The 53458-nt window shown below is 73.0% G+C and carries 45 protein-coding genes (1 of these 45 running past the window's edge); 19 read left to right on the forward strand and 26 right to left on the reverse strand.

Annotated features, from left to right (window positions below):
• The 5 genes from AB0H75_RS42680 to AB0H75_RS42700 all read right to left on the reverse strand — a co-directional run.
• A protein-coding gene (locus AB0H75_RS42680; protein ID WP_367806301.1) for an AAA family ATPase crosses the window boundary here: on the reverse strand, positions 1–165 show its beginning. It extends 816 nt beyond the left edge of the window; 165 of the gene's 981 nt are visible here — the first part of the coding sequence; it begins with the start codon at positions 163–165; its stop codon lies beyond the left edge, outside the window.
• A 14-nt stretch (positions 166–179) separates the two neighbouring features.
• Positions 180–1664, reverse strand: a complete 1485-nt coding sequence (locus AB0H75_RS42685; protein ID WP_367806303.1) for a serine/threonine-protein kinase — start codon at positions 1662–1664, stop codon at positions 180–182.
• A 74-nt stretch (positions 1665–1738) separates the two neighbouring features.
• On the reverse strand, positions 1739–6046 hold the full coding sequence (locus tag AB0H75_RS42690) for an FtsK/SpoIIIE domain-containing protein (RefSeq protein ID WP_367806305.1): 4308 nt from the start codon (positions 6044–6046) through the stop codon (positions 1739–1741).
• A 25-nt stretch (positions 6047–6071) separates the two neighbouring features.
• Complete coding sequence (locus AB0H75_RS42695) at positions 6072–6335, reverse strand: WXG100 family type VII secretion target (RefSeq protein ID WP_367806307.1); 264 nt, start codon at positions 6333–6335, stop codon at positions 6072–6074.
• A gap of 80 nt (positions 6336–6415) precedes the next feature.
• Positions 6416–7093 (reverse strand): hypothetical protein, encoded by a 678-nt coding sequence (locus tag AB0H75_RS42700; protein WP_367806309.1) that lies wholly within the window; start codon positions 7091–7093, stop codon positions 6416–6418.
• A 117-nt stretch (positions 7094–7210) separates the two neighbouring features.
• Here AB0H75_RS42700 and AB0H75_RS42705 point away from each other — a divergent pair, with 117 nt between their 5' ends.
• Positions 7211–9700, forward strand: a complete 2490-nt coding sequence (locus tag AB0H75_RS42705) for a PASTA domain-containing protein (RefSeq protein ID WP_367806311.1) — start codon at positions 7211–7213, stop codon at positions 9698–9700.
• 129 nt (positions 9701–9829) lie between these two features.
• Here the strand turns inward: AB0H75_RS42705 and AB0H75_RS42710 are convergent, their stop codons facing one another.
• Complete coding sequence (locus tag AB0H75_RS42710; protein ID WP_367806313.1) at positions 9830–10264, reverse strand: Rrf2 family transcriptional regulator; 435 nt, start codon at positions 10262–10264, stop codon at positions 9830–9832.
• Between the two features lie 130 nt (positions 10265–10394).
• On the opposite strand from AB0H75_RS42710, the gene AB0H75_RS42715 reads away from it, so the two are divergent.
• From AB0H75_RS42715 to AB0H75_RS42725, 3 genes are all read left to right on the forward strand, one after another.
• Positions 10395–11144, forward strand: a complete 750-nt coding sequence (locus AB0H75_RS42715) for an SDR family NAD(P)-dependent oxidoreductase (protein WP_367806315.1) — start codon at positions 10395–10397, stop codon at positions 11142–11144.
• Between the two features lie 57 nt (positions 11145–11201).
• A complete protein-coding gene (locus AB0H75_RS42720; protein WP_367806317.1) occupies positions 11202–11723 on the forward strand; it encodes an NUDIX hydrolase in 522 nt (173 codons plus the stop codon).
• A 73-nt stretch (positions 11724–11796) separates the two neighbouring features.
• Positions 11797–12768, forward strand: coding sequence for a fructosamine kinase family protein (locus AB0H75_RS42725; RefSeq protein ID WP_367806319.1), 972 nt, complete (start codon positions 11797–11799; stop codon positions 12766–12768).
• Between the two features lie 630 nt (positions 12769–13398).
• Here AB0H75_RS42725 and AB0H75_RS42730 read toward each other — a convergent pair.
• The 4 genes from AB0H75_RS42730 to AB0H75_RS42745 form a co-directional block, all read right to left on the reverse strand.
• Complete coding sequence (locus tag AB0H75_RS42730; RefSeq protein WP_367806321.1) at positions 13399–13551, reverse strand: hypothetical protein; 153 nt, start codon at positions 13549–13551, stop codon at positions 13399–13401.
• A 153-nt stretch (positions 13552–13704) separates the two neighbouring features.
• The gene (locus AB0H75_RS42735) at positions 13705–14685 is read right to left on the reverse strand and encodes an NADPH:quinone reductase (RefSeq protein ID WP_367806323.1); all 981 of its coding nucleotides are present in this window, start codon (positions 14683–14685) and stop codon (positions 13705–13707) included.
• On the reverse strand, positions 14682–15842 hold the full coding sequence (locus AB0H75_RS42740; RefSeq protein WP_367806325.1) for an alpha/beta fold hydrolase: 1161 nt from the start codon (positions 15840–15842) through the stop codon (positions 14682–14684). The genes AB0H75_RS42735 and AB0H75_RS42740 overlap by 4 nt, the downstream gene beginning before the upstream one ends.
• 75 nt (positions 15843–15917) lie before the next feature.
• Positions 15918–16811 carry a LysR family transcriptional regulator gene (locus AB0H75_RS42745; RefSeq protein WP_367806327.1) on the reverse strand — a complete coding sequence of 298 codons (894 nt, stop codon included), beginning with the start codon at positions 16809–16811 and terminating at the stop codon, positions 15918–15920.
• Positions 16812–16909: 98 nt separating this feature from the next.
• Between AB0H75_RS42745 and AB0H75_RS42750 the strand changes: the two genes are divergently transcribed.
• Entirely contained in the window at positions 16910–17374 is a 465-nt protein-coding gene (locus AB0H75_RS42750; protein ID WP_367806329.1) for a S26 family signal peptidase, read from the forward strand.
• Here AB0H75_RS42750 and AB0H75_RS42755 read toward each other — a convergent pair.
• From AB0H75_RS42755 to AB0H75_RS42770, 4 genes are read right to left on the reverse strand one after another with little or no spacing between them, the layout of a single operon-like run.
• Entirely contained in the window at positions 17293–19149 is a 1857-nt protein-coding gene (locus AB0H75_RS42755; protein ID WP_367806331.1) for an ABC transporter ATP-binding protein, read from the reverse strand. The genes AB0H75_RS42750 and AB0H75_RS42755 overlap by 82 nt on opposite strands.
• 5 nt (positions 19150–19154) lie before the next feature.
• Positions 19155–19691: a redoxin domain-containing protein gene (locus AB0H75_RS42760; RefSeq protein WP_367806333.1), complete on the reverse strand. Its 537-nt coding sequence runs from the start codon at positions 19689–19691 to the stop codon at positions 19155–19157.
• A 45-nt stretch (positions 19692–19736) separates the two neighbouring features.
• Positions 19737–20288, reverse strand: a complete 552-nt coding sequence (locus AB0H75_RS42765) for a MauE/DoxX family redox-associated membrane protein (protein WP_367806335.1) — start codon at positions 20286–20288, stop codon at positions 19737–19739.
• Positions 20289–20308: 20 nt separating this feature from the next.
• Complete coding sequence (locus AB0H75_RS42770; protein ID WP_367806337.1) at positions 20309–20449, reverse strand: hypothetical protein; 141 nt, start codon at positions 20447–20449, stop codon at positions 20309–20311.
• A gap of 217 nt (positions 20450–20666) precedes the next feature.
• On the opposite strand from AB0H75_RS42770, the gene AB0H75_RS42775 reads away from it, so the two are divergent.
• Complete coding sequence (locus AB0H75_RS42775; RefSeq protein WP_367806339.1) at positions 20667–21593, forward strand: LuxR C-terminal-related transcriptional regulator; 927 nt, start codon at positions 20667–20669, stop codon at positions 21591–21593.
• A gap of 4 nt (positions 21594–21597) precedes the next feature.
• Here AB0H75_RS42775 and AB0H75_RS42780 read toward each other — a convergent pair whose 3' ends face one another.
• Positions 21598–21780, reverse strand: coding sequence for a hypothetical protein (locus tag AB0H75_RS42780; RefSeq protein WP_367806341.1), 183 nt, complete (start codon positions 21778–21780; stop codon positions 21598–21600).
• Between the two features lie 46 nt (positions 21781–21826).
• On the reverse strand, positions 21827–23824 hold the full coding sequence (locus AB0H75_RS42785) for a hypothetical protein (protein ID WP_367806343.1): 1998 nt from the start codon (positions 23822–23824) through the stop codon (positions 21827–21829).
• Between the two features lie 275 nt (positions 23825–24099).
• On the opposite strand from AB0H75_RS42785, the gene AB0H75_RS42790 reads away from it, so the two are divergent.
• From AB0H75_RS42790 to AB0H75_RS42830, 9 genes are all read left to right on the forward strand, one after another.
• On the forward strand, positions 24100–25437 hold the full coding sequence (locus tag AB0H75_RS42790; RefSeq protein WP_367806345.1) for a YbhN family protein: 1338 nt from the start codon (positions 24100–24102) through the stop codon (positions 25435–25437).
• Positions 25434–25595, forward strand: a complete 162-nt coding sequence (locus AB0H75_RS42795) for a hypothetical protein (protein WP_367806347.1) — start codon at positions 25434–25436, stop codon at positions 25593–25595. Before AB0H75_RS42790 ends, AB0H75_RS42795 begins: the two co-directional genes overlap by 4 nt.
• A gap of 78 nt (positions 25596–25673) precedes the next feature.
• Positions 25674–26657 (forward strand): lysophospholipid acyltransferase family protein, encoded by a 984-nt coding sequence (locus AB0H75_RS42800; protein ID WP_367806349.1) that lies wholly within the window; start codon positions 25674–25676, stop codon positions 26655–26657.
• 35 nt (positions 26658–26692) lie between these two features.
• Positions 26693–28954 (forward strand): MMPL family transporter, encoded by a 2262-nt coding sequence (locus tag AB0H75_RS42805; protein ID WP_367806351.1) that lies wholly within the window; start codon positions 26693–26695, stop codon positions 28952–28954.
• 112 nt (positions 28955–29066) lie between these two features.
• Positions 29067–31289, forward strand: a complete 2223-nt coding sequence (locus AB0H75_RS42810) for a tetratricopeptide repeat protein (protein ID WP_367806353.1) — start codon at positions 29067–29069, stop codon at positions 31287–31289.
• A 37-nt stretch (positions 31290–31326) separates the two neighbouring features.
• Positions 31327–32634, forward strand: coding sequence for a hypothetical protein (locus AB0H75_RS42815; RefSeq protein ID WP_367806355.1), 1308 nt, complete (start codon positions 31327–31329; stop codon positions 32632–32634).
• A 154-nt stretch (positions 32635–32788) separates the two neighbouring features.
• Positions 32789–33631, forward strand: coding sequence for an alpha/beta fold hydrolase (locus AB0H75_RS42820; protein WP_367806357.1), 843 nt, complete (start codon positions 32789–32791; stop codon positions 33629–33631).
• 101 nt (positions 33632–33732) lie between these two features.
• Complete coding sequence (locus tag AB0H75_RS42825) at positions 33733–34230, forward strand: MarR family winged helix-turn-helix transcriptional regulator (protein ID WP_367806359.1); 498 nt, start codon at positions 33733–33735, stop codon at positions 34228–34230.
• A 188-nt stretch (positions 34231–34418) separates the two neighbouring features.
• A complete protein-coding gene (locus AB0H75_RS42830) occupies positions 34419–34976 on the forward strand; it encodes a dihydrofolate reductase family protein (protein WP_367806361.1) in 558 nt (185 codons plus the stop codon).
• Between the two features lie 708 nt (positions 34977–35684).
• On the opposite strand, the gene AB0H75_RS42835 is transcribed toward AB0H75_RS42830, so the two are convergent.
• The 3 genes from AB0H75_RS42835 to AB0H75_RS42845 form a co-directional block, all read right to left on the reverse strand.
• The gene (locus tag AB0H75_RS42835) at positions 35685–36236 is read right to left on the reverse strand and encodes a flavin reductase family protein (protein ID WP_367806363.1); all 552 of its coding nucleotides are present in this window, start codon (positions 36234–36236) and stop codon (positions 35685–35687) included.
• A 72-nt stretch (positions 36237–36308) separates the two neighbouring features.
• Entirely contained in the window at positions 36309–36566 is a 258-nt protein-coding gene (locus tag AB0H75_RS42840; RefSeq protein WP_367806365.1) for a phosphopantetheine-binding protein, read from the reverse strand.
• Between the two features lie 15 nt (positions 36567–36581).
• Positions 36582–36800 carry an MbtH family protein gene (locus AB0H75_RS42845; RefSeq protein WP_367806367.1) on the reverse strand — a complete coding sequence of 73 codons (219 nt, stop codon included), beginning with the start codon at positions 36798–36800 and terminating at the stop codon, positions 36582–36584.
• Between the two features lie 307 nt (positions 36801–37107).
• On the opposite strand from AB0H75_RS42845, the gene AB0H75_RS42850 reads away from it, so the two are divergent.
• Positions 37108–38166, forward strand: a complete 1059-nt coding sequence (locus AB0H75_RS42850) for a MupA/Atu3671 family FMN-dependent luciferase-like monooxygenase (protein ID WP_367806369.1) — start codon at positions 37108–37110, stop codon at positions 38164–38166.
• 96 nt (positions 38167–38262) lie between these two features.
• On the opposite strand, the gene AB0H75_RS42855 is transcribed toward AB0H75_RS42850, so the two are convergent.
• Positions 38263–38499, reverse strand: a complete 237-nt coding sequence (locus AB0H75_RS42855; RefSeq protein WP_367806371.1) for an acyl carrier protein — start codon at positions 38497–38499, stop codon at positions 38263–38265.
• 261 nt (positions 38500–38760) lie between these two features.
• Between AB0H75_RS42855 and AB0H75_RS42860 the strand changes: the two genes are divergently transcribed.
• Genes AB0H75_RS42860 through AB0H75_RS42870 form a run of 3 tightly spaced genes read left to right on the forward strand, consistent with a single transcriptional unit; the run spans position 38761 to position 41599 of the window.
• The gene (locus AB0H75_RS42860; protein WP_367806373.1) at positions 38761–39588 is read left to right on the forward strand and encodes a hypothetical protein; all 828 of its coding nucleotides are present in this window, start codon (positions 38761–38763) and stop codon (positions 39586–39588) included.
• Positions 39585–40775 carry a beta-ketoacyl synthase N-terminal-like domain-containing protein gene (locus tag AB0H75_RS42865; protein WP_367806375.1) on the forward strand — a complete coding sequence of 397 codons (1191 nt, stop codon included), beginning with the start codon at positions 39585–39587 and terminating at the stop codon, positions 40773–40775. Before AB0H75_RS42860 ends, AB0H75_RS42865 begins: the two co-directional genes overlap by 4 nt.
• Complete coding sequence (locus tag AB0H75_RS42870; protein WP_367806377.1) at positions 40772–41599, forward strand: enoyl-CoA hydratase/isomerase family protein; 828 nt, start codon at positions 40772–40774, stop codon at positions 41597–41599. Before AB0H75_RS42865 ends, AB0H75_RS42870 begins: the two co-directional genes overlap by 4 nt.
• A gap of 56 nt (positions 41600–41655) precedes the next feature.
• On the opposite strand, the gene AB0H75_RS42875 is transcribed toward AB0H75_RS42870, so the two are convergent.
• The 6 genes from AB0H75_RS42875 to AB0H75_RS42900 form a co-directional block, all read right to left on the reverse strand.
• Positions 41656–43203 (reverse strand): SDR family oxidoreductase, encoded by a 1548-nt coding sequence (locus AB0H75_RS42875; protein ID WP_367806379.1) that lies wholly within the window; start codon positions 43201–43203, stop codon positions 41656–41658.
• A 35-nt stretch (positions 43204–43238) separates the two neighbouring features.
• Complete coding sequence (locus tag AB0H75_RS42880; protein WP_367806381.1) at positions 43239–45029, reverse strand: flavin-containing monooxygenase; 1791 nt, start codon at positions 45027–45029, stop codon at positions 43239–43241.
• Between the two features lie 49 nt (positions 45030–45078).
• Positions 45079–46128 carry a TauD/TfdA family dioxygenase gene (locus AB0H75_RS42885; RefSeq protein ID WP_367806383.1) on the reverse strand — a complete coding sequence of 350 codons (1050 nt, stop codon included), beginning with the start codon at positions 46126–46128 and terminating at the stop codon, positions 45079–45081.
• A gap of 47 nt (positions 46129–46175) precedes the next feature.
• Positions 46176–50060: an amino acid adenylation domain-containing protein gene (locus AB0H75_RS42890; protein ID WP_367806385.1), complete on the reverse strand. Its 3885-nt coding sequence runs from the start codon at positions 50058–50060 to the stop codon at positions 46176–46178.
• A gap of 25 nt (positions 50061–50085) precedes the next feature.
• The gene (locus tag AB0H75_RS42895) at positions 50086–51414 is read right to left on the reverse strand and encodes an MFS transporter (protein ID WP_367806389.1); all 1329 of its coding nucleotides are present in this window, start codon (positions 51412–51414) and stop codon (positions 50086–50088) included.
• Positions 51415–51436: 22 nt separating this feature from the next.
• Positions 51437–53458 (reverse strand): condensation domain-containing protein (locus AB0H75_RS42900; protein WP_367806391.1); only part of this gene is annotated, 2022 nt, incomplete at its 5' end.

The following is a 53458-nucleotide window of genomic DNA, read 5'->3' on the forward strand; positions in this document are numbered from 1 at the left end:
CGGCACGTCTTCCACGAGGAGGTGCCCGCCGGCGAACAGGCACGTCAAGGCCATCCGTACGGCGTGCGGCTTGCCGGACAGAGCGCGTTCGACGTTGGAACGGAGCGCGGCGTACGCCGCGGCGAAGTATGCCCCGGGATCGGCGTCGGTACTGGCGGACAACATTCTTCCTCTCCGTCTTACGGCTTCGTCGAGTCGCGGCCGTCGGCCATCCGGCAGACCGGCTTGGCCGGAGGCGGCACAGGCTTGTCGTTGAGTACGAGCACCTCGACCGTGTAGCAGTGCCACGTGCCCGGATCGAGGTCGCGTTCCACGTACGGCGGCGCCTGGCCCGCCCGCAGCCAGACGCTCCTGCGCGTGCTGGTGAGGCGATAGCCCTGGAAGCCGGGCACCGACGAGACGTCGTCGAACATGATCCGGATCCGCCCCCGTGCCGGGCTCTTGACGGTCACCGGGATCGAGTACAGGCGGGACGTGGGCGTGGGCCTGGGGGTGGCCGTGGTGGCGATCGGCTCGGAGGGGGGCAGGCCGTACCAGAGCCCCGCGGCCGTGGACGCCAGCATCACCGCGGCGAGGCCCGCGACGACGGGCCACCGCCTGCGGCGGCGCGGGGGCGGCGCGGCGGGTGCCTCGGGGAGGACGGTCGTGGGGCCGCTGGTGGTGAGCGTCCCGGAAGCCCCGGCGGGTGACGACGCGCCCGCGGGTGGCGCCGGTGGAACGGCCTGAGGCGCGGCGGGCGAGGAGGGTGAGGCAGGTGGAGGGGGCAGCGGGGGTGGTGCGCCCGGTGGCAGGCCGCCGGTCCCGCCGAGCAGAAGGACCAGGTCACTCGCGGAAGGCCGCCGGGCGGGCTCCTTGTCCAGGCAGGCCGCCACGACGCGCCAGAGGTCGCCGCCGATCTCGGCGGGCTGAGCGGGAGGGTCGTTGATGTGCGCCTGTAACAGCGCCCCCGACGCCTCCTGCGTGAACGGCCGCCGGCCGGCGAGTAATTCGTAGGCCATCACGCCGAGCGCGTACACGTCCACGGCGGAGGTCGGCGGACGGCCCAGCGCGACCTCGGGCGCGAGGTAGGCGTGCGTGCCGACGAAGGTCGCGTGCGCGGTGATGTGCTGCCCGTCGGCGACGTGGGCGACGCCGAAGTCGGTCAGCCGCCCCCAGGGGGCGCCGTCGCGCCAGGTGACCAGCACGTTCTCGGGTTTGACGTCGCGGTGCACCACGCCTGCCGCGTGGATGGCCGCCAGCGCCTGGGCCACGTGGCCGAGCAGGGTGACGGACCTGTCGCGGTCGAGGACACCGCGGGCGAGGGCGTCGCGCAGGTTCTCGCCGGACACCAGCTCCATGACGATGGCCAGCATGCCGCCACCGGCGACGATGTCGTGGACGGGAACGACGTGCGCGTGGTCGATCGACGTCAGCACCATGCCCTCGCGGACGAACCGGGCGACGGCGGCGCGGTCGGAGGCGTACTCCTGCCTGAGCACCTTGATGGCGACGAGACTTCCGTCGGAGCCGCGGCGGCCCTGCCACACCTGGCCCATGGCGCCCTGGCCGATGAGCCTCTCCTTGACGTAGTCGCTGCGCAGCGGCACCGGCTCGGGCAGCGGGGAGCCCGACGGAGGCATGGTGGGCAGCTTGGCCGGATCTTTGTCCGCCGGATCTTTGTCCAAGGTGGTCGTGTCCTCAAACGGAGCCGAGACGTGCCCCCTGGAGGGCACAGCGGTCGTACTATAACCGGCCGCGCTCATCGGGCAGTCGCCAATTCATCCAGGGGAACGTGAATGGGTATACGTCTCCCGGGCACCACCAGAATCCCCCGTCCTGGGGGCCACACGCCGCGCCGCGCCGGCAGCTTCACGTCGAACAGCTCGCCGTCCACCGGCGAGGACGGGGCGAGCAGCAGCCCGGTACGCGCCCGCCGCATCGTGGCGAGCCAGCCGCGGTAGCGCTGGAGCTGCAGGTCGTCGGTGGTGCCCGCGGCGACGAGCACGTTCCCGGTGTCCCGCGCGGTCCTGGCCAGGTCCTCCAGCGCCGTGGCGGCGCGGCCGTCGCCGATCAGCTCCGCGTCGTCCACGAGCACCGAGCACGGTCCCGGCACCGTGGCCAGCACCTCGTCCAGCCGGTCGGCGCCGGCCGCGCCGGACAACACGGCGGCCACGCCGGGCAGCCCGGCCGGCTCGGACAGCGGCGAGGTACGCGGACACACCAGCACGAGCGGGCGCAGGGCGATGGACCGGGCCACGGCCAGCAGCGCGCCGCTGCGCCCGGTCCGCGGCGGCCCCGCCACCAGGAAGAGGTTGCCGTGGTCGGCCAGATCCACGTCCACGGGGGCGAGCCGGTCGCCACCGGCCCCGAGCGTGCACACGGCGGGCCCGGACGGGCGGGCGGTGACGCGCAGCCGTTCCAGCTCGGCTGACCCGATGGACTCGGGCAGCGGATCGACGGTACGCGGCAGCGCCTCGGCGGGGACGCCGCCGGCGCCCATGACGGGTCCGTGGCCGGGCAGCGCGAGCTGCGTCTCGACCATGCCCGGCACCACGATCGCCCGTCCTTCCCCCATCGAGGCGGGCAGGTCACGAGGGTTCACGCCGTACACGGCGGTGTCCTCGGGGTCGGCGTGGCGCAGCACCAGGCGGGTCGCGATGGCGCCGGACAACCGGTGCGTGAACCCGGAGCGGTCGCTGGCGATCACCACGCCGACGCCGACGGACGGCCCGTGCCGCAGCAACCCGTCGAACAGGTCCACCAGCCGCCCCGCGTCGGTGTCGGCGTGCCGGGCGAGGAAGCCCTCGTACCGGTCCACGACGAGCAGCAGGTACGGCGCCGTGCCCGCGCCCCCTTCGGCGAGCGAGCGCTGGCGCCGCCCGACCTCGGCGGTGAGCAGGGCGAGCACCCGCTCGGTCCGGTCGGTGTCCTCGCCGTCCACGTACGCGCCGCAGTGCGGCAGCCCGCCCAGCTCGGCCAGCGCCCTGTTGCCCTGGTCGAGGACGTACAGGTGCAGGTCGGCCGGGCTGTTGCGGCGCGCCAGGCCGAGCGCCAGGGTGAGCAGCGCGGTGGACCGGCCGCTCCTGGCCATGCCCGCGACCAGAACGGTCCCGGCGGCCCGCAGGTCCAGGACGTACGGCACCTGAGCCTGGCGCTCCGGATGGTCGGCCAGCCCGATCGGCACGGCCAGGGGCCCGCCAGCGGACGCCGGCCGCAGGTCGTCGGCGCTGACCCGGCCGGGCAGCGGAGGCAGCCAGGGAGCGGCGGGAATCGTGGCGCCGGAGCGCCGGGCGGCCTCCTTGACGGCGGCGACGAGCACCTTGAGATCGGTCACCTCCCCGTGCCCGTCGTCGTTCCCGCCGCGATCGGCGGGCGGGCATCCCAGGGTGGCGACGTCCCGGATGCTGATGATCACCTCCCGATCGGCGGACCCCGCTCGCGGGCCACCCACGCGGGCGGTCTGGAACAGCGCCAGGTCGCAGTGACCCGCCCGCAGGTACGCCCGGCCCGGGTGGTGGCGGGAGAGCTTGGCCGCGTCGGGCACGTCGATCACGTCGCCGCTGTCGGCCGCGCTGGTGACGCGCAGGCAGATCCGCAGGTTGAGGTTCGCCCGCAGGTCCGCGCTCACCGCTCCGGCGGGCCGCTGGGTGGCGAGCACGACGTGCACGCCGAGGCTGCGCCCGCGCATCCCGATGCCGGCGACGCCGGTCACGAACTCGGGCACCTCCTCCACCAGCGACGCGAACTCGTCGATGACGATCACCAGCCGGGGCAGCGGCCGGTCGCTGACCGCCCAGTAGTCCTCGATGTCCTTGGCGCCGGCCGCGGCCAGCAGCTCCTCCCTGCGGCGCAGCTCGGCGCCGAGCGAGTCCAGGGCCCGGGTGACCAGGTGCCCGTCCAGATCCGTGATCATGCCGGCGCAGTGCGGCAGGTCCCGGCACTCGGCGAAGGCGCTGCCGCCCTTGTAGTCGACGAGCACCAGGGACAACCATTCGGGCGAGTTCGCCACCGCCAGGCCCGCGATCAGGGTTTGCAGCAGCTCGGACTTGCCCGCGCCGCTGGTGCCCGCGATCAGCGCGTGCGGGCCGTCCCGCTTGAGATCGATGGTCACCGTGCCCTCGGCGTCCTGGCCGAGCGTCACCTCGCTGCCGCGGCCCGCCGCCCAGCCGCGCTCGATCGACCCGGCGGAGGGGTCGGCGCCGAGCCCGAGCAGGTCGAGCAGGCGTACGGAGTCGGGCAGGTCGCCCTGGGCTCCCCAGCGCGCGCCGAGCACGCGGATCGGCGCGAGGGCGTGGCCCAGCCGGGTGGCGTCGCCGGCGGCGAGGCGGTCGAGCAGGACGGAGTCCGCCTCCAGGTCCCGCCCGCGTACCCGGGCGCGGGTACCGGAGTGGCCGGTGACGACGACCGTCGTGCGGCACTCGTCCGGGAGGTGGTTCTCCTCGGTGTCCAGGCAGATGGCGTACACGCCTGACTCGGGGCCGTCCACGAGCAGTTCGGCCAGCCCCGGCACCGAGCGCAGGCGGCGGGCTCCGTCGGCCAGTACGACGAGCCGGCGTCCCGCGGGCGTACTCGCGCGCAGGGTGGCACGCTGCTCCTCCTGCCTGCCCGCGACGATGCGGCGCAGCTCGGCCACGCGGGCGGCGGCCTGGTCGGCGCCGACGGCGATCAGGCGGCGGCAGGCGAGCTCCGGCGTGTGCGGCAACGTGTGCGGCAGCCAGGTGGCCCACTCCCACTCGGCGGCCTCCTCGCTGCCGGTGATGATCACCAGGCCGACGTCGTGAGGGGCGTGCAGCGCGGCCAGCTGGGCGAGCGCCGCTCTGGCCAGGGGCAACAGCTCGTCCCGTGGGCCGGCGAGGCCCAGCACGCCCGCTTCCGCCAGGGAGACGGCGACGGGCGCGTGCTCGATCACCGGGACGTCCGGCTCCTGCTCGCCATGCGTACCGGTGAACGTGACCTCCACCGGTCGCGGCGCCAGGCCGACCCGCAGCCGGAGGAAGTCGGGATCGGCCGGGCGGCGTTCGTAGAGCCTGCTGGTGGGCGCGGCGGCGATCCTGAGGACGCGGCCGGGGTCGGGGAACGCCTCACGTGCGGTCCGTCCCTGTTCCGCGGCGGCCGTGGAGAGGGCGTCGCCTAGCTCGGCGAGCAGGCGGTCGTGCTCGGCGGTGGCCTCGCGATGGTCGCGGCGGCCACCGCGCCTGTCCGAGATCAGGTTCGCCACCATCAGGACCGGTGAGAGGGCGGCGAACGCCAGGAAATACGCGGCGCCGGGGAAGACGAGGTAGGCGGCGCCCGCCAGCACCAGCGGGAGCACGATCGCGATCAGGGGGAAACGCACGGCGCGAGGAGCCTCGGGACGGCGCGGCACGGTGAGCCGGAGCGGCGCGTTCCTGACCGGGAGCCGGGGCGGACGGTTGAACAGGATCCAGCCGTCCTCCCGCACCGGTTGCAGCGGGGCGTCCGCGGAGTCGGCGGCCCTGATGGTGAGGACCGTCTCGCCCATGCCGAACAGCTCGCCGGGTTCGACCCGTACGGGCGCGTCGAGCCGGAAGCCCCGCCAGGCGACGCCGTTGCGCGAGCCCGCGTCGGCCAGCTCCGCCGAGGCGTCGTCTCCCGCGGTCACGGTCGCGTGGTGGCGGCTGACCTCGGGGTCCTCCAGCACCAGCCCGTTGTCCCTGGCCCTGCCCAGCGTCGTCACCGTGCCCGGGCGCAACCGGGCTCTGGCCGCTCCACCGGCGCCACCGACGACTGCCACCTCCAGGCCGCCGGCGGGTTCGCTCGCTTCCGTCTCCCCGGCCGCGGTGAGGGCCGCGCCGACGGGGAGGGGGGCGCGCGCGAGCGTGACCGCGGCGTCCGTCGCCGGCTGGAGGATGCCGGGCGTCAGCCCCAGGGCGCAGGGCGTCAGCTCCGGGGTGCCGGGCGTCAGCTCCGGGGTGCCGCTCGCCCGCTCCAGGGTGCCGCTCGCCCGCTCCAGGGCGGCGGTGAGATCGCCGACCGTGGCCTGTGACGCCGCGTGCAGGACGACCGGGATCTCGCGCCCGCCCGCCCTGACGCGGATCTCCCTTTCCATCGCGCTCGGGTCCTCGTCCGGTCGTTCAGCTACCGGCCTGCTCCAGCGCGTCCGCCCGGCGCCGGATCTCGGTGGCCGCCTCCTGAAGGGCCGCCGACAACCTCCTGAGCGTCGGCTCGTACTCACCGCTCCACGAGGTGCGGAACCTGTCGGCCGCGCCACCGCGCCAGTACGTGCCGGCCAGCTCGTTGCTCAGCTCGCGCAGGAGGGTGTCGACGGTGCCCGCCTGCCGATGGAAGCTGGAGTTGAGCGCGTGGAGCTGGGGAATCTCGCCACCGATGACGGTCATGGCCTCTCCTCGGTCGGTTCTTGGGGTGTGGGCACCGAGGCTAGAAGCGCCGCCCTGGACGACGGAATGGGAAGGGGTCCCTAACGGCGCAGCAGCCGGAGGTCGTCACGGGTGATCAAGCGGCGGTTGATCGCGTACTCGGCCAGGTTGACCAGCGCGTTGTGCCCCATCAGGTTCGGCACGCCGGCCGAGGTCAGGCGGGTGCGCAGGTACTCGATCCGCTTGACCAGCGTCGTACGCGGCCAGCCGAGCCGGGCGGCGGCCGAGGCGTAGTCCTTGGGGTACGGGTCGTACCGTGGCGGCTCCTCCAGATAGCCGCGGAAGAGCGCCACCATCGCCAGCCGGTCCTGGTCGTTCACCGTGACCTCGTCGCCGATCGCGGTCGGCAGGGTGTCACGCGGCGCGGGCAGGGATCCGAGGGCTTCGACCGGCGCCGGCGGCGGGGTCAGCAGCAGATCGTACGGCCGCTTGGTCCCGTCCACCAGGATCTTCGTCGGCTCCTCGATCGCCCGCCGCTTCTGTGGCGCGAGCACACTGCGCAGGCCCAGCTCGTCCACGAGGGTCAGTTTGCACGCGCTCGACCGGTTCGTCAGCCACCAGGTGTCGTTGTCGCGGCCGATGCTGCCCGCGATCCGCGAGATGCCCAGGTCCTCGGGGTCGAGGCAGATCGTGCATTCGCGGTCGCGGCCGAAAGTGAGCTGGCCGCCCTCGGCGAGCTCGACGACGTGACCACCGCTCTCGACTCGCATCGTGGCCATACCGCTCCTCCTCATAGTGGTGGGATTGGGAAGCCTTTCCCATGCCGATTTCCCCCGGCAATGCGGCGAATGGCCCTATTCTCGAACCTCCCCCAGCTCCCCCGCAGGAGGATGTTCATGTCCGGCTCCCCCCAGCCGCCCTCGCCGGTCCGGCGCATCTCAGCGGAGCGGCTGCGCCGGTTCTCCACCGGCACCGCGCTCAACCGCGCCCTGCTCGGCGTCGTCGTCGTGGCGCTGATCGTGGGGGTGGGCTTCGGCACCGGCTACACGACGTCCAAGGCCGCCTTCGGCAGCGGCACCACCTTCCTGGCCAAGGGCGACATCGCGGCGCGGCTGAACGCCGTGAGCAACCAGGTGGACGCCCGCAGCGCCGAGAAACTGGCGAAGGGCGATGAGAAGCTGGAGGTCGTCCAGGTACGGCCGGACTCGCTCTGGGTCATCAACCACGACACGGGGACGGTGACGCCGCTGTCCACTGACACGCTGGAGGCCGGCGACCCGATCCAGAAGGGCGCCGCCTCCAAGGGCCGGCTCAAGCTCGTGGCGGGCGGCGGGCAGACGTACCTGCTGGACTCGGGCACCGGCACGCTGGAGAAGCTGGACGGGTCAAGGGGCAGGCCGGGCCCCGTCCAGGTGCCGCCGGTGACGGACGCGGTGGCCGACTCCAACGGCACGGTCTGGGCGTACACCGCGAAGACCGACGAACTCCTGCACATCATCGACGGCGTGCTGAAAGACCGGCAGTTGGTGGGCAGCGCCGGAGCGCCCGTCACCCTCACCATGGCGTCCAACCTGCCGGTCCTCTACTCCCGCGACACCGGCAAGGCCGCCATGTACGACGCGGACGGCCTGCGCCGGACCCTGGAACTGGGCGCGGCCGACGGCCTGGTCTCCCAGCCGAGCACGACCTCCAGCGTGGTCGCCGTCGTGGTGCCGGAGAGCGGAGCGGTCGTCACCGGCGACTTCCAGAGCCGCCGGGTGACCAGCGTGAGCCTGAACGGCCGCGCCCGCGACGACTTCGACCGGCCCGTGGTCCACCAGGGCAAGGTGTACGTCCCGGACCACACCAAGCGGCACGTGGTGATCGTCGAGCCGGCCGGCGGCAAGGTCAAGGCCGAGCCCGTGCCGAAGGGGCCCGGCAGGTTCCAGATCACCACTCATGACGACCGGGTGTGGGTCAACGACCAGAGGAGCCCGATCACGCTGTCGTTCGACTCGAAGGGCAGACGTTCCGAGATCGACGCGGGCGACGCCGAGGGAGCCGAGGACAAGCCGCTGCCGACCCCGACCCCGACGCCCACCCCGACGCAGGCCGTGCCGCCGCCCGCGACCACCAGGACCGAGCGGCCGCAGGTCCCGCAGGCGAAGGTCGTCGTGCCGTCGCCGGCCCCGAAGCCGCGCAAGGTCACCGTGCCCGCGCTGACCGGCATGCAGTACGAGAAGGCGTGTGCGCTGATCGAGCCGGAGCTGCGGTGCGTCAAGCTGCCGAGGCAGGAGGGCGCGGCGGAGACGGGCGTCGTCCTGGAGAGCTCGCCCCGGGCGGGTGCCCGGGTGACGCAGGGCAGCGCGGTCAAGGTCTACTATCGCGGGCCGCTGGCCGTACCCGACGTCAAGGGCATTCCCGCCGACAAGGCGTGCGAGTCGCTCGAAGAGACCCGGCTACGGTGCGTCAGGCAGCCCTCGACCGCGCCGGCGGCGGCGAAGGACGGGGTCAACGTGGTGCAGTCGCAAAGCCCCGCCCCGGGGTCGCCCGCCGGCACCGGCGCCGAGGTGACCATCGTGTTCCCCGACAAGGTGAAGGTCGGGACGTACACCGGACTGCCGGTCGCGCAGGCCTGCGCGGCCCTGGAGCAAGCCGGGCTGGTGTGCAAGCGGCAGGAGACGGGCCCGGGCGTGCCTACCGAGGTGGTTCAGTCGCAGAATCCCGCGCCGGGGACGGGCCTAGCGCTGGGCACCGAGGTGACCGTCGCCTACCTGGGCCTGCCCGTGGTGCCGGACGTGATGAACAAGACGCCCGAGGAGGCCTGCGCCGCGATCAAGGCCGCTGCCCTGGACTGCGCGCCGAACCCCGGAGCGGCGAGCCTCGACCTCAACAAGGTGCTGGGCCAGAACCCCGCCGCCGGCGCCCGCCACCCCGCGGGCACCGCCGTGAGCATCGTGTACGCCGGCACCGCGCCGGTACCGCTCAACCGCTTCAAGGCCCCCGCCCCCAAGCGGGGCAACTACCTGTCGCCGGGCGGCGGCGGACCGGCCGGGTTCAGCCAGCAGTCCACGATCGGGAGGGTGTACCCGCCCGAGGCGGCGGGCAAGGTCGAGGGCCTCCAGGTCATCAACCGGTACCGTTGCGCGAACGCCTGCGGCGAGGAGGGCCACTACTACTTCTCGGCCAACACCTCAGGACCGCCGGGGTACGTCGCGGAGGGCCCCGCGTTCTCCTGCTTCGCGAACCCCGTACCCGGCACCGTGGTGCTGCGCGCGCTGTTCAACCCGAAGGCCGTCGCCTGGGCGTGGGCTCCCGAGGGGAGCGCCGAGTACGCCACGTTCACCGGGAGCGGTTTCGGGTCCGGCTACGACTTCCCGGTCTGTCACGTGTGGCAGCGGCCCTGAGGCGGTCACGGGGCGGCGGGCTTCCAAGGGGGGCGCGCGGTCCCGGCCCCTGCCTTCTGGTACGTCTGCCGGCCCGCCTCAAGAAGCCCCCTCGATCACTGACCCCGAAGGACTCACGGGCAGGGCCGCTCAGCGAGGTGCCGCGAGGACATCCCCGAGCACGTCCTCCAGCGTGACGCGGGCCAGCTCGCTCCGGAGGGTCTTCTCGATGCCGTCGTAGACGCGCCGCATCGCCGGCTGGATGCCGTGCCCCACCACGCATCCCGGGTCCGGGGCCGCGCGGTGCAACGCGAACAGCGGGCCGGTCTCCACCGCCTCGTACACGTCGAGCAGCGTCATCGCCTCCAGGTCGCGCGCCAGCGTCCAGCCCGCGCCCACCCCGCGCCGGGACTCCACGAGCCCCGCCCTGCGCAGGTCGCCGAGCAGCCGCCGGATCACCACGGGATTGGTGTTCACGCTGGACGCGATCTGCTCGGAGGTGGCGACCTCGTGGCCCTGGCGCTGGTAGAGGCCGATCCAGGCCAGCGCGTGGGCGGCGATGGTCAACCTGCTGTTGGCGCTCATGATGTCGTCCCTCCCGGTCGCAACTCCCGATGTTACGACATGCCGTCGTAACAGGTATGGTTGCGACAGAAGAGTCGTAACCATTAGCGTTACGACAGTCCGAGACGACCAACCAGTTGGGACGAGAACGATGAACAAGCCACTGACAGGCAAGGTCGCCCTGGTCACCGGCGGATCCCGCGGCCTGGGAGCCGCGACCGTACGGCTGCTCGCCGACCAGGGCGCCGACGTCGCCTTCACCTACGTCAGCTCCGACCAGCAGGCCCAGGCCATCGCCGACGAGGTACAGGCCAAGGGCGCCAAGGTCGCCGCGTTCAAGTCCGACCAGGCGGACACGAGCCAGGCACCGGCCCTGATCGACAACGTGATCGCCCACTTCGGCGCCCTGGACATCCTCGTCAACAACGCCGCGATCTCGGTGAGCGGCACGGTGGACGACCCGGATGCCGACACCGCCGCCCTGGACCGCATGCACGCCACCAACTACCTGGGAGTGATCGCCATCATCAGGGCCGCTTCCCAGGTGCTGCGCGAGGGCGGCCGCATCATCACCGTCAGCTCCGGGCTGGGCACCCGAGTCGGCGTCCCAGGCGTGGCCGACTACGCGGCGACCAAAGCGGGGATCGAACGGTACACCATGGGCGTCGCCCGCGACCTCGGCTCCCGAGGCATCACCGCCAACGTCGTGGAAGCCGGGCTGATGGAAGGCGGCATGGACGCACCGGACCCCGAAACCCTCAAGGCCCTGCTCAGCTCGCTGTCCCTGCAGCGCATGGGACACCCCGACGAGATCGCCGCGGCGATCGCCTTCCTGGCCGGCCCCGCCGCGTCGTACGTCACGGGCGCCAAGCTGGACGCCCACGGCGGCTACAACGCCTGACCCGCGGCCCGCCCGCTCACCCCCCGAAAAGTCAGTGGCCGGCCATAGCCTGGCGCGATGATCCGTGAGCCGTGGGAACAGCGCTCGTTGGAGGCCACCGCCTTCGATGCCGAGTACGCAATGCTGGAGTTCGATCAGGCCCGTTCCTGGCTGCGCTCGGCGCTGGACGGACCGATGGAGCCGTTGGGGGCCGAGGTCTGGGTGCTGGATCCCGCGCTGGAGCAGATCCTGCTGGTCCAGCATCCCTGGCGCGGCCTGGTGCCACCTGGCGGCAAGGTCGAACCGGGCGAGAGCCCGCGCCAGGGCGCTGCGCGAGAGCTGGCCGAGGAGAGCGGGTTACGCCCGCACCTGCTGGCACGGCCCGCCGCGGTGGCGGTGCGATCTTTCCACCCCGGCCTGCCGGTGACGCTGTCGTTGTCCTATGCCGCGATCGCCGATCCGGCCCAGCCGCTGACCCCGGAAGCCGGGCAACCGGCCCTGTGGCATCGGCTGGACGAGGATTGGGGCGGCTTCTTCCCGCAGGATCCCCACCGGGTCCGGCAGTATGTGAAGGCCTTGAGGAGCGGCGCGGCAGGCTGAGCGGGCGGCCGTTCACGAGGGCGACCGTCGGCCGGCCGCTGGTGCCACATCACAAACCAGGCAAGATGACCTCATGCCCACCGCGCGGGAGCCATCGACGTCCTTCTTGCTGGAGCGCCTGCACGCGGCCGGCCTGACCGATGTCACCGCAGTCGAGCCGGCCGCCGGAGGTCTCGCCGCGACCGCAGGCCTCGCCCGCCGCGGTGACGGCACGTCAGTGTTCGTGAAGGCGTTCGACGAGCCCCCATCGGACGACGTCTTCGCCACAGAGGCCGAAGGGCTCACCGCGCTACGCGAGGCAGGCGGCATCGCCACACCCGACGTCATCCTCGCGGACCGCGATCTGCTCGTACTGTCCATCCTGCACCCGCGCCCGGCGACCGAGGCTTTCTGGGAGCAGTTCGCTCACGCACTCGCCCACCTGCACACCACCACGCAATACCCCCGCTTCGGATGGCACCAGGACAATTGGCTAGGCCGTCGCCGGCAGACCAACACCTGGACCGACGACGGACACGAGTTCTTCGCCGAGCACCGCCTGCTGCGCTGGCTCAGCGAGCCCCGCGTCCAGGAGGCGCTCGACCCCGCGGACCGAGCAGCACTCGAACGGCTCTGCAACCGGCTGCCCGAGCTCCTGCCGGCCAGGCCCGCCTGCCTGACACACGGCGACCTGTGGGCGCAGAACGTCCTGGCCACCCCCGACGGACGCTCCGCGCTCATCGACCCGGCCGTGTCGTACACCTGGGCCGAGGTCGACCTGGCCCACCTATGGACGACAGCACCGCCACCCGAGGCCCACGCCTTCTTCGCCCTGTACGCCGAACTGACCGGCCTCGACCACGGCTGGCGCGACCGCATGCCCATCCTCCAACTACGCCAGCACCTGGCAGTCATCGCCCAATTCACCCCCGACTGGGGCGCTGCCGACACGGTCCGCGCCACACTCACCCCGTTCCGGCACCGCCCCAAAGACCAGCCGAGCAGACACCACGCCCCACCCGCCCCGAACCCAACCCCCGAAGAACCCCCGGACCCGCCCCCGTGATCAACCTTCGATCCACGAGATCCACAGCGGAGAGCCCGCCCGGCAAATGATCGTGTGCCACGACGGCAGGACGAAGAGCCCGTTGTGAATCACATCGCACCAGGTCCCCAGGGCGGTCTCAGCTCGTCGGGAACTCTGACGCTCCCGCTGCTGACCTGGGCGGCCGTGCCGGTGGCGGTCGCAGGCGCGGGGCAGGCTTCGCGGCGAGGCCGAGCCGGCTGGCCGTACCTGCCGTTCTGATGCGCGGTTGCTCGGGGCCGGGGTCGATCCGCCGCGTCCGTCAGATGACCCGGCTGCGTTTCCTGCCCACCGCGTCGGCGCCGGCCTTCGGAGTCGTCCTCGTTCCGGGCCTGCTCGCGGTGGGTTCGGCTCTCGTCGATCTCGTCCGCCTGGTCGGCGCGGCCCGGCGGCTTCTCGCGCGACCGGTCGTACGGCGATGGCACGAGCGGGTGATGAAGGGTTCACCGGCATCTGTACGGACCTCTCGCCGGGACGCTTGCAGGTGCCTGCAGCGCCTCGGCGTGACGGGCCGGCGGGGCACCGCGGTGGCCGGTGGCTCTCCCGCACCGCGAGCACGTAGCCCTCGGCCGTCGGCGGGCGGAGCGTCATGTTCCCGCCCGGCCGGCGGGTTCAGTTGGCGTGGCCGTCCACGGGGACCAGGGCGGTCGAAAGGCCCTCCCATTGGGAGAACCGGGCCGCGACCGACCGGCCTACCGGGTCCGTGGTGACACCCGCGCGCCCGTCGGGAGCGGCGAGGAGGACAGGGGCGTTCGCTTGCCGCATGGGGAATTCCTTTCTGCCGGAGAGCTGAAGCGTCCCCGGGCGAACGGGTGGAAGGCCCGCTCATCCGCGCATCGGCGCCGCCACGCTCGACGAGCACCGGCGCACTGGCGAGAACCGGCCTGGTGGTGCCGGCTCACCACACCGTCATGGCGGTCACGGGAGGAGGAGGACCTTGCCAGGGGCGTGGCCGGACTCGACGTCGCGGTGGGCGTCCGCCGCCGCGGCGAGAGGGTGGCGGGCGGCGACGGGGTGCGTGAGGACGTCGTCCTCCAGCAGGCGGGTGATGTGCTCGGTGGCCGCGCGCAGGGCCGGGGCCGGCATGACGAACACCAGCGTGGTACGGATCGTCGCGCCCTTCCGCATCAGCCGGTAGAACGGCAGCGCCGGCTCCGGCACGGCGTCGGAGGCGTACGTCGCGATGGTGCCGCCGGTGGCGATCACCCGCGAGGTGAACGGCAGGTTGGCGCCGAAGGCCACGTCCACCACCCGGTCCACGCCGCCGGGCACGAGGTCGAGGACAGCCTCGGCGGCCCCGGGCGCGCGGTTGTCGATCACGTGGCAGGCGCCGGCGTCCAGGGCCGAGGCGCGCTGCTCCGGCGTGCGGGCCGTGGCGATCACGGTGGCGCCGCCGTGCGCGGCCAACTGGACGGCGTAGTGGCCGACCGCGCCGGCGGCCCCGGTGACCAGGACCGTCCGGCCGGACACCGGCCCGTCGGCGAACAGGCAGCGGTGGGCCGTCAGGGCCGGCACGCCGAGGCAGGCCCCGGCCTCGAAGGACGTGTGCGCGGGCAGCTCGATGGCCTGGGCTGCGGGCACCACCACGTACTCGGCGGACGTGCCGTACGGGCGGCCGTGGTTGGCGGAGTGCACCCACACCCGACGCCCGATCCACGACGCGGGGACGCGGGGGCCGACGCGGTCGATGACGCCGGCGCCGTCGTCGCCCGGGATCACGCGCGGGTCGCGCATCACCCGGTCCCCCGCTCCCTGGCGCCGCTTGACGTCGGCCGGGTTGATCCCGGCGGCCCGTACGCGGACCCGCACCTCGCCGGCGGCGGGCTCGGGATCGGGCAGCTCCCCCACGGTGAGCACGTCGGCGGCGGGGCCGGTGCGGTCGTACCAGACGGCCTTCATGAGGCGTGCGGGAGGAAGGCGTCGAGGGCGGCGGCGACCAGGTCGGGACGCTCCAGCGACATCATGTGCGGGGTACCGGGCAGCTCCTGGTAGGTGGCGCCGGGGACGCGCCCGGCCAGGGCCTTCATGATCTCCGGCGTGCAGGAGGCGTCGAGCTCGCCGGCCAGCACCAGCGTGGGCGGCTCGAACGCGGCCAGCCGGCCCTGCACGTCCAGGCCCTTGAACGCCCGCCAGGCGGCGGCCCAGTCGGCCGGGTCGGCGCGCAGCACCAGCTCCCGCGCGTAGCGCACGCCGGGGCCGTTGACGGCGAGCGCGGCGGGGGTGAACCACCGGGTGAGCGACGGCACGATCTGGGCCGCCATGCCCTCCTCCTCGGCGGACCTGGCCCGGCCCTCGAACGCCTCGAAGGCGTGATCGGTGGTGCCCAGCAGGGCCAGCGAGGCGAACCGTTCCGGTCCGGCGACGGCGGCCGTCTGCGCGATGCCGCCGCCGTAGGACAGGCCGACCACGTGCGCCTGCTCCAGGCCGAGCGCGTCGAGCACGCCGAACAGGTCGGCGGCGGCGTCCTGCATGCTGAACCGGGCCGGCGCCCCGGCGGCCGAGCCGTGTCCGCGCAGGTCGTAGGCGTACACCCGCCTCGTCCCCGAGAGGCGTTCCATGACGGGCTCCCACATCTGCCGGCTCAGCCCGAGCGCGTGCAGCAGCACGACGGGCGGCCCCGACTCGCCGCGGCGGGCGACGACGGTCTCGTGGTCGGCGAGCCGTACCCGCTGGAGGGCGGCGGGTGCGGGCGTCCCGGACGCGGTCAGCACCTCGTCGATCACGCGCAGCGCGTTGAGCGCCCGCGGCATGCCGGCGTAGAGGGACACGTGCTCGGCGAGGGCGCGCAGCTCGGCGGGCGTCACGCCATTGCGCAGCGCGGCGGCGGTGTGCACGGCGAGCTGCGGCTCCGCGCCGCCGAGCGCCGCGAGCATCGTGACGGTCGCCAGCTCCCTCGCGGTACGGCTCAGCTCGGTACGGGCGATCGGGCCGCCGAAGCCTTCGAGGATGGCGTCGAACAACTCCGGCGACTGCCTGCTCAGCCCGGCCAGGGACTCCTCGGGGGCCGAGCCCATCATGGCCGTGTACTCGCGGCGGCCTCGTTCCTGGCGATCCATGTCGTGATCTCCTTCTCTTTCTGTTGAGACCACCATGCCGCCGTACGAGGCGATAAGTCCAAGACATGATCAGACTTACGGTGATATCCCGGAGTTATCACCGGCCATGAAGCCGATGAACGCGGCCAGCGCGGGCGCGGGACGGCGGCCGGACGGCCAGGCGAGCGTCGGCCGCCAGACGGGCTCGGGATCCAGGGACGCCACGCTGACCGGCGGCCCCGCCGCGACGGCGACCGAACGCGGCATGATCGCGGCGGCCAGGCCGACCGACGCGAGGGCGCGGGCCGTACCGTACTCCCTGCTCTCGAACCGCGCGTGCGCGCCGGCCCCCGCCTCGGCCAGCGCCGTCCGGATGATCTCGTTCACCGCCGAGCCCGGGGCGTACACGACCAGGTCGGCGCCGTCGAGCTCGGCCAGCCGCACCTGCTCCCGCCCCGCGAACGCCCCCTCGGCGGCGCTCACCAGCACCAGCGGCTCATCGCCCAGGGACCGCCAGGCCAGCCGCCGATCGCCGGGCGGGGGCGGGGTCGCCAGCGTGGCGACGTCGAGCCGGCCGGCGTGCAGCGCGGCGGACATCTCCTCGGTGTTCAGCTCGCGCAGCTCCACCTCGACCGCCGGGTACATGCGGCAGAACACGGCCAGCGCCTCCGCCAGCCGCCCCATCAGCCCGCGCGCGGCCCCCAGGCGGATCCGGCCGCGTACCCCGGCGGCCCAGCCCAGCATCTCGTCCTCGACGGAGACGAGGTCGGCGAGGATGCGGTCGGCGTGCTCCAGCAGCGCGGCGCCCGCCGAGGTGAGCGCCACCCGGTGGTTGTCGCGATCGAACAGAGCCAGGCCGAGCTGCCGTTCGAGCTTGCGGATCTGCTGGGAGAGCGCGGGTTGCGCGATGCGCAGCGCCTCGGCCGCCCGGGTGAAGTGCAGCTCTCTGGCGACCGCCTGGAAGTACTCCAGCTGGCGCGAACTGATCATAGGACGATTCTGGCTGATGGCCGCGTCCGAAACGTGCCCAGGCGTCGCGGCGCGTCAGCCCGACTGCGGCTGATCTTGCCACGTCTAGAGTGAGGCCCATGTGGTTCGTGCTCATCGCCGTCGCGGTGCTCATCGCCGTCGTGGTGCTCGGCGTCGTCGCCCGGCGCGGGCTTGTCGTCGTCCGGGTGAGCGGCGTGAGCATGTCGCCGGCCTACCGTCCGGGTGACCGGGTGCTGGTCCGCAGGACCGGGGCGGTGCGGCGCGGCCAGGTGGTGGTCTTCGAGTCGACGCGCCCCTCGGGATGGGGCACGGGCCCGCCGGCGCCGCCCTGGGCGATCAAGCGGGTGACCGCGCTGCCCGGCGACCCCGTGCCGACCGACGTGGCGGAGGCGGTGGCGGCGAGGCCCGGCGAGTGCGTACCCGAGGGCGCGCTCGTGGTCGTGGGGGACGGCACGTCGAGCGCCGACTCGCGGGTGTACGGCTACCTGCCGGCCGATCGCGTGCTCGGCGTGGTCGTGCGGAGGTTGTCCCCCGGCCCCTCCGGGCCTTCAGGAGTCCCGTAGCCGTCGGCCTGCAGGGTGAACAGCCGCGCGTACTCGCCGTCCAGGGCCATGAGCTCGTCGTGCGTGCCGCGTTCGGCGATCCGCCCTTCGCTCAGCACCACGATGAGGTCGGCGGCGCGTACGGTGCCGAGCCGGTGCGAGATGAGCACGCCGGTCCGGTCGCCCCGGTAGGCCCGCAGGCTGGTGTGGACCTCGTGCTCGGCCTGGGCGTCGAGGCCGGAGCTGGGCTCGTCCAGGATGAGCAGGTCCTGCTGTCGCCGCAGGAACGCGCGGGCCAGCGCCAGCCGCTGCCACTGCCCGCCGGACAGGGAGACCCCGGCCTGCTCGTCACGGTCGCCGAAGAGGCGGCTGAGCATGGTGTCGTACCCGCGCGGCAGCCGGGTGACCGTCTCGTGGACGCCCGCCAGGCGGGCCGCGTCGCGGACCCGGTCGCCGTCCGCCGTCAGGTCGCCCAGCAGGATGTTCTCGGCGGCGGTGAGGTCGTAGTCCATGTAGTCCTGGAACACCGCGCCGATGCGTCCGCGCAGGTCGGCCGGGCTCGCTTCGCGCAGGTCCACCCCGTCCCAGGTGATCTGTCCCTTGGACGGGTCGTACATCCGGCACAGCAGCTTGACCAGCGTGCTCTTGCCGGCGCCGTTCACCCCGACGAGGGCCACCGTGCGGCCGGAGGGGATGAACAGGTCCACCCCGCGCAGGATCCAGGGGTGCTCGTCGCTGTAGCGGAACCACACGTCGCGCAGCTCGATGCCGTCGCGCAGCGCGGGCAGCGCGACGGGCTCGCGCGGGACGGGCAGGTCGGGCTCGGCCGCCACCACCTCCGTGTAGTGGCCGAACATCAGCAGCGCGTTGTGCACGTCCGCCCACTGGCTGACGATCGCGGTCAGTGCCGCCTGGACGCCCGCGACGGCCGCGACGAAGACCGTCACCTCGCCCACGCTGAGGGCTCCCGAGGCCGCGCCGAGGACGGCCCACAGCAGCCCGCCGGCCGCCACGGCGCTCCCGAGCAGCGCCATCACGCCCTGGTTGCGCAGGGCGCGGCGGTCGACGTCGCGCTCGGCCCGGTTGACCTCGCGCACCTCGTCGAGCATCCGGGTACGCAGGTGGTCGCCCAGGCCGAACAACCGCACCTCCTTGGCCGCCTCCGGCCGGGTGAGCAGGTCGCCGAAGAACACCTGGCGGCGCATGGCGGGCGTGATGTCCCACATCACCTCGGCGCGCCGCCGGCTGAGCAGGAGCTCGACGCGTGCCGACGGCAGCGCGGCGACGACGATGACGGCGACCATGAACGGGTTCACGGCGGCCAGGCTGACGGCGAAGCCCACGAGCGTGACGAGCGCCTGGCCGATCGCCAGCACGCCGACGACCAGGCGGTCCGGGGCGCTCTGGCTCGACTCGTACGCCAGCCGCAGCGTGTCGTGGAAGCCCGGCGTCTCGAAGCGGCTGAGCCCGGGGTGACGGTTGACCGCCCGGAACAGCCGGTCGTAGATGAGCAGGCGGAGCGACCTGCGCAGTTGCGCCTTGGCGTAGTCGGACACGTGCGGCAGCACGATGACCGCCAGCCCGGCCAGGGCGAGCCCGCCGGCCGCCGGTGCCAGCGCGGCGAGCCCGTCACCCCTGATGAGCGCGTCGAGGACCAGCTTCGTCAGCCAGGCGGTCGCGACCGGCGCCACCCCCGTGAGGACGCCGAGGACGGCCGCGCCGACGGCGGCCGCCGGGTGGGCCTTCCAGGCGAGGGCGGCGGCGACGCGGACCCGGGTGAGGGTGGGGTTCGCCACGGGGGTCAGGCGTTCGCGGGGATCGGGAGTCCGTCCGTGGAGTGCGCCGACGCCGTCACGACGCCCTCGCCGTCCACGAGGTAGAAGCCGGGGAACGGCGGGCGTCCGAAGGCCGCGTACGTCCGGCCGTCGCGCTCCTCGGCGACCACGGTCGCGAGGCCCGCGAGGGCGGTCGTGAACGTCTCCTCCTTCGGCCCGCCGCCCACGACCAGCGCCATGACGCGGTCACGGCCCAGGTGGCGGATCCGCTCGGCGAACTCGGGCAGGTGTTCGTCGCAGGCGGTGCAGTCGGTGGAGAACATGCCGACGACGGTCGCCCCGCCTCCCGCGCCGAACGTGGCGCGGCTGACGGGCGCTCCGGTGGTGTCCGTCGCGGTGAAGTCCGGCAGCCGGGTGCCCGGCGGGGTGAAGGCGGGCGGGGCGGTCACGTGCCGCAGGGCGTTGGCGTGCTCGCGCAGGCGGCGTACCACGGCGAGCAGCAGGAACAGGTTGAGGGCGCTCAGCACGCCGACGAAGACGACGGCGGCCACGAGGAAGGACATCGGCGTCCCTTACGGTCGAGCGGGGCACGGCTTGAACGGGTCGGCTCAGTGCGCCGCGAACAGGTCGGTGAGGTCGTCGGTGAAGATGGCGAGCAGCGCGATCAGGCCGCCGGCGGCGACCGCCAGGACCGCTCCGGCGGGATGCGCGGGCGTGCCCGCGAACGAGGCCGCCAGGCCGGTGCCCGCCACCGCGATCAGGCCGAGGTTGCGTACGAGGTGCCTGCGTCTCAACGGGGCCGACGAGCTGCTGAAACAGTTGCAGGAGGCCCGGCTGCCGGAGCGCAGCGCGTACCGGATGCCCGAGGAGAAGGCCAGCAGCACGGCACCGGCCAGGACCAGCCCGGCCGGTGCCGTGGACTCCGCCGTCAGCAGCACGACGGTGGCCGACTCGACGGCGACCACCGTGACGGGCAGGGCGGCCGGCACCCTGCCCGCCTGGATGAACGCCCGGATGAACGCCTGGACGAACGCGGGGACGAACGCCGGAACCGATCGCCGGAACGCCTCGAACGCGGCCCGCCCGCGCACCTTGCCGACCACCGCCGCCAGGAAGACGATCCCCAGCGCGCAGCGGGCGGCCAGCGTGACGTACTCCATGCCGCTGATCCGCGCAGACTTCAGCGGCAGTAGGTGTGGCCGGCGTAGATGCAGCAGCGGATGCCGGTCGAGGTCCACCAGCAGGGCTCGGCCTCGGCGGTGGTGGTGGGCAGCAACCTGCTGAGCAGCCGATCGCTCATCTTGGTGAGTGCACGGAACACAGGGATCCTCCTCTTGTGCGAGCCGGCGGTGGGGGATGCCGGCAAATGCCGACATACGCGATTTGGGTGATCAGCGCCGCCGACACCTGGACAATAACCACGAATGATCAACTGAAGTAAGCAGCCGGGGCCGACAGCAAGCTGCAGTGCCGTGCAGCTTGCTGTCACTGGCGATCCACCAGCCGCACAGGCCCCTTTCGCTACATCGGGGAGCCCCATGAGCCTCAGCAGTCTCGGACTGACCGCCATCGATGAGAACGTTTACCGCGACCTCCTGAGCGGCCGCGAAACGACAGCGGGCGATCCGGACGGCCTGCGAGCCACCCTGCAGCGGCTCGCGGCGCTCGGCCTCATCCGTTTCGACCCGGCAGGCCGGCCTGTCGCCGTCGAGCCGGAGATCGGCATCAGCCGCCTGATCAGGCGGCGCCTGCTGGAGACGAACGCGGAGCAACGCCGCATCTCGGCGGCCTGGGAGGTGGTGTACCTCCTGAGCGCGCAGCAGCGCGGGCCCGACCGTACGGTCACCATCGAGCAGATCAACGGCGCCGACCGCATCAACGAACGCATCTGGTCCCTCGCGCTCGACGCCCAGGAAGTGCTGGCCATGCAGCCCGAACGCCACCACCCGGGCTCCGACCGGCTCTCCGTCCACCTGCAGCGGCTCGGGGAGGGCGCCCGCCGGCGCACCATCGTCTCCCGCCAGAGCCTGCTCGACCCGGCGCTCATGGAACACTGCGTCACCCTGCACCGCGCCGGCGACCACCACCGGATCATCGACGGCGACGGGCAGCACATGGTGATCGTGGACCGTTCGGTGGTCTTCGTCCCCAGCGAGCCCGAGGGCGGCGACCGGAGCGCCCTGATGATCTCCCAGCCAGGAGTCGTCGCGACGATGACGGACCTGTTCGAGCGCGTGTGGGCCCACGCGCAGGACCTCGAACCCTGCCCCGAGCCCGGCCTGACCATGCGCGAGCGGCGGGTGTTGTACCTGCTGGCCAGCACCCGCAAGGACGAGGTGGCGGCCAGGGAGATGGGCGTGAGCCTGCGGACCTACCGGCGGCACGTGGCCGAGCTGCTCGACCGGCTCGGCGCCGCGAACCGCTTCCAGGGCGCCCTGCTCGCCAAGCAGCAGGGCTGGATCTGAGACGTCAGGGGGCGCCGAATCCCACGCCGTCCGGCCCGACCACCGTGACCCGGCCCGGGTGGCCGGCGACCGCCGCCCTGGCCACGATCACCGCACCCGCGAGCCCTGCGCGGGCTGTCACGGCGTCCGCGCCGAGCGCCGCCATGGTGGGATCGGCGCGGGAGAACGAGATCGTGCGCCTGGTCAATGCCCGGCGGGCGAAGAAGCTCTTCGCCGCCGGGTGACGGGCAGGATCAGCGCTTGCGCTTCTTCCTGCGGCCCCGGGCTCCCGGCGGCCGGGTGGCGACGAGGCGCAGAGGGTGACGGGCGGTCCTGCGGAGCGGCTCGGCCACCAGCTCACGCAGCTCACGCAACCCCACGACATCGGGATGCCCCGAGGCCAGGATCGCCTCCACGAACTCGTACGCGTCCCCGCCCCCCATGCTCCTGAGCTGCTCGACCAGCCCTTCAGGCCCCGCGAGCTCCAGCATCGACAGGAAGTTCTCCGCCCCCATCAGCAGGTTCTCCCGCTCGCTCAACGCCTCGGGGCTCAGCTCCCCGGCATCGACGAGCTGGGACCACACGGCAGGCCCGAGGACCGGGTCGTGACGCAGGTCCCGCAGGAGCCGCCGTTCGGGTAGGGCGTCGGCCAGCACCCGCAACATCGCCCACGCCCGCGTACGGAACGGACAATCCCGTACAGCCTGCAACAACCCCTCGACGTCCTGCCCCGGGCGGGCCAGCCATCCCTGGAGCTCCACGACGGCGTCCTCCGGCGGGTAGTGCTGCGCGAGCACCCCGAGCAGCCCGGCCGGCGGCGCGGTGGCCAGCTCGCCGATGAGCGGAGCGTCGCGACCCTCGGCGAGGAGACGGTCGCGGACGCCCCGCACGCCGAGCGGAGTGAGCCGGACCAGCGGGAGCTCCGGCTCGGCGAGGGCGGCACGCAGGCGTTCGACCGCGTCCGGCGGCAGGGGCTGGTCCTCGTCGTCGAGATCGCTCGCGAAGAGAGGATCGGCGGGACCGCGCGAGAGCTCCACAGCCCCGAGCTCGGCCAGGACCTCGAACATGCGCCCCAGGTCCACGGCGGTCCCACGCCGCCGGAGGTCGCGCGGCCCCTCTTCCTCCTCGCCGAGAACGAAGTACTCCTGGCAGGCCAGCCACACCGTCTCCTCCAGCCGGACGACCGGCATCTCGGCCAGGCCGTACATGGAGTTGAGCACGTCCGGCAGGATCTCCTCGAAGACCTCGGCCAGGATCGGCTCGGGCCGCCACGTGGCGACGGGCACGGTCACCACCCGTCCCAGCTCCGGCAGCACCTCGAACGCCCGCCGCCACAACGCCTCCGGGTCCCGCAGCAGGGGCGCGGCCTTGGCCACGCGCAACAGCCGGCCCTTGCTGACACGGAGCAGCCGCACCTTCCTGGCCCAGGCGAGCAGCAGGTTGAGCTGCGGCAGATCCGTGGCGCTGCGGACCCGCAACCGCTCCTCGCCGGTGCCCAGCAGGGCCGACACCTCCCGAGCGTCGGCGACGCGCAGATTGCCCGCGCCGGTGAGAACGCGACCGTCCTCACCCACCCAGCCGGCCAGGGCGATGAGCCGCTGAACGATCCGGCTGCGCGCAGCGGCCTCCGTCAGCTCGGACGCGGGAGGCAGCGAGACCGGCGGCTGCGGGAAAGCGCGTTCTTCGCCGATGCCACCGTGCAGGAAGCGCTTCTCCACGATCTGGTCGAGCACCTGCTCGTCGTACGGAACGCGCCCGGCGTCGAGATCGCGCTTGAACCGCTCGAACGCCCCCGGGACGGTGAGATCGACGCCCTGCTCAAGAGCCGTGTGCGCCCAGAACGTCGCCAGCCCCCGCAACGTCGGATCGTCGAGCGCGGCCGCGTACTCCGCCCGCGCCCCCTCGATGATCCCCTCCGCCTCCGCGAGCGTGGCGCCGCGCGGATCGCGGAGCCCCGTGACGTCGAGATAGCGCAGGTACGTCCGCAGCACCTCCGGCGCTCGTTCGAGCTCCTCCCGCGCCGCTGTCACCGCGTACGGCACGTACCGCAGCAGGAAGAACCTGATGCCCGCCTCGTCCCAGTACGCCAGCCGGCCGTCCCGGCTCTCGTGCCGCGCGTCGACGGCGGCGGAGAGCAGCAGGTCATCCACCGGATGCCCGTGCTCCTCCGCCCAGGTGACACACCGCCGGATCAGCAGGTCCTTGGTGGCCTCGAACTCCTCGGCCTCGTCGGGCTCGAACCAGGTACGCATCCACCAAGCCTCCCACTCCTCCAGGCCACCGTCTCGCCTGTCGGCCAGGAGTCCTCCATCCACGGCGGAGGCGGATGCAAACGAAGAGTAGCGATTAAGTAACAGAGAGTTAGGAAAGGTGAGTGTCGGAGCCAATCCGGCGAAAGGAAGAGCATGCCTGCCCCTGCCGTGTACCGCCTCACCGACAACTTGGTCACCGCCGGGCCGCCGACGGTCGGGTCCGATGGTTCCTTGGTTCCCCATCCGAGACGCGGCGGCGAACGTTGATCGCGATCATGTACGGCGCCATCCGCAGAGCCAGGGCACGCGGCTCCGGCCGGGCGTGCCTGACGGTCATCGCCTCCCTGAGCGCGCCGGCTTTGCTGGTGGTCCTTCCCTATCTCATGGGTGTGGACTGGCAGGGGATCGGCCTGCGGTTCGCCCGGCTCAGCCTGCCCCATCTCCTGGGTCTCACGCTGCTGTGGCTGGGGGCGTGGTGGTCCTACGCGTTCGTGCTCGCCGCCTCGATGCCGGGGCTCACGCTCGGCCGCGCCTTCGTGCTGAACGCGGCCAATATCACGTTCTGTAATGTCCTGCCGTTCGGCTTCGCGGCGGGGACCGCCGCCACCTTCCCGATGGTCCGGGCGTGGGGCTATCGCAGCATGGCGATCCTGACGTCGGCGCTGGTGTCGGGGTTGTGGTCGGTTCTGGCGCGGCTCGCGCTGGCAGCCGCGGCACTCGGCGCGCTGCTGCCGCTCGGGGTCCTGCCCGGTGAAGACTGGGCGCGGCACGGCGTCATGATCGTGGTCTCCCTGGCGGCCATCGGTACGGCGACCGTGTTCGCCCTGCGATCGGAGCGCCCTGCGCGGACGGCTGACCGGTTCCTGAGCCGGACGACCGCGCGCCTCCTGCCCCGCTCGCGCGCGTCGGCGGCCACGTCGGAGGGCGCGCTGGTGGAGGTACGCAACACGGCGGTGAGCGTGCTGCGAACCGGCTGGCGTGGCCTCCTGGCGGGCATGCTGGGCCACTTCCTGCTCCAGGCGGGCCTGCTGGCCGGATGCCTGGCCGCCATGGGCGCGCACGTGGGCCCCGGGGAGACGCTCGCCGTGTTCGCGGTCAACCGCCTCCTGGCGACCGTGCCGCTCACCCCGGGCGGGTCGGGAGTCACCGAACTCGGCACCGCGGCGTTGCTGGTCTCCTTCGGAGTGCCCGCCGCTCCGGCGGCCGCGGGCACGCTGCTGTACTCCTTCTACACCTACGCCATCGACATCCCCGTCGGCGCCCTGGCATGGCTGGGCTACGCGCTCCGCCGCTCCCGCCGCAGGAACGGGACGTCCACCGCGAGCCCGCCCCCGCCTCTGCCCCCGTCCTGTCCTCCGCCCGGGCGGACGCGGCCACCTGCTCGCCGTCGAGATCGATCCCGAGCTGGCGCGTCACCTGTGTGCCACTCGTCCGTGGCTGCAGGTGGTCGCCGGAGACGCCGCCCGACTGACACGTCTGCTCCACGACGCTGGAGCCGGGCCCGTCGACGCCGTCGTCAGCGCCCTGCCGTGGACCCTGCCGACGCGGGCGCAGCGGCGGCGCGTCCTCGGCGAGATCCGGTCCGTCCGTCCCGGTGCCGGGCGGAAGCATGACGACGATCACGACCCTCACCGCCTGGCCGACCCCCTCGTGCCGGATGTTCTGCCGGGAACTGCACGAGGTCTTCAGCCACATCCAGGTGCTCGGACCGATCTGGCGCAACCTTCCGCCCGCCGTGGAGCTGCGCCGCCGGAGACACCGGACCGCCTGACCACGCTCACCACTGGTTCCGGCCGGACATCGGTCGTCGGTGCCGGGCCGAACCCACGTCGTTGCCATGGAGCCCGTCATGACCGATCTCGTCCCGCTCACCGCTCCCGCCCGTGTCCGCCCAGCGCTGTGGCCGCACCTCACGGCCGGCGGCGTGGTGACCAGGCGGGAGCCCGCGCATTCCGTCATACGTCCGGGTCCCCAGGTGGAGATCAACCCGTGGCTGCGTCTCGCGCCCTGCTCGGCGGCGACCTGCATCCCACCGGCGGCCCGCGCCGCCGGCCGAGCACGCCGTACGGCCCGCCTGTGCGCCGGGACGGCCGTGCTGCTGGCAGGGCTGTCCCTGTCCCCCGCCCTGCGCCTGGCCCCTCGGTCCTGGCGCGCGAGCGTCATCAGGAGCTGGGCCGGGCTGCTCCTGCGGGCGCTGGGCGTCACCGTACGGATCAGCGGACCCGGTACGGAATCCCCACCGCCGGCCGGGACGCCGGCAGCAGGCGGAGTGCCGGCAGCAGGCGGAGTGCTGGTGGCGGCCAACCACGTCTCCTGGCTCGACGCGCTGGTGGTGACGGCGACCCTGCCCGCACGCACGCTCGCCAAGCAGGAGATCGGCCGATGGCCGCTGGTCAGGACCCTGGCCGCCGTCAGCGGCACCGTGTTCATCGACAGAGAGCGGCTGTCCGCGCTGCCGGCCGCCATCGGCACGATCACGGAGGTGCTGCGCCAGGGCGACATGGTGGTCGCCTTCCCCGAGGGCACCACGTCCTGCGGGACCGACGTGGGCCCCTTCCGCCCCGCCGTCTTCCAGGCGGCCCTCGACGCGGGCGCGGCGGTGTGCCCGGCCACGCTTCGTTACTACGAAGGCGACACTCCCTCCACCCGCTGCGGGTGGGTCGGCGACGACTCCGTCCACGTCTCCCTCATGCGGGTGGTCGCCACCCGGCACCTACGCGCCGAGGTGAGGTTGTCCGCGCCGCTGGAGCCCGTCTCCCATGGACGGCCGCGGGAAAGGCGCGCCAGGCTGGCCAGAGCCGCCGAGAGCCAGGTACGCGCCGGTCTGGCATGAATCCACCCCCGAGCCCCCTCGGAAAGGACCTGCCCGTGCCGGGTACCTCGCTCGTGAGCGACGGCGGCACCGGCGGCCGGGCACGCCGCCGGTCGTGCTGGGCCGTGCTCTGCGTGGCCGTCGTCGCCTTCATCGCCGCCCTCCTGACCGGGCATGACGTGCACGACCGGCTCATCCTGGGCGACATCATCCCGACCGGATCAGCCTCGTTGGAGACCGACGCCGTCCTGCAGAGGGCCTTCGGCGCGGGCAACGCCGACTTCGTCGTCATCGCCCGCGCCTCACAGCCGGTGGACACTCCCAGCGTGGCCGCGGCCGGGTCACAGCTCACGGCCCGCTTCGCGCGCGACCCCGGCGTGCTCCAGGTCACCTCCTACTGGCAGCATCGCTCACCGATGCTGCGCAGCCGCGACGGGCGGGGCTCAGGGCTCCTGATCCACCTCAAGGGTGACAACGCGGAACGCAACAACACCGCCCGCCGCCTCATGCACGGCCTGAACGGCCGGTACGGCCCCCTGACCCTGGCCGCCACCGGCGAGGCTCAGGTCCGCGTCGAAACCCAGGACCGCAGCGAGAGGGACATCCGCACCGGCGAGCTGATCGCCGCCCCGCTGACCCTGGTCATCCTGCTGCTCGTGTTCGGCAGCCTCGTCGCCGCGCTGCTCCCGGTGCTGGTCGGCGCCTTCGCCGTGGTCGCCACCATGGCAGTGCTGCGCTTGCTGACCGAAGTCGTCGAGATCTCGGTGTTCGCCATGAGCATCACTACCGCTCTGGGCTTCGCCCTCGCCGTCGATTTCAGCCTGTTCATCGTCACCCGCTTCCGGGAGCAATTGGCCCTCGGCCTCGACGCCCACGCGGCCATCGCCGTGGCCATGCGCACCACCGGCCGGGCGATGGCCTACTCGGCGGCCACGGTGGCCCTGTCCATGACCGCGCTGCTGCTGTTCCCGTTCGACATGTTGCGTTCCTTCGCCATCGGGGGCATCACGATCAGCATCCTGTCGGCGACCGCCAGCCTCATCGTGCTGCCGGCCGTGCTGCTCCTGCTCGGGGAGCGGATCAACCGGCTCGCGGTGCCCGGCCCGTGGCGAGCAGACCGCGTCCGTGCCGAGCCGGTGGAGCGCGGGATGTGGTTCCGGCTGGCCATCGGCGTCACGCGTCGGCCGCTGTTCGTGGCCGTGCCCACCGCCGCGCTGCTGATCGCCCTGGGCAGCCCCTTCCTGCACGCCCGGTTCGGCACCCTCGACGACCGGGTCCTGCCGCCCCAGGCCCCCGCCGCCCGGTCCGCCCAGGCCCTGCGGCGGGACTTCACCGGGCAGGAAGGCGTCGCCGCCACCATGGCCCTCCTGCCCGACCTGCGCCTGACATCATCCGGCCCAGCCGACGACCGGGCCGCCGACCGGGCCGCCGATCGGGCCGCCGCGCGCCTGGCCGACTACGCCCGGCGCATGTCGGCCGCCGACGGCGTGCTCCGCGTGGACACGGCCACCGGCTCCTACACCCACGGCACCGCGACGGCCACCGCGATCGCCGGTGCCGCCGGCCGGCCCGCGGCGGCGGGGCGGTTCACCGGCACCGCCGGCACCTGGCTGCTGATCACCACCGCCGAGGAGCCCTACTCCGTGGAGAACAGCCAGATCGTCCAGCGCCTGCGTCGGCTGCCCGCCCCCGGCAAGGTGTCCTTCGCCGGCCCCGGAGCACAACTGGACGACATCCAGCACGGCATCGCCGGCACCCTCCCCCTGGCCCTGACCCTCGTCGCGATCACCACCTTCGTCATGGTGACCCTGCTGACCGGCAGCGTGGTCCTCGCTCTCAAGGCGCTGCTGATGAACGCCCTCAGCCTCACCGCCACCTTCGGCGTTCTGGTGTACGTCTTCCAGGAAGGGAACCTGCGCCGGCTGGTCGGCGACTTCACCGTCACCGGCAACATCGACGCCCTGATGCCGGCGCTCATCTTCTGCATCGCCTTCGGCCTGTCCATGGACTACGAGATCTTCCTGCTGTCCCGCATCACCGAGGAGTACCGGCGCACCGGCGACACCGTCACCGCCATCGCCTCCGGTCTGCAGCACACCGGACGGCTGTTCACCTCCGCGGCTGTCATCGTCGCCGTCGTCATGTCATCGATGGCCACCTCCAGCCTGGTCGTCCTGAAGATGATCGGAGTCGGCATCGCCCTGGCCGTCCTGGTGGACTGCACCCTCATCCGCACGCTCCTCGTCCCTGCGGTCATGCGGCTGGCAGGGCGCGCCAACTGGTGGGCGCCGTGGCCACTGCGGCCCGTACGCCCGTGACGGCGGAAGGCGCGGCCGGACAGGTGCCGGGACGACTCCCGCCGGGCAGGCTTGAAGCGTGCGGTTATGGCGTGCACGCCGGCCGGCGGGCCGGACCCGGAGGACCCTGCTGGTGGTCGCAGCGGGCCTGCTGGGGCTGGGGGTGGCCGGGTTCCTCGCCGACGTGTTGGGGCTGCCCCATGACGTGCTGGCGTTGCTGGACCAGCGTGCCAGCGTGATCAGCATGGTCGTCGGGCTCATCGGCCTGATCGTGCAGATTCGCCCGCTCGGCCGCGTGCCGGAGCCGCCCCCGCGGATGGTGGAGCTGCCCCGGCCGGCCGGCCGGCACTTCGTCGGCCGTGACCACGCCCTGCGGCAGCTCGCTGCCGCCATGCGCGACGAGGCGGGCGTGGTCAGTCTGGCGATCTGCGGCCTGGGCGGCGTCGGCAAGAGCGAGCTCGCCCTGCAGTACGCCCACGCGCACCGTGACGACTACGAGCTGATCTGGTGGATCCCCGCGGAGAGCACCGGCCGGGTCAGGAGCGGGCTGGCCGAGCTGGGGCGGGCCCTGGCCGCGGCCGTGACCTCCCGTGGCCAGGACGGGACGGCCCCGATGACACCTCTGGCGGAGCAGGACGCGTTCGCGTACGCGTTGGCCTGGCTGGCCGGGCACCGCAGGTGGCTGCTGGTATTCGACAACGTCGAGGACCCGCACGAGCTGGACCCCTATCTGGGGCGGCTGGAACGGGGACATGTGCTGATCACCTCCCGGCGATCGACCGGCTGGGACGCCACCAGCGGCCGGATCCCGCTGCCCGAACTGTCCGCGCAGGAGGCCGTGACGCTGCTCACCGACCTGATCGGCACCACGGACCCGGAGACGGCGCACCTGGAGAGCCTGGCCGACGAGCTGGGGTTCCTGCCGCTGGCCCTGGTGCAGGCCGGCGGCTACATCGCCGGGACTCCCGGCATGACGGTGGCCGGCTACCGGCGTCTGCTGGCCGCGGCGCCCGGCCGGATGCACGCCGCCTCGCCGCCCGGGCAGAGCGAGGCCGGCGAGGCCGATCGGCACGTGATCGCCCGCGTGTGGCAGGTCACCCGGCACACCCTGGCCGCCCGCGACCCGCTGACCGTCGAACTGCTGGGCCTGCTGGCCTGCTACGCCTCCGCCGACCTGCCCATGAGCGCGCTCGGCACCTCGGTGGAGGTGGCCGAGTCCGTCGCCCTGCTCGCCTCCTACAGCATGATCACTCTCACCCGGCCGGAACGGGCCCGTCCCGGCGACACGCTCGAACACCCCCTGGTCGGCGTGCACCGCCTGGTCCACGCCGTCATCCGGGCCGAGCTCACTGACGAGCACCGCCACGCGCTGCGCGAACGGGCCGCCCGGCTGCTCGAAGCCGCCCTGCCGGCCGACCCGGAGGACATCGGCTCCTGGCCGCTGTTCGCCCGGTTCCTGCCCCATGTCCGCACCGTCCTGGCCCCCGACTCGGCCGGGACGCTCCAGGCGATCCGGTACCTGGCCGCCAGCGGCGACCCGCGTACCGCACACGCCTGGCAACGTGACCGGCACGCCGCCCTGCACGCCGCCCTCGGCCCCCGGCATCCCGACACCCTCGCCGCTCGCCACGACCTCGCCGGCCACCGGGGAGGCGCGGGCGATGCCCGAGCGGCGCGCGAGGAGTTCGCCGCGCTCCTGCCCCTCCAGGAAGGCGTCCACGGCCCGGACCATCCCCGCGTGCTGGCCACCCGGCATGCCCTCGCCCTGTGGACGGGGCAGGCCGGCGACCCCGCGGCGGCCCGTGACGGCGCCGCGGCGCTCCTGCCGGTCCGCGAACGCGTCCTGGGACCCGAACACCCCGACACCCTGGGCACCCGTCATGACCTCGCCTACTGGACCGGCCAGGCGGGCGACCCGGAAGCGGCGCGCGACCAACTCCTGGGGCTGCTGCCCGTCAGCGAGCGCGTCCTCGGGCCCGAGCACCCGCAGACGCTTGGCAGCAGGCACGTGCTCGCGGTCCTGCTCGGCAAGCTGGGAGACGCGCCGGCGGCCCGCGAGCAGTTCGCCGCCCTGATCCGGATCCGTGAGCGCGTCCAGGGACCCGACCACCCGGCCACCCTGAACGCACGGCACGAGCTGGCCCGCTGGACGGGCGAGGCCGGCGACGCGGCATCGGCGCGCGAGCAGTTCGCCGCGCTGCTGCCGGTCCGGCGGCGGGTGCAGGGGCCCGGCCATCCCGACACCCTCATCGCCCGCGACGCGCTGGCGTACTGGAAGCGGCGCGCCGGCCTCGGTGCTTCCACGCCGGCGGAGCGGATGCCCTTCCGGCGACAGCACGGACGGGAGGAAGGGTGACCGTGCCGGGATCGGGCGCGCGCCGGCCTGGGGACGGGTGCGTGCGCTGCGGCTCACCGGCGCCCGCGTCACCGGCAGGCTCGACCTCCGCGGCGCGGTCATCGGCTGCGCCCTGGATCTGACCGAGTGCTTCCTGGACAGCGAACTCGACCTCACGCCGGCCTCGGTGGAGAGCGTGAGCCTGAACGGGTGCCGGCTGCCGGAGCTGTCGGCCGAAGTGCTGCGCGCGCGGACGTTCATGATGCGCGACGCCCTGGTCGAAGGCGACGTGTGGATCCAGGGCAGCCACATCGACCTGGACATCGACCTGGACCGCACCCGGGTCGGCGGCCCGCTCGACGCCAACCTGGTCGTCCTCGGCGGCGACTTCAACGGCCGCAACGGGCCCCGGCACGAAGAACCACCCGGCCCGGGACTCGTCGTGGGAGGCTCGCTCAACTTCGCCGGCGCCCAGGTGAACGGGATCGACTTGTTCGCCGCGCAGGCCGGTGAGGGCATCTGGTTGCAGCGGGCCACCGTCGGCCATCTCTGCGTCGCCTCCTGCGCGGTGAACGGCCGGATCAGCCTGCGAGCCGGCACCGTCACCGGGGAGCTCGACCTGGCGGGAGCTCTGGTGCGGGCCGCATCCGCGGACGAGGTGATGATCGACCTGTCCGATGCCCAGGTCGGCAAGGCCGTCCTGACCCCCGCGCCGCGCAGCGTGGGCCGGGTGTCGCTGCGCAACGCCAGGCTCGGGACGTTGCGGGACCTGTCGCAGGACGCGCCGAGAACGGAGCTCGACGGCGCCGTCTACGAACGGCTGCAACCGCTGCCCCCGCGTTCGGCCCGCCAGCGGCTGGCCTGGCTGCGGCGCGGCGGCGACATCTACGCGCCGCACCCGTACGAGCAGCTCGCCGCCGCCTACCGCGCCTGCGGCCTGAACCGGGAAGCCGGCCAGGTGATGCGCGAGAAGCTCCGCCGAGCCGCGGCCGGGCAGGGCCTGGCCCAGCGGATGTGGGGCCGGGTCCAGGACCTCGTCCTCGGTTACGGCTACCAGCCGTGGCGTGCGGCCATCGGCGTCACCGTCCTGCTCGCCCTCGGCACGCTGTACTTCTCCACCGTCCGGTGCGGCGCCGCCCCGGCCGGGGCCGAAGGGCTCTGCCCGGTCAAGCTCGACGAACATCCCACGTGGGACCCCTTCCTGTACACGCTCGACCTGCTCATCCCGCTGGTGAGCCTGGGCCACGACACCGCCTGGGACCCTGTCGGCCCGGCAAAAGCCGTCGCCCTGGCCCTCACGGTGGCGGGCTGGGTGCTCGCCACCACGATCGCCGCCGCGGCGGCACGCACGATCAACCGCCCGTAGGTCTCGAACGGGTCCGAAGAACGACGAGGTGCCGCCCGTCCGCGGAACCGGCCGGACGTGCCGCACATCACCACGTAGGCGATTATCTCGCGCGCGATTTAAGCGTGTACAGTCATGCTCGTCAGCAAGGAACCGCCCCGACCAGGAGAAACCGATGTCCTACATCACCGTCGGCACCGAGAACACCACCCCCATCGAGCTCTATTACGAGGACCACGGCTCCGGCCGGCCGGTTGTCCTGATCCACGGCTACCCCCTCAGCGGCCACTCCTGGGAGAAGCAGACCGCGGCCCTGCTGGAGGCGGGCCACCGGGTGATCACCTACGACCGGCGCGGGTTCGGCCGGTCGAGCCGGCCGACCAAGGGCTACGACTACGACACGTTCGCCGCCGACCTCGACATCGTGCTGCGCACGCTCGACCTGCGCGACGTCGTGCTCGCCGGGTTCTCCATGGGCAGCGGCGAGGTCGCCCGCTACGTCGGCACGTACGGCACGGCGCGCCTCGCCAAGGTGGCCTTCCTCGCCTCGCTTCAGCCCTTCCTGCTCAAGACCGACGACAACCCCACCGGCGTGGACCAGTCGGTCTTCGACGGCATCCTGGCCGCGGCGACCGCCGACCGGTACGCCTACTTCGACACCTTCTACGCGGACTTCTACAACACCGACGAGAACCTCGGCACCCGCCTCAGCGAGGCGGCGCTCCGGAGCAGCTGGAACGTCGCGGCGGGCGCCTCGGCCCACGCCTCCACGGCGGCGGTGCCGACCTGGATCACCGACTTCCGCGCCGACGTGGCCGCCGTCGCCGCCTCCGGCCTGCCCGCGCTCATCGTGCACGGCACGGCGGACCGCATCCTGCCGATCGACGCCACGGCCCGCCAGTTCCGCAGGCAGCTGCCCGGGGCCATGTACGTCGAGATCGAGGGCGCCCCGCACGGCCTGCTGTGGACGCACGCCGCCGAGGTGAACGAGGCGCTGCTGTCCTTCCTGAAGGGCTGAGCCAGGCCCGTGGGGCGGTGGCGGTCACCGGTTGCCGCCGCCGCCCATATACCTCGTGCGCGTCCAAATCGCAGGCGTAGGAGGGGAGGTAGGATGAGATCATGGCCGCGACCGAGCCTCGTCCGGCGAGCTCTCACCAGTCCAGCCCGCTGTCTCCCATGCTCTGCTTCGACCTGTACGCCGCCTCGCGGGGGATCACCGCCGTCTATCGCGGCCTGCTGGAGCCGCTGGGCCTGACCTACCCGCAGTATCTGGTGCTGGTGCTGCTGTGGCAGCACGAGAGCCGGACGGTCCGCGAGCTGGGCGAGGAGCTGCGGCTCGACTACAACACCCTGTCCCCGCTGCTCAAACGCCTGGAGGCGCACGGCCTGCTGAGCCGGCGACGCCGCCCGGACGACGAGCGTTCCGTGGAGGTCACGCTCACCGCCGAGGGGCGCGCGATGCAGGACCGGTGCCGGCACGTCCCGGCCGCCATCAGCCAGGCCCTGGGCATCGACGACGAGACCATCGCCGAGCTGCAACACGCGATCCGCCGCATCACGGCCTCCACCACCGCCTACGCCGCGGCGCCTCCCGGCCGAGCCGGCCGAGCCGGCTGAGGGCCGAGGCGGTCGCGAGGGCGGCTCGGGCGTGCTGATGGTCCGTACCTGGGTGGATCGTCGTGTTATGGCGCGCGTCAGGACGGTGGGAGGAGGATCTTAAGAGTTCGGTAAGCCAGGTGCGCGAGGCTGTCAGCACATCGAGAAACGGCCGGGCCGGACAGCCCCCACCTTGGAGGAACATCATCATGAGGACGATCGCCGCGAGCCTGTTCATCTCCCTCGACGGTGTCGTGGAGGAGCCCGGCAACTGGCACTTCCCCTACTTCAACGACGAGATGGGCGCCGCCGTGGCCGCCCAGTCGGCCGACACCCTGCTCCTGGGCCGCAAGACCTACGACAGCTTCGCCGGAGCGTGGCCGGCCATCGAGGCGGAAGGCGGCGAGGACGCCGGCTACGCCAAGACCCTGGGTGACGCCCGCAAGATCGTGGTCTCACGCCAGGCCCTGGAGTTCACCTGGCGCAACTCCGAGCTGCTGCGCGGCGACCTGATCGAGGCCGTCACCGCGCTGAAGAACGAGCCGGGCGGCCGGATCGCCATGAGCGGCTCCATCTCCGTGATCCGCCAGCTCCTGCAGGCCGGGCTGCTGGACGAGCTGCACCTGCTGGTCCACCCCATCGCCGTCCGCAAGGGCCAGCGCCTGTTCGACGAGGCGGACCAGCCCGTCCCCCTGGAGCTGGTCAAGTCCGAGACCTTCACCACGGGCGTGCTCTACCTGGTCTACCGCCCCGCCAAAGCCTCCTAGAACGACACGGCGAGTGGCGCGCCGGCGAGCTCGGGATCGACGCGCTCAATGCCGTGATCGTGCATGGCGTTGGCCGTAGTACAGCGGGCGGTGCACAAGCCCGCCCGTGCGGGGCCAATCGCGGCGGCGATGGCCTCGGCCACCTCGGCCGCGAAGCGGATGCGGCCAGCCGCCGGGCTGCCACGGGCCTCGGCGCGGTGGTGGGTGACCTCCGGCAGGGATGGTGGGTGCAGGAGCCGTGGCCGCCGTGTACCTCCACCCTCCGAGCTCGGCGTCGATCGCACGCCGGGCGGCAGCGCCGGCAGCGGCGGCGAAGTCGGCCACGATGGAGCGGATCTCCGCGACGGTCGTCTCGCGGGGCACGGCGCCCGGCCTGGGCCCGTTCGGAGTGAAGGTCGAGCCGGGGAGTGCCGGCGGCGTGGTCACCTCATCGGTGATCAGCCTGGCGGATGCGCGCCGGGCGTAGTACGTCGCCATGATCGGCTCGGGGATGTCGGCGGCCGACGCGTGATCGCGGGTCAGCGATGCCGTCATCAGCCGGTTGAGCAGGTGCAAGGCGCCGGGCCTGGCGGGTCCGAACAGGCGGGAGGTCGACGCTGTACTCGGCAATGGTCATCGTCCGATCTCTCGTGTTCCGCGGCAGTGACGGCTGTGCTCCCGGGCGTCGATGTCACGCCTCATGCGCGCTGCTCCTTCTACGGTCCCCTCCTACGGTCCGCTCGGGACTCCCGAAGGGTCGACATCGTGGTCCACGAAGTGGCCGAACCGGCCTTTCCGGTAGAGCAGCGGCTGGCTCTCCTGGTCGACCTCGGCGGAGACCACCTCGCCCACCAGCAACAGATGATCGCCTATCTGCAGGACCCCGCCGCCCGTGGCGCGCGAGGAGCAGACGAGACGGGCCGCCGAGCCCTTGACGAGGGGCAGGCCGGAGATCTCGGAGGGGTACCAGAAGTCGGCCGGTTCGAATCGATCGAACCCTTTGGCCGCGAACCTGCGAGCGACATCGGCCTGGTGGCCGGCAAGAATGTTGACCGCGAAGAACGGAGCCACCCTCAGCAGGCGCAGCGTCGCGGAATTGCCGTCGACATAGAACGAGACGAGCGGCGGCGCCAGGCTGACCGACGTGAATGACGTCACCGTCAGCCCGGCCAGGGATCCGCCCACCCGGGTGGTGATCACCACCACGCCGGCGGCCTGGTTCGCCAGCGCCGTGCGGAAGTCCTCCGGGGCGATCGGATGGGATGTACGAGCCTCGTCCATGGTTCCCTGGCCGATGGTCGGACACGGGCTACTCGCGTCGCCCGTGTTTCGTCTTCTGGATGGGGCGGCGGGTCAGGCGGCCTCACCGGCCAGGGCGCGCAGGGCGTCGCTGAGGTCGCTGAGCACGGGGTTCTTGAGGATGACGCCGGTGATCCTGGGCAGGCCGAGCTCCTCGCGCAGCGCCTGCCCGAGGCGGATCGCGACGATGGAGTTGCCGCCGGCGGCCAGGAAGTCGTCGCCGAGGCCGATGTCGGGGTTTCCCAGGAGCTTGCGCACATTGGCGACCACCAACTCGTCCATGGCGTTGCGGAACTCACCCTCGGCGGTCACGCGCCCATCACCTCGCTACCGCGGCTCATCGGCCATCTCCCTTATCAGACTGGCCGGGCGCATGTCCGTCCAGTTCGCGGAAACGTATTCCAGGCAGCTCTGGCGGGTGTCCTCACCGTGCACGACCGTCCAGCCGGCGGGCACCGCCGCGACCGCGGGCCACAGCGAGTGCTGGTTCTCGGCGTTGACGAGGACCACGTACGCGCCTTCTTCGTCTTCGAACGGACTGGCCACGGCTCTCCTTTATAAGGACCCCGATCATGAGCACTCCGACTATAAGCACCCCTACGCCGGTGCCGGAAACCCTTGCCGACGGCACGACGGCACCCGGCGGGCCGCAGCACGTGTCGCGCCTGTCTCGCCAGCGAGACAAGACCCCGCGCCCGGGATCACCGGGGAGCCACGGGTCGATTGATGTCCGGCGCCGCGCGCATCTAGGGTCGCGCATACCGCTCCAGCACGGCGCCGGATATCCGCACCGGACCGACCGGACAAACGCACTCTCGCGCGTGGCACCGTGAAAATCCAGGGGGAAAGCAGAATGGATATCAGCCTCTTCTACTTCGCGAACGACAGCGGTGCCGCCGAGGACGACCGGTACCGCCTGCTGCTCGACGGCGCCCGTTTCGCCGACGAGAACGGGCTCCACGCCGTGTGGACCCCGGAGCGCCATTTCCATCCCTTCGGGGGGACCTATCCGAATCCCTCGGTGACCGGCGCGGCGATCGCCTCGATCACCGACCGCGTCGGGATCAGGGCCGGAAGCGTCGTGGCGCCGCTGCACCACCCGTTGCGCATCGCCGAGGAATGGTCGGTGGTGGACAACATCTCCCGCGGCCGCGCCGGGATCTCGTTCGCCTCCGGATGGCACGCCACCGACTTCGCGCTGAACCCGTCGGCCTACGCGGATCGCCGGGCGGAGATGTTCGAGCGGGTCGAGCAGGTGCGGGCGCTGTGGCGCGGGGAACCCGTCGAGGTCGCCGACGGCAAGGGGAACCCGACGAAGGTGCGCTCGTTCCCGCCCCCGGTGCAGGCCGAGCTGCCCGTGTGGATCAGCAGCGTCGGGGACGTCGAGACCTTCCGGAGCGCGGGCCGGATCGGCGCCGGGATCCTCACCCACCTGCTCGGGCAGAGCGTCGAGCAGGTCGGCGAGAAGATCGCCGAGTACCGGAAGGCCGCGGCGGAGGCCGGTCCGGCCGGCTGGCGGGGACATGTCGTGGTGATGGTGCACACGTTCCTCGGCGAGGACACCGAGGCCGTCCGGGAGGTGGTCAGGCCGCCGCTGACGGACTATCTGCGCAGTTCCCTCGGCCTGATCCTGGCGTCGGACCTCAGCACCGAGAGCCTGGGGGCCGACGAGATCGACCTGCTGGTCGAGCGCTCCTTCGAGCACTACTTCGACAACGTCGGGCTGCTCGGCTCGGTCGCCAAGGGCGAGCAGGTCGTCGCGCGCCTCGCCGAGCTCGGCGTGGACGAGATCGCCTGCCTCATCGACTTCGGCCTGCCCACGGACGAGGTCCTGTCGGGCCTGGCGTATCTCAAGCAGCTGAACGATGTGTGCGGCTCCAGGGACGCGAACCACCGGATCGCGACGGGATGAGGCCGGGCCGCGCCGGCGCGGCAGCGCCCGGGCCCTGCTCGGGCGTCTCGCCGGCGAGACGCCCGAGCCGGCCGGGGGCGGCCGGCGGGCGCGATGTCAGACCTGGGCCCCGGCCTGCAGGAGCTCGATGTGCCGCCACAACTCGCCGACGGTGGTGAACCGGTGGATGTCCTCGATCTCGACCCCGAACTCGGCCTCGGCATTGACGATGACATCCAGCAGCTTCAGCGAATCGATATTGAGGTCCGCTTCGAATGTCTGCGTCTCGTCGATGACAACAGATTCCGGAAGCTCGCCGACCGACCTGACAATTTCCTCGAACTTCTTGTTCATGCGGTCACCCCTCGCAGAACAGCGTACAACACGCTGAACACCTGGTTATCGATTACTTTCGGATCCTAATTGCGGGCCCGAGAAAGGGTCAACGATTCGATCCGCCCCCTCCGCGCGGGCCGCCGGGCATTGACGTGACGCCCTCCCCCGCTGGGAATGTTGATTTTCGGCACCGAATAAAGGAAGGCCAGCCGCCGTGCAAATAGACACACATTCAGCGAGGTCCGCGAGCCGGCGCGGGACAGGCCGCGAGGTCTCGTCGTGACCATGACCTTCCGCGTGGACCAGGTACAGATCTACGCCGCGGACCGCGGGGACGGCGAGCAGCCGCTGCCGGAGGCCGAGGACATCGAGAGGGTGGTCGGCACCGCGGGTGACCGGTTCCGTGACTCGTTCACCCGCCTGTGTCTCTACGCGGCCCGCAGCTCGGACGCGGCCGCCGAGCGCCCGCGCGACACGGTGATCGTCGGCACCGAGTACGGCAACGCCCAGGCCCTCGCCGGCCTCCAACGTGACGCGCCGCGCCTGGGCCGGCGCCTGTCGCCCCAGGCTTTCCCGCAAGCCATCTCCGGCGCGGCGGCGGCCTCCGTCGCCATGGCCACCGGCGCGACCGGCGCCAACCTCACTCTGGGCGCACACCTCCTGACCCCGGTCATGGCGTTCTGGCAGGCTCACGCGACGCTGGACCGGTCGCCGGGCTCGGTGTGCCGGCTGCTGGTCGGGGACATGTACTCGGCGGAGACGCGGGCGGACGCGCTGCGGCACGAGCCCGAGCTGGGCTGCCGGTCCGGTATCGCGCACGCCGTGCTCGCCCGCGGCGACGAGTTCTCCGCCGTCTTCGATTTCCGTCCCGCCACGGCCGCGGACCCGCCGGGTCACCGCGTCCACGGTGCGTGCGCGGGAGACGCCGCGGATCCGGCGGAGCGCAACGGAGCGTTCGCCCTGGGCCGTTTCCTGCGGCGGATCCTGGACCTTCCCGTCGGCGACACGGCGGTCCTGGAGTGCCGGAAGTCGCCGGCACAGCGCGCGGCGGTGCGCGTGACCCGCATGTCCGACCACACCACCGATCCGGGACGGAGCGAACGGTGAGCCCCTCCACATCACGCATCTTCGTCACCGGGATGGGCGTCATCGCGCCGAGCGGCCCGGGCCTCGACGCGTTCTGGCGCACGTTGTGCGATGCCGAGCCCTGCTTCACGGAGCTCAGCCCGCACTACGACGGCATGAGACCCGGCACGCTCGGCGGCCGGGTGCCGGCCGCGGCGGCCGAAGCGGCCCGGGCCAGGGCCTGGCGGGCCGGCGTCCCGTTCGCGGGAACCGCCTCCGCCTACGCGGTCTCCTGCGCGCTGGACGCGCTCGCCGACGCGGGGCTGGCGCCGGACGACCCGCTGCTGGGCTCCGCCATGGTGTGCGTCGGGACCAGCGACGGGCAGGCCGACCAGTTCGAGGCCGCCGTCGCCGGGACCGGGGACACCAAGGACGCGCGGATCTCCAGCTACTCGGTCGCCGAAGCCGTCGCCCTCGCCGTGGGGACGTCAGGCCCGGCGTTCGTCGTGCAGAACACCTGCGCCTCGGCCAACGTCGCCCTGTCCTGCGGGGTGGACATGATCCAGGCGGGCGTCTGCGACGTCGCCGTGGTCGGCGGCGCGGACGCCTATTCGATGAAGAACATCATCGGGTTCAACAGCATCCAGGCCATCGGTCCCGAGCCGTGCCGCCCGTTCGCCGCCGGGCGGCGGTTCGTCACCCCGTCCGAGGGGGCGGGGATACTCGTGTTGCAGAGCGAGCGGTCGCTGCGCGAGGGCGTGACCCCGTGGGCGGAGCTCCTGTCCGTGGCCGTGGGCAACGACGCGAGCCATCCCACCGCGCTCAATCCCGTGGGCGTGGCGGCCTGCCACGAAGCCGCCCTGGCCCGGGCCGGGATCCGCCCCGAGGACATCGACGTCATCTACGCGCACGGGACCGGCAGCGTCATCAACGACGAGGTGGAAGGGAAGCTCTTCACCTCCCGCTATCCCCAGGCCGCGGTCACCGCGATCAAGGGCACGGTGGGGCACCTCATGGGAGCGGCCGGCGCGGCCGGGGCGGTCGCCTCCTGCCTCACGCTCCGCCACGGCGTGGTCCCGCCGACCGCGACCGACGCCGACCGCGTCGAGTTCGGCCTGAACCTCGTCACCGGGACAGCCCGCACGGCCGACGTCCGCCACGTCCAGAACAACGCCTTCGGCTTCGGCGGCAACAACGCGATCAGTATTTTCCGGGCGGTCCGGCCATGACCGCCGCCCGCGACCTCACCGGCCCGGCCGGCCCGCCGTTGGGCGACGCGCCTCCGCTGCGCCTGTCCTTCGACGGCCCGCTCGCGGTGCTGACCATCGACCGGCCCCCGGAGAACGTCTTCGACCGCACCATGCTCGACTGCTGGCGTCGCGCGACGGACTGGCTCACGCGGAACCCGCCCCGCGCGCTGCTGATCAACGCCCACGGGCGGGTGGTCAGCACCGGGCTCGACGTCACGATCCTCGACGAGCTGTCGCGGCACGGCGCGGAGCGGTTCTGGGCGGAGCAGCTGGGCACCGTCAGGGCGCTGGAGGAGCTGCCGTGCCCGACGGTCTTCGCCGCGCACGGGCTGACCCTCACCGCCGCCTTCGAGATCGCCCTGACCTGCGACTTCGTCCTCGCGACGAGGACGGCCCGGTTCGGCCTCGTCGAGCGTCGCGTCGCGTTCGTCCCCTCGATGGGCGGCCTCCAGCGGCTGGCCGCGCGGGCCGGGCGCAGCCGCGCCGCCCAGCTCGTGATGACCGGTGACTTCTACCGCGCGAGCACGCTCGCCGACTGGGGAGTGGTCGACGCGCTGTTCGATCCGGCCGCCTTCGCCGACCAGGCGCGCGCGTACGCGATGCGGCTGGCCCACGGCCCCACCCGGGCGCACGCGGCGACGAAGAGGGTGCTGGCCGCTGTCCGGGACGGTGGGGTCGCGGAGGCCGACGCGGTGCAACCGCGGATCAGCGGGGCGGTGGCCCGGACCGAGGACCACCACCGCGCCGTCCGGGCGTTCCTCGCGCAGGGGCCGCTGCACGAGACGGTCTACTTCGGACGCTGAGACCGGCTCGGGACCGGCCGGGTGATCCCCGGCCGCGGCCGGCGGCCAGTACGGAGTCAGCCGCCGGTCGTCGCCTTCCCCAGCGACCGGATGTACCCGGCCACGTCCTGGGGCGTCGAGATCGCCGCCGCGTCGACGGCCTTCGACACGGCCGGCTCGCCCTCGGCGGAGAAGCGGGGGAACCGCTGCGGGAGGTCGATCCCCGGCACTGTCGCGAGCTCGCCTGCCACGGCGGCGACCCACACGTCGTCGACGTCCAGGCGGCTCACCGCCAGGTGCCACTCGCGGTCGTCCATCGGCTCGACCGCGTGCCCCGCCTCGCGCAGGCCGGCGACGAAGTCGCGCGTGCCGCACACCCGGTTCGGGACGGCGTTGACGAAGCGGCAGCCCGGTTCCTCCCGCGGCTGCGCGAGATCGAGGACGACGTGCGCCACCACGTCGGCGGGCAGCGCCTGGAGCAGCTCGTTGCCGGGCAGGTCGTAGCTGGCCGGGTAGCGCCCGGTCAGCAGGATGGACCTGGTCCAGCTCCACACGGCGTCGTTCGGCTGGATCTGGTACGCGCGGCGGTCACCGAAGACGCCGGGGACGCGCACGACCGACACGGAGGCCCCCAGCTCGGCGGCGCGGCCGAAGTACGCCTCGGCGACCGCCTTCGAGCGGCCGTACCCGTCGTGGTCCGGGGGCAGCGCGACCACGGGTCCGGCGGCGATCTCGGTCCCCGGCGGGTGGTGCGCCGGGGAGAGCACGCCCTTGGTGGAGACGAAGGTCACCGGCTTGCGGCGCCCGGTCACGGCGAGCTCCAGGATCGCCGCGGCGCTGTGCGCGTTGGCGTCGGCGAGCATGGCGTAGGGCAGGACGTGGTTGACCCACGCCGCGCAGTGCACGATCTGTCCCGCGCTCCGCGCCAGCTCGTCGTAGGCGGCACGGTCGAGGCCGAGTGCCGGCTTCACGAGGTCGCCGGCCACGATGTCGAGCCCGGCCGCGTAGTCGTCCCGCCAGAGGCCGAGCCGCTTCAGGTGCCCGTCGATGAGCGCGCCGCGCCGCGCCGTACCGCCCCGGAGCAGGACGGTGACCCGGCGGCCGCGCGCGAGCAGGTCGGCCAGCACGAAGGCGCCGACGAAGCCGGACGCGCCGGTGAGGAACACCGGCGCGTCGGCGTCGCTCGCGCGACCGGCGGAGGTGGCGACGAAGGCGTCCGCCGAGCGGCCGGCGGAGGTGGCGGCCGGGGGCGGCGCGGGAGCTGGAGTGATCCGGCGCAGCCGCGCGGTGATCTCGGCGTGGACGGCCGCGTTGTCCGCGCCGGCGGGCGCGGCCGGGCCGGCGTCGTCGAGCACGGCCGGGGCCGGAGACGGGGCCGGAGACGGGGCCGGGGCCGGGACCAGGGGCTGGGTGTCGAGGCGCGCGGCCAGCCCCGCCGGTGTCGGGTCCTTGAGGAAGTCCCGCAGGGTCAGCTCCACTTCGAGCTCGGCGCGGATCCGGCCGACGAGCCGGTTCGCCGCCGCGAAATCCCCGCCGATCCGGAGGAAGTGGTCGCCGGGCCCGACGTCCGGAACACCGAGGACGTCCGCGAACAAGACCCTGATGGCCTCGGCCTGGTGGGGCACTTTCCCAGGACCCCCCTCATGCGCGGCGGAGGCGGTCAGCGGAACTCCAGGCCGGTGAACTCCCGGGCGTCACGCCACTCCTGGAGGATCCGGAAGAACGTCATCACGTCAGGGCTCAGATAGTCCTGGAAGAGGGAGAACGCGCCGAGCCCCCCTCCCTCGTTGTTGACGTAGCCAGGGGTGCAGTCGGAGGTCAGGAACGAGGCCCATCCCTCGTCCACGCCCACGTTCTGCATCCAGTCGTCCTCCGCCTGCCGCGTGACCTCGACGACGCCGATGCCCTCGCTGACCGCGTGCGCGATGACCGTCGCGACGGTCTGGGCGGACTCCATCAGGATGTGCGAGACGTTGGAGAACCTCATCGCCCCCGTGGCCGGCTGCACGAGGAACGCGTTCGGGAACCCGTGCACGTGGATGCTGTGCATGGTACGCATGCCGTCGGCCCAGTACTCCGAGAGCCGCGCGCCGTCGCGGCCGACGGCGTCGAACCCGACCCGCCGGGTCGGCGCGGTGTTGACCTCGAACCCGGACGCGAAAATGACGCAGTCGACCTCGTACTCGACGCCGGCGACGACGACCCCCCGCTCCGTGATCCGCTCGGGCCCCTTGCCGTCGGTGTCGACCAGGTGCACGGTCGGCACGTTGAAGGCGTCCAGGAACTCGTCATGGAACGTGATCCGCTTGCACGGGAGGTGGTACCAGGGCTTGAGGAGCTCAGCGGTCCGCGGGTCCCTCACCGTCGCGTCGATGCGGGCGTGGAGCTCGTCCATCTTCCTGAGGTCGGCGAACAGTTCGCCGCTGACCCCTTCGGGCGCGTCCGGGTCCGTGCTCGGCCCCTCGCCCCCGGAGTCGCGCATCAGCCGGGCCAGCGTGGTCCAGCTGTCGTCGACCAGGTCCTCCCGCGGCGACACGGCCGCGGTCATGTTGTCCGCGTAGTTCTCCAGCCAGCGCCGCTGCCAGCCCGGCGTGGCGATCCGGGCGAACCACTCCGGGTCGATCGGGCGGTTGTTGCGCACCTCGACCGCGGACGGGGTGCGCTGGAAGACGAACAGCTCCTGGCACGCCGTCGCCAGCTCCGGAACGGCCTGCACCGCGGTGGCGCCGGTCCCGATGATCGCCACGCGCTTGTCCCGCAGGTTGTCCAGCGGCCCGCCGTCAGGGTCACCGGTGTAGGCGTAGTCCCATCGGCTCGTGTGGAACATGTGCCCCGCGAACGTCTCGACGCCGGGGACCCCCGGCAGCTTCGGCACCGACAGGTGGCCGAGCCCGTAGCTCACGAACTGCGCGGTGAACTCGTCGCCGCGGTCGGTGCGCACCGTCCATCGCCGGGCCGTCTCGTCCCATTCCAGATCGGTCACCCGGGTGTGGAAGAGTCCCTTGTCATACAGGTCGTAGTGCTTGGCGATGCGCCGGCAGTGCTCGAAGATCTCCTCGCCGGAGGAGTACCACTCGGTGGGCATGTACCCGGTCTCCTCCAGTAACGGCAGGTAGATCAGGGACGCGACGTCGCACCGGACCCCCGGATACCGGTTCCAGTACCAGGTCCCGCCGACATCCCCGCCGCTCTCGACGATCCGGACGTCGGTGACCCCCGCCTCCTTCAGGCGCGCGCCGGTGATCAGGCCGGCGAAGCCCGCGCCGATCACCGCGACCGTGACGTGGTCGCGGACCGGCTCGCGCTCGATCCGCTCGGTGAACGGGTCCGCGGCCAGGTGCGTGTGCTCCTCGCTGAGCAGCACGTACTGCGCCGTGCCGTCCGGCCGCTTCCGCTTGGCCCGCTCTGCGGCGTGGATCTCCAGGATCTTCGGGATGTCGGGCTGGAACATCGGGGGTCCCTCCTCTGACTGCGTTTCTCCGGACCGCGCTCCGCGGAGGTCAGCGCCCATCGGTGCCACCGGTCATGTCGCCCAGCGCCACGACGATCTTCCGCGGCCCGGTGAACGGGCTGCGCGAGTGCGCGACCAGCATGTTGTCGATGACGAGGACGTCGCCCTCGTGCCAGGTGAACGCGACCGCCTCCCGGTCCATCAGCTCCCTGACCTCGGCCACCACGGCGTCGTCGATGACGCCGCCGTCACCCCAGAAGACGTTGCGGGGCATGCCGTCCTCGCCGCCCAGCTCGGCCAGCGACGAGCGGGTCTCCGGGTCCAGCGCCGACGGGTGGTGCAGCGCCAGCTGGTTGAAGAACACCCTCTCGCCGGTCGTCGGGTGACGCAGGACGGCGTCGGCCTGGCGCGAGGTCCGCAGGTCGCCCTCCGGCGTCCACTCGAAGCTCGTCCCCTCCTCTGCGCACTTCCGCTCGACCTCGGCGGGGTCGTCGGTGCCGTAGAACCGCGACCAGCTGACGTCCACGCCCTCGATGAAGTTGCGGACGTAGCGGAGCTTCCTGGTGGCGAACTCCTCGGCCAGCTCCGGCCGCATCCGGTCGAGGACCGTCCGGCAGTCCACGATCGGCGTCTGGCCTCCGGTCAGCGGGGCGACGACGCAGGAGAAGAACTGGCGCATCGGCCACCGCGGCAGGTGGGAGCTCTCGTTGTGGAAGAGGATCGAGAGGTCCTCCGGGTACGGGGTCGACTTGTATACGCGGTCCGACTCGCCCTCCTTCGGGAGGTCGCCGTACTCGCGGAAGAGGGTGTCGCACAACGCCGAGGCGGCCTGGTCGAACTTCTCCACCGAGCCGCCGTGGAAGCCCCGGAGCAGGACCGCGCCGTGCCGCAGCAGCAGGGCCTCGACCTTCTCACGGTTCTCGCGCAGCCAGCCGGGCAGATCGGCCCCGGGGCCGGCCGGCGTGATGACGGCGGGCGCCGACGGCGCCTCCGGCAGGAACCCGAAGGTCACCGCGTCCCCGCTGGGGGCCGGCACCGATCGGCGGGTCGCGCCCCGGAGGGAACGCGGCCCCGGCAACGCCGCAGTCGCTTCGTTCATGTGGTCTGTCCTCATTTCGTATCCGGTGAAGGCGTTCGTCTCCTGCGTCATGCGCCTAACTCCCGCCCGATCAGCTCGGCGAGCTCGGTGACCGCAGGCTGTCGCAGGATGCCGTGGTGGGTCGCCGCCACCGAGGCGAGGCCGAGCTCCGGACCGACCACCGGTCCCCAGCCCCGCGTACGGTCCGGCTCCGGCGGCTCGCCGGCCGGCTCGGCCCGCACCAGCAGCACCGGGAAGTCGGGCCGGTCGAGTCCTTCGCGCCGCTGCGCGAAGTGGTGGTCCAGGGCGGCCAGGCTGTTCGCGAAGACGTCCAGCAGGCTCCGCAGCTCCGGCACACCGGCGTCCGGGCGCAGCCGCCCGGCACGCCGCATGGCCTCCAGCAGCTCCCGGTCGCCGAGCGGACCGGGCGGCAGGTCCAGCTCGTGGTGGAGGGCGAAGCGGCGGACGAGGTGATCGGCGGGCCGCCGCGCCAGGGCGCCGTCCTCGCCGTCGGGCACGGGCCCGTCGCCGCCGTCAGGGACGGCCCCGTCGATGATGACCACCCGGGCCACCTCGCGCCCGGACCGGCGCAGCGCCTGGGCCGTGGCGTAGGCCATGACCCCGCCGAGACACCAGCCGACGATCACCGGCGCGGCGTCACCGGCGGCGGCCGCGATGGTGGCCGCGTACTCCTCGGCCGTGGCCGTGAAGCCCTGCCGTGGCGGCCCGCCGTGCAGCTCCCCGGCCTCGACGCCGAAGACCGGCCGGTCCGCCGGCAGCGCGCGGGACAGCTCCCAGTAGCTCAGCGTGCTGCCGCTGCCCGGGTGGACGCAGAAGATCGGGGCCCCGCCCCGCGGCTCACGGGCAGCGCGCAGCGGGACCAGGTTCGAGTCCTGGGCCCCGCTCTCGCGCACCAGCGCCGCCATCGCCGCGACGGTCGGCGCGCTGAACGCCGCGGACATCGGCAGGCGGCAGCCGAAGGCGTTGTTGATCCGGGCGACGAGCTTGATCGCCCGCAGCGACTGCCCGCCGAGCGCGAAGAAGTCGGCGTCCGGGGACGAGACGTCCTGGTCGAGGACCGAGGACCAGATCGCCAGCAGGCGCAGCTCCACCGAGTCCCGCGGCCGGCCGGCCCGGTCCTCCGCCGGCCCGACCGGGGCCAGAGCCCGGCGGTCGAGCTTGCCGTTGCCGGTCAGCGGAAGCCGCTCCAGCACCTGCCAGCCGGTCGGCACCAGAGCGGCCGGCAGCAGGTCGCCGGCGGCCGCCCGTACCCGCTCGATCGAGGGTGCCTGTGCCCCGGCGGCGCCGACGAGGTAGGCGTCGAGGTGCGTCACCAGGCCGTGGTCGTCCGTGCGTGCCACGACGGCCGCGGCGGCGACCCCGGGCTGCGCGGCGAGCAGCGCCTCGATCTCGCCGGTCTGGACGCGGTATCCCCGCAGCTTCACCTGGTCGTCGATCCGGCCGAGGATCTCCACGCCCGCGCCGGGCACCAGACGCCCGAGGTCGCCGGTCCGGTAGCCGTCCGCGGTGCCGGCGTCGCCGAAGCCCGGCAGCCCTGCGCGCAGCCGCGCGAGGTAGCCGAGCCCCACGCCGGGTCCGCTGATCACCACCTCGCCGGGGCACCAGGGCGGCAGCGGGGCGCCCGCCTCGTCCACCACCGTCAGGGTGTTGGCTCCCAGGCCGTCGCCCACCGGGATCGAGGGGCAGCGTTCGTCGAACGCGTCGTCCGCCGCGACGCACGAGGCGCCTACCGTCGTCTCGGTCGGGCCGTAGTGGTTGTACACGCGCAGTGACGGCGCGATCTGCCGCAGCCGCTCGTACAGCGGGCGCGGCAGCAGCTCCCCGCCGAGCACGAGCGCCTCGTGCGGGAGCAGCGCGAGCGGGTCGGCCGCCTCGGCCAGCAGCGCCGCCAGGTGCGAGGGGACCAGCTTCATCGCGGCCGCGGGATTCGCCTGGAGCCACTCGGCGAGAGCGGCGGGGCTGGTGGCGGTCTCGGCCGGGATGAGCTGGACGCAGCCGCCGCTCGCCAGGGTCGGGAAGACCGCGGTGTAGGCGAGGTCCGCGGAGAGGGTGGAGACCGCCGCGAACTCGGCGCCGTCGGGCAGGCCGAGCGTCCCGCCGATGGCCGCGGCGTAGTGCGCCACCTGCTCATGGCCGATGACCACGCCCTTCGGCACCCCCGAGGTGCCCGAGGTGAAGATCACGTAGGCCGCGCCCGCCGCCCCGGCGCCGCCCGGCGCCGGGGGCTCGGAGCCGACGACCGCGTCGGCGGTCGGGACCGTGCGGACGGAGGTGCCCGGGTCGGGCGTCCGGCCGGGGGTGAGCAGCAGCGCGGGGCCGGCCTCGCGGAGGATCGTCTCGATCCGCTGCCGTGGCCACGTGGGGTCGATGGGGACGAACGCCGCGCCGGCGAGCCAGATCCCGAGCATCGCGACGACCGTCTCCGCCGAGGCCGGGGCGAGCAGCGCGACCCGCTGCCCGGCCGGCACCCCGTGCTCGCGCAGCAGGCGCGCCACCGCGTCCGCGCGCAGCGCCGCGTCCCGGTAGGACAGGACGGTCTCGCCGCAGCGCAGCGCCGGCCGCTCGGGAACGCGGCCGGCCTGCTCAAGGAACCGTTCGAGCACCGGGGCGTGCCGCGCGGACGGCCCTACAGCCGCGACCGGCGCGGGCGGCACGACCGGCACGACCGGCACGACCGGCACGACCGGCGCGGGCGGCGCGGGCGGCGCGGCCGGCACGGGCGGCGCGGTGAGTCGCAGGGTGCCTACGACGCGCTCCGCGTTCCCGGCCAGCGCATCGGCCAGTTGGTGCCCGAAGGCTTGCGCGACGATGTCCAGGTCGGCCCGCGCGATCCGCCCGGCCGCGCCGGCGAAGGTCAGGCGCAGGCTCCGCGGCCCGCGGAGGCAGTCGAGGTGCAGCGGGCCGGGAGCTCCGTCCACCGGCGTGGGGGCCGAGAACTGATCGGCCCACCGGTCCTCGCGGTACCGGTAGGAGAGCTCACCACCGCCCGAAGCGAGGTCCGAGGCCGCGTTCCCCGGGTCCACCTGGTTCTCCATCGCCGCGACGGAGCGCAGCGCGGCCTGCGCCGCCCCCAGCGCCTCGGCGACCGGGGTGTCCGGGGCGAGCTCCAGCCGTACCGGCACCGGACGCTCCAGCAGGCCGAGCACGTCCTCCATGCCTTCGGTGGACCGCCCGTCGGCCAGCACCACGACCCGGTCGTCGGCGTCGCGGCGGAAACGTCCGTACAGCGCGCGCCAGAGGGCCAGCAGCAGCGCCGCCTCGCTCACGCCGCAGCGCTCGGCGAGCGCGTCCAGCCGCTCCAGCTCCGCTCCCTCGACGACGGCCGAGACACTCGCCGGCGGCCCGCCGGCCTCGTTCCCGGAGCCGGCGGGCCTGAGGAAGGGCAGTGCCGAGGACGGCTCCGGCGGTCGCCGCGCCGTCCCGCCGGCCGGCTCCGGCCGCGCCGACTGCTCCAGGACCTCGCCGAGCCAGGCGGCGACGTCGGCGTACTGCAGCACCTCTCCCCCGCCCGCGGCGCCACCGGCCCCGTCCTCCAGCAGGAGGCCGGCGAGCCGGCTCCAGGACGCGTCGTCGACGCTCAGCCGCGGCAGGGTGAGGACCAGCCGCGTGCCGTCCGGGCGGAGCTCGTGCTCGACGGTCAGCGCGCCGGCCCGGAGCACGGCGGGTCCCGTCTCCGGCCGCTCGATCGTGACGGGACCCGCCGGATCCACCACCTGGACGAGCGTGCGCAGCCCCGCGATCCCGGTGTACCGCGTGCGCAGGATCTCGTGCGCCTCGACCGCCGCCGCGATCCGGGTCTCCAGGTCGGGCAGCGGGATGCGCGCGGCGGTGTGGACCGTGCGCACCGCCGTGCCGCCGGCCTCGCCCGACCGGGCGAGTTGTTGCGGAGCGAGCTGGTAGCCCTCCTCCTGCCAGGTCTCGGCGCTCGTCATCGTCCGTCCCCCCGGGATGTCGTTGTCATGAGGTCTGCTGCTGAATGGTCAGGTCGGCGTCCGGCACGGCGTTCGAGCCGGGGTCGGCGGACACCTCGTGGAGGCGGCGCACCCTGCGCACCGGCGAGAACAGCAGGACCGTGGCGACCATGAGCGTGCCGCCGGCGGCCACCAGGATGGTCGTCCGCAGCCCGGCCGCGGAGCCCAGCGCGCCGCCGAGCAGGGACCCGATCGAGAACGCTCCCAGGACACCGGTGCGCGCCGTGGCGGTGACCCGCCCGAGCAGCTCGTCCGGGGTGCAGATCTGCCGGAAGCTGACCACGTTCACGTTGAAGACCGGGATGCCGAACTGGACCACGAAGGAGCCGGCCGCCACCGCGGCGACGGCCGCGGGCGAGTGGCCGGTCACGGCCGCCAGGACGAGGTAACCCACCACGGGCAGCGCCATCGCCATGATGATCATCGGGCCGACGCCGAACCATCCGGTCAGCCGGTCCGTGAGGAGGGCGCCGAGCAGCGCGCCGCCGCTGCCGACCGCGACGATCAGGCCGACCTGCGCCGGGCCCATGCCCACGTGGACCAGGTAGAGGAAGAACACCGACATCAGGGCGCCGGAGAACAGGTTGACGGTCACCGCCGCCGTGGTGGGCCAGCGCAACATCGGGTGCCGCCCGATCGCGGCGAACCCCTCGCGGATCGAGGCGCGGATCGAGGCGGCGCGCGTGCCGGTCCGCGGCTCCGGCGTCCTGTCGGCCGGCAGTCCCGCCACCGCGACGAAGGACAGGACGTAGCTGACCGCGTCCACCAGGATCGCCGCCGGCGCGCCGATCGCGCTGATCAGCACGCCGGCCGCACCCGGCCCGGCGACCTGCGCCGCCGAGTCGGACACCTGCATCTTGCCGTTCGCCTCCGGGAGCCGGTCCCTGCCGATCAGCCCGGGCGTGTACGACTGGAGCGCGAGGTCGAAGAAGACCGTCATGGTGCCGACGACGAAGACCACGGCGAACAGCTGGCCGATGTCCAGCACGCCGAGGGCGTGCGCGATCGGGATCCAGGCCAGGGCCAGGGCACGCACGACATCGGCGGCGATCATCACCGGACGGCGGGCCTGGCGGTCCACCCGCACGCCGACGAACAGGCCGAACAGCAGGAACGGCAGCGTTTCGAGGGCACCGAGCAGGCCGGCTTCCAGGGGCGTCGCGTCGAGCAGCAGCACGGCGGTCAGCGGCACCGCGACGTAAGTGATCTGGGTGCCGAACAACGAGCCTGTCTGGCTGGTGAACAGCAACACGAAGTTGCGCTGCCGGAAGAGGGACGGCGGCTTCGCCCCCGCACTCGTGGTGCTCTTGCTCACGTTCGCTCAACCTTCCGGGGATTCAGGGGTTCCATCGGTCCGCTGGTGCTCTGGCGGCGGGCTGTCCCAGCGGCAGGTGTGATCCGGTGAGGACCCGCCGCTTCCCGGCGCCGGGCCGTGGCGGGCCGCCGGGGTCGGCGCCCCGGCGGTCCGGCTCGGGGACGTCGCCGGGCCCGACAGGCCGGTCGAGGTCCGCGGTCAGCCGGTCGAGCAGCGAACCGAAGCGGTCCACCAGGGTCTGGACCGTGTCGTGGTCGAACAGGTCGGTGGCGTACTCGACGACCCCGTCGATCCCGGCGGGCCGGCCGTCGGGATCGTACGATCCGCCCAGCAGGAAGTTCAGGTCGAACTTGGCCGAGATCCGGCCCGGGATCTCGACCGTGCCGACCCGCAGCCCCGGCAGGTCGAAGGAGGCCCCGGCGTTGGTGTCGAAGGACAACATGACCTGGAACAGCGGGTGGCGGCCCAGAGACCGGGGCGGGTCCAGGATCTCCACCAGACGCTCGAACGGCAGGTCCTGGTTCTCGAACGCCGCCAGGTCCGTCTCCCGGATCCGGGCCAGCAGCTCCCGGAACGTCGGGTCCCCCGACACGTCGGTGCGCAGCACCAGCACGTTGATGAAGAATCCGACCAGGTCGTCCAGCGCCTGGTCGGTGCGCCCGGCCACCGCCGTGCCCAACGGGACGTCCGTCCCGGCGCCCGACCGGGACAGGAGCACCGCCAGCGCCGCCTGCACCACCATGAAAGGGGTCACGCCCGAACGGCGCGCGACTTCCTCGATCCGCTCGTGCACCTCCGCGCCGATCGCCACGGGTACCTCGGCGCCGCGGTGGCTGGCCGCCGAGGGACGGAGCCGGCCGAACGACAGCGCCAGCTCCTCCGGCAGGCCCGCCAGCGCGTCCCGCCAGTACGCGGACTGCCGGGCCGTCAGGCTGCCCGGATCGTCCTCCGCCCCCAGCAGCTCCCGCTGCCACAAGGCGTAGTCGGCGTACTGGACCGGCAGCTTGTCCCACTCGGGCTCCGCCCCGGCCGCCCGCGCCCTGTAGGCGGTGTTGAGGTCGCGGGCCAGCGGCCCCACCGACCAGCCGTCGCACGCGATGTGGTGCATCAGCATCACCAGCACGTGCTCATCCGGCTCCACCGAGAACCCCCGCAGCAGCACCGGGATCTCGGACTCCAGGTCGAACACGTGCCGGGCGGTCTCGGCCACCAGCGCCTCGACGTGCCCGGCGCCGGCGTCTTCCCACGCCAGCGGCAGCACGACCTCGCCGGCGGGCACGATCCGTTGCCGTGGCTCGCCCTCGACCGCCGGGAAGACGGTGCGCAGCGTCTCGTGCCGCCGCACCACGTCGTGGAGCGCCGCCGCCAGGGCGGCCCGGTCCAGCGCCCCGGACAGGCGCAGGACCAGCGGCATGTTGTAGGCCGTGCTCGTCCCCGCCAGCTGCCCGGTGATCCAGATCCGCTGCTGGGCGAAGGACAACGGCATCGGGTCGGGGCGGGTGGCGGCGGTCAGCGCGGGGCGGGCCGGCTGGGCCGCGTCCAGCGCGCCGGCCAGGGCGGCGACGGTGGGGGCCTCGAACAGGGTACGGATGCCGATGTCCACCCCGAGGACTGCGCGGATGCGGGCGGTCAGGCGGGTGGCCAGCAGGGAGTGCCCGCCGAGTTCGAAGAAGTTGTCGTCCACGCCTGCCTCGGGCAGGCCCAGCACCTCGGCGAACGCGGCGCACAGCAGTTCCTCGGCCCGGGTGGCCGGAGCGCGGTGGGTGGAGACGGCCGCGTAGTCGGGGGCCGGCAGGGCCCGGCGGTCCAGCTTCCCGTTGCCGGTCAACGGCATCCGGTCCAGGACGACGACAGCCGCCGGGACCATGTACTCCGGAAGCAGCGTGGCGGCGTGCCCGCGCAGGAGTCCCGGCAACCGCGCGAGGTCCTCCTCACCGAGGCCGGGCACCGGCACCACGTAGCCGACCAGCCGCTTGTCGCCGGGAACGTCCTCGCGGGCGCAGACCGCGGTGTGGGCGACGTCCGGATGACCGGCCAGTGCCGC

Origin of the sequence: Nonomuraea sp. NPDC050783 (assembly GCF_040802095.1) — a bacterium.
In the GTDB taxonomy this organism is placed as follows: Bacteria; Actinomycetota; Actinomycetes; order Streptosporangiales; family Streptosporangiaceae; genus Nonomuraea.

What these genes read in the sequence shown, in the direction of transcription:
- AB0H75_RS42690 (WP_367806305.1), bottom strand. Translation starts at nt 6,046, where the DNA reads ATGGAAAGGGAGATCCGCGTCAGGGCGGGCGGGCGCGAGATCCCGGTC.
- AB0H75_RS42695 (WP_367806307.1), bottom strand. Translation starts at nt 6,335, where the DNA reads ATGACCGTCATCGGTGGCGAGATTCCCCAGCTCCACGCGCTCAACTCC.
- AB0H75_RS42700 (WP_367806309.1), bottom strand. Translation starts at nt 7,093, where the DNA reads ATGGCCACGATGCGAGTCGAGAGCGGTGGTCACGTCGTCGAGCTCGCC.
- AB0H75_RS42705 (WP_367806311.1), top strand. Translation starts at nt 7,211, where the DNA reads ATGTCCGGCTCCCCCCAGCCGCCCTCGCCGGTCCGGCGCATCTCAGCG.
- AB0H75_RS42710 (WP_367806313.1), bottom strand. Translation starts at nt 10,264, where the DNA reads ATGAGCGCCAACAGCAGGTTGACCATCGCCGCCCACGCGCTGGCCTGG.
- AB0H75_RS42715 (WP_367806315.1), top strand. Translation starts at nt 10,395, where the DNA reads ATGAACAAGCCACTGACAGGCAAGGTCGCCCTGGTCACCGGCGGATCC.
- AB0H75_RS42720 (WP_367806317.1), top strand. Translation starts at nt 11,202, where the DNA reads ATGATCCGTGAGCCGTGGGAACAGCGCTCGTTGGAGGCCACCGCCTTC.
- AB0H75_RS42725 (WP_367806319.1), top strand. Translation starts at nt 11,797, where the DNA reads ATGCCCACCGCGCGGGAGCCATCGACGTCCTTCTTGCTGGAGCGCCTG.
- AB0H75_RS42730 (WP_367806321.1), bottom strand. Translation starts at nt 13,551, where the DNA reads ATGCGGCAAGCGAACGCCCCTGTCCTCCTCGCCGCTCCCGACGGGCGC.
- AB0H75_RS42735 (WP_367806323.1), bottom strand. Translation starts at nt 14,685, where the DNA reads ATGAAGGCCGTCTGGTACGACCGCACCGGCCCCGCCGCCGACGTGCTC.
- AB0H75_RS42740 (WP_367806325.1), bottom strand. Translation starts at nt 15,842, where the DNA reads ATGGATCGCCAGGAACGAGGCCGCCGCGAGTACACGGCCATGATGGGC.
- AB0H75_RS42745 (WP_367806327.1), bottom strand. Translation starts at nt 16,811, where the DNA reads ATGATCAGTTCGCGCCAGCTGGAGTACTTCCAGGCGGTCGCCAGAGAG.
- AB0H75_RS42750 (WP_367806329.1), top strand. Translation starts at nt 16,910, where the DNA reads ATGTGGTTCGTGCTCATCGCCGTCGCGGTGCTCATCGCCGTCGTGGTG.
- AB0H75_RS42760 (WP_367806333.1), bottom strand. Translation starts at nt 19,691, where the DNA reads ATGTCCTTCCTCGTGGCCGCCGTCGTCTTCGTCGGCGTGCTGAGCGCC.
- AB0H75_RS42765 (WP_367806335.1), bottom strand. Translation starts at nt 20,288, where the DNA reads ATGGAGTACGTCACGCTGGCCGCCCGCTGCGCGCTGGGGATCGTCTTC.
- AB0H75_RS42775 (WP_367806339.1), top strand. Translation starts at nt 20,667, where the DNA reads ATGAGCCTCAGCAGTCTCGGACTGACCGCCATCGATGAGAACGTTTAC.
- AB0H75_RS42785 (WP_367806343.1), bottom strand. Translation starts at nt 23,824, where the DNA reads ATGCGTACCTGGTTCGAGCCCGACGAGGCCGAGGAGTTCGAGGCCACC.
- AB0H75_RS42790 (WP_367806345.1), top strand. Translation starts at nt 24,100, where the DNA reads ATGTACGGCGCCATCCGCAGAGCCAGGGCACGCGGCTCCGGCCGGGCG.
- AB0H75_RS42795 (WP_367806347.1), top strand. Translation starts at nt 25,434, where the DNA reads ATGACGACGATCACGACCCTCACCGCCTGGCCGACCCCCTCGTGCCGG.
- AB0H75_RS42800 (WP_367806349.1), top strand. Translation starts at nt 25,674, where the DNA reads ATGACCGATCTCGTCCCGCTCACCGCTCCCGCCCGTGTCCGCCCAGCG.
- AB0H75_RS42820 (WP_367806357.1), top strand. Translation starts at nt 32,789, where the DNA reads ATGTCCTACATCACCGTCGGCACCGAGAACACCACCCCCATCGAGCTC.
- AB0H75_RS42825 (WP_367806359.1), top strand. Translation starts at nt 33,733, where the DNA reads ATGGCCGCGACCGAGCCTCGTCCGGCGAGCTCTCACCAGTCCAGCCCG.
- AB0H75_RS42830 (WP_367806361.1), top strand. Translation starts at nt 34,419, where the DNA reads ATGAGGACGATCGCCGCGAGCCTGTTCATCTCCCTCGACGGTGTCGTG.
- AB0H75_RS42835 (WP_367806363.1), bottom strand. Translation starts at nt 36,236, where the DNA reads ATGGACGAGGCTCGTACATCCCATCCGATCGCCCCGGAGGACTTCCGC.
- AB0H75_RS42850 (WP_367806369.1), top strand. Translation starts at nt 37,108, where the DNA reads ATGGATATCAGCCTCTTCTACTTCGCGAACGACAGCGGTGCCGCCGAG.
- AB0H75_RS42855 (WP_367806371.1), bottom strand. Translation starts at nt 38,499, where the DNA reads ATGAACAAGAAGTTCGAGGAAATTGTCAGGTCGGTCGGCGAGCTTCCG.
- AB0H75_RS42870 (WP_367806377.1), top strand. Translation starts at nt 40,772, where the DNA reads ATGACCGCCGCCCGCGACCTCACCGGCCCGGCCGGCCCGCCGTTGGGC.
- AB0H75_RS42880 (WP_367806381.1), bottom strand. Translation starts at nt 45,029, where the DNA reads ATGTTCCAGCCCGACATCCCGAAGATCCTGGAGATCCACGCCGCAGAG.
- AB0H75_RS42885 (WP_367806383.1), bottom strand. Translation starts at nt 46,128, where the DNA reads ATGAACGAAGCGACTGCGGCGTTGCCGGGGCCGCGTTCCCTCCGGGGC.
- AB0H75_RS42890 (WP_367806385.1), bottom strand. Translation starts at nt 50,060, where the DNA reads ATGACGAGCGCCGAGACCTGGCAGGAGGAGGGCTACCAGCTCGCTCCG.